The organism is Chelativorans sp. J32 (genome assembly GCF_000518985.1).
GTDB lineage: Bacteria > Pseudomonadota > Alphaproteobacteria > Rhizobiales > Rhizobiaceae > Chelativorans.
On record NZ_JAEQ01000020.1, the window covers coordinates 56,602 to 102,648 of the forward strand.

Genomic DNA, 46,047 nt, shown 5'->3' on the forward strand with positions numbered 1-46,047 from the left:
CCAGCAACAGCGAGTAGAAGCGCGGGACAGGATCCTGCGGCGACATGTAGTAACGCGCATAGATGACCACGAGAAACCCGATCCCGGCGATCAGCATCGTGAACAGCCAGGCAAAACCATCCATTCGCAGGGTCAGGTTGAGACCCAGCTCCGGAAGCCACTGCAGATCAAGACGGACTACTCTTCCGCCCTCGATGGCGGGATAAAGCAATATGGCCAGGCCCAAAGCAAACAGAGTGACCGCGCCTGATAACCAAGCCTCCGCGTTTCTCGCATTCGCCTGAAAAAGCGCCGCCAGCAGCGCGCCCAGGAAAGGCAGAAGAATCAGGGCGAGGAGTACGTTTTCCGTAATCATCCAACAATGCACTCATAAAAGCATAAAGGGCCAAGACTTGGCCTAGATCTTCAACAAGATCCTGGGTTCCACTTTGCCATGCCGGGTGGAACTATGATTGTCGAGCGATCTACTCTCTGTGGCCGGGCAGGTTCAGTCAGCGAAGCCAATCGCTTCAGCTGAGCATATGCTCTCCAGGCGGAGCCCTCGGATCTTTTTCCCTATTCGGGCTGGGTAAAATTCCCTGAACGCTTGCTCCGGCTTGAGAGGCGCTCTCTTCGGCGTTCCACTGAAAGCCGGTAAAGGGTGCTTCAAATGCAGCATCATCCCCGCCCACTGCACCCTTGCAATCGGCGCCGTCCCGGTTTCGGATTTCCTGAGATGAGGGAGAGGGCACGCGGAACTTATTCTGCAGCGGTTCCAGTGCCGTTCCCGGGCTTGCGGAATCCCAAAGCGACCGCGCAAAGGAGACGTGCGAGCAGGCGATCACGATCACGCATGCCAGCAAGGCTGGCAGCCAGCGAGAAAAATGAGATGGGCGGTGCGGCTCCGCTCCGTTCAACGGCATCTCCGGAATGTTTTAGCTTGTGCGCCAATTTAGGCAGTTATGAGCAGGTTTGTCTAACGTTTCTATGAAGTTCAGGCAATTAATCTGTGTTGCGTCGATTGCGCGCGACCCCACGGGTTTCAAGTCCTGTGTCGCACCTAATTCGCCCTGAGGACCTCATTTCGCCAGCCATCCCATTGCATGCTTGTGGGAAGGTATTGTATGCAATTATGTGGAGGATGAGCTTATGTGGTCGCAGACTAGGCTTGGCAGGCGACTGGAAATCTCTTCATTCGTCGCGGATTTCATCCAGGCGCTGACGGATCGGCGCTGGCCTTCCCTTGGAGGCACTGGCGGTCTGACGCCCAAGGAAGCGGATCTGGGGCAGATCTGCGAGCTGTTGTTGTCGCGACGGGGAGAGGTCTCGGGGGTCGCCCTCGCCAGCCTGCTCCTGGATGCATATGCCAAAGCTACGCCCGAAAGCCAAAATGCCTTCCTCAGGACACTGCTTGACGGCTTCGGTGTCGATCGGGATGCACTTGCGCAGGCGATCACAACCTATGCCGCGACCGGCGAGGCGAGCGCCGCCGGCAATCTGCATAAAGCGGCAGAGCCGCGGCGCCAGGAGCTCTTCCGTCGCCTCAACATGGCGCCAGGAGGGACGCGCGCCCTGGTCCGTATGCGTGAGCATGTACTGTCGCGTCTGGTCCAGGAACCGGAGCTCGCCGCGGTCGACGATGATTTCGTCCATCTCTTCTCCTCCTGGTTCAACAGGGGATTCCTCACGCTGGAGGCCATCGACTGGCACACGCCTGCCAACATACTGGAAAAGATCATCCGATATGAGGCGGTGCATGAGATCACCGACTGGGACGAACTGCGCCGCCGCGTGGAGCCTCGGGATCGGCGCTGCTTCGCCTTCTTCCATCCGCAGATGCCGGACGAGCCGCTGATCTTTGTCGAGGTGGCTCTTGCAGGGCAGATCATCACCTCGATGGATGCCGTCCTGGATGTGGGACGGGAGTCGATCGCTGCCGAGGACGCAAGCACCGCGGTCTTCTACTCCATCTCCAACTGCCAGAACGGGCTGAAGGGCATCTCCTTCGGCAATCTTCTCATCAAACAAGTGGTGACGGACCTGAAGCAGGAGCTTCCCAATCTCAGAACCTTTGTCACCCTTTCCCCCGTGCCGGGCTTTGCAGACTGGCTGCGCGAAGAGCTGGGCCAAAACTCGTTGCGGATGATCAGCATCGAGGACAGGGAGGTCCTGACGGGGAAAGATCTCCTCAAGCACGAGGAGCACGATGCCGAGGTCCGCCGGGCCTTGTTGCGCGCGGCCGCGGCCTATCTGCTATCGGCCAAGCGAGGGGATGGCCGCCCCCTGGACCCGGTTGCCCGATTCCATCTCGGCAATGGCGCCCGGCTCGAACGTATCAATTTGCTGGCGGACAAGTCTGCGCGGGCGATGCGGCAGTCCTTCGGCGTGATGGTCAACTATCTCTACGAGCCGAGAATGATCGAGGAAAATCACGAGCGTTTTGCGGAAAACGGAGAGGTGGTCGCCTCGCCGGAAACCCGCAAGCTCTTTCGACCGGACAGGACAGAATCAGAGAAGGCAATTATGTAATGACGAACAACCTGTTCTCGCACCTGATCGCGCATGCCGGGCTTGACCGGACCGCGCTGATTGTTCCGGCGCACGGCCAGGTGAGCTACCGTGATCTCGATCGGATGTCGGCGCGCTATGCCAATGCCCTGCGCGGGTTAGGCGTTAAGCCGGGAGATCGGGTGGCGGTACAGGCCGAGAAGTCGCTGGGTGCGGTTCTTCTTTATCTCGGTGTGCTGCGCATGGGGGCGGTCTATTTGCCCCTCAACACGGCCTATACGCCGGCGGAAACTTCCTATTTCATTGGCGATGCCGAGCCGACTGTTTTCGTATGCGATCCCGCGCGAGAGGCGTCGGCGCGTGATCTCTGCCGTGATGGTCTCACGCAAGTGCTCGCCCTGGGCGGAAGCCTCGATGCGCTGGTAGAGAACCAGGAAGATCATTTCGAGACGGTTGCGGTGTCGGACGACGATCTTGCCGCCATTCTCTATACATCCGGCACCACAGGACGCTCCAAGGGCGCCATGCTCAGCCATGGCAATCTGCTTTCCAACGTGACCGCGCTGAAGGAGTCTTGGCGTTACACGCAGGACGACGTCCTGATCCATGCGCTGCCGATCTTCCATACGCATGGCCTTTTTGTTGCGCTGAACCTCACCTTCTTTTCCCGGGCTTCGGTTATTCTTCTGCCGAAGTTCGATCCGGACGCCGTCATGGATGCGATGTCCTCCGCGACGGTCCTGATGGGCGTTCCGACCTTCTATACGCGCCTGCTTTCCCATCCTGGTCTTACAGCAGAAGCATGCCGCCATATGCGCGTCTTCATCTCCGGATCCGCTCCGCTGCGGGCGGAGACACATGAAGAATGGAAAGAGCGGACCGGCCACGCCATTCTCGAACGCTACGGGATGACCGAGACGAACATGAATACGTCGAACCCGTATGACGAGGAGCGGCGTGCAGGCACGGTAGGCTTTCCGCTCCCCGGCGTGAGTGCGCGCATCGTCCATCCGCAGACCAACACCCCTCTGCCCACCGATGAAATCGGCATGATCCAGGTGAAGGGTCCGAACGTTTTCCAGGGGTACTGGCGGATGCCGGAGAAGACAGCTTCGGAGTTTACCGCCGACGGCTACTTCATCACTGGCGACCTGGGCAAGGTCGACGGGGACGGATACATCCATATCATCGGACGGCAGAAGGATCTGGTGATCACCGGAGGCTATAATGTCTATCCGAAGGAGATCGAGGTAGAGATCGATGCCATCCCGGGCGTAGCCGAGAGCGCCGTTTTCGGCGTGGAGGACGCGGACATGGGAGAACGGGTTGTCGCGGCGATCGTCCGCGATGGCAGCTGCGACGTGCAGGCTGCAGATATCGAAAATCATCTCGGCAGCCGGCTTGCCCGATATAAACAGCCGCGGGAGATCGTTTTCCTTGCGGAATTGCCGCGGAACACGATGGGCAAAGTGCAGAAGGAAGTCCTGCGGCGGAACCATGCTGCTGCGGCGAACCAGCGGAGCACCAGGGAGGTGGAGAATGCTCGTTGAAAAAGAACGGACGATGGCTGACACCGGAATAAGTGTCCTTGATCCGCGTGGATACCCTCCGGTGGTCACCGGCAGAACACCGGCGCCCCGGCTGGGCACGCTAGACGGCAAGACCATCTATCTTGTTGACAGCCGCTTTGACGACTCGATCGAGCTGTTGAAGCAGATCGAGATCTGGTTTCGCGAATATATGCCCAGCGTAAAAACCAAGATCGTCCAGCTCGCGAGCACCTACGCGAAGGATGATCCCGCGCTTTGGGAGGAGATCCGGGCCAATGGGCATGGTGCGATCCTCGGCGTCGGGCATTGCAGCACCTGCGCGCCGGCCGTGTGCACCCACGCGATCACGCTTGAGACCAAGTATGGGGTCCCGACGGTCGCGGTCCATACAGACAAGTTCGAGAAAGTCGTGAAATCGGTTGCCCGCATGGGTGGCCTGCCGCAACTGCCTCTGGTTTTCGTGCCGCAGCCGGTAATGGGCAAGACGCCGGCCGAGCTGCGCGAATACGTGTTGGGAGCCGATCCGGTCCGTGGTGAGCCGGTGATGCGCGAGATTGTGGAGGCTTTGACCCAGGGGCTCGCGCAAACTTCGTCCGCTGATCTGGTTGTCGCGAAGGCCCCGACAGAGCGCCTTCTTCCGGCGGACACGGAAGAGAACCTGCACGAACTCTTTCTCCGCAACAACTGGACGGACAAACTGCCGATCGTTCTTCCCACGGAAGAGCGGGTGGCTCAGATGCTCAAGGGTACGAGCCGGGCCCCTGATGAAGTGGTCGGCAAGATGCAGCCGACCGCCAATCGTGGTGCATGGAGCTACACGGTCGAAAAGGTGGCGGTAAACGCCGTCATGGCTGGCGCCCGGCCGGAATATTTTCCCGTGATCCTCGCTCTTGCCGCCAGCGGCGTGAGCGCGCGAGGGAGCACCTCGAGTTCTGGTTCGGCGATGGTGGTCGTCAACGGGCCGGTCCGTCATGAGATCGGTATGAATATGGGCATCGGGGCCTTGGGGCCCTACAATCATGCCAACGCCACCATTGGCCGCGCTTACGGCCTGCTGTCGCAGAATCTGCAGGGCGGATCCGTGCCGGGCGAAACTTTCATGGGCTCGCTCGGCAACAATTATACCTATAACAGCATCACCTTCGCGGAAAATGAGGAACGGAGTCCCTGGGAACCGCTGCATGTGCAGAAGGGGTTCGATGCCGATGCAAGCACCGTCAGCATCTTCTTCGGCTGCCGCTCGACCACGTTCAGCCTGGGCTTGCGGGAGCAGCACTGGCGCGAACATGTGCGCGACATGCTGCTTGGCACCGACGCGGTAACGGCTCCCGTGTTGCTGCTCGATCCGATCACCGCGCGCCAGTTCGTGGAACGGGGTGGTTTCACCAAAAAGGCCGATCTCATTTCCTGGATCCATGAGACCGCCATGATGCCGGCAAGCCGCTACTGGGATCTACAACTGATCCAGAACTACGTCTATCCACGCGCCACATTCGGTGAGGAGCCGATGGCGAGCGAATTGAAGAAGGGGCCAGACGAGCTGGTCCATATCTTCCGTCTGCCGGAGATCAATGCTGTCGTGGTCGGCGGGGAGACGAATGGCTATTGGCAGATCATGGGTGCGCGATATCAGGCCACGATCTCCATTGACGAGTGGCGCTAGGCGGACCGGACATGGATGAGTTCGACATCGTTGTAATCGGCGCCGGGGTCGCGGGATTGAGCGCCGCGGCTACTGCGGCGCGCCGCGGCGCGCGTGTCGCCGTCGTGGAAAAGCTCGGCGCAGGCGGTCAGATCATGACCGTCGAGCGGATCGAGAACTTTCCGGGGGCGGTGGAACCCGTTGCCGGATTCGAGCTAGGGCCCGCGATGCAGGAACAGGCCGAGCAGGCAGGGGCGGAATTCCTGCTCGATGCGGTGGAGGAGGTTCTTCTCGACGGACCTGCCCGGGTGTTGAGATGCTCGCAAGGGGAAATCACCGCGCGGGCGCTGATCGTCGCGGCAGGCTCGAGCCGCCGCGCGCTGGGTGTGCCCGGCGAGGAACGATTGGAAGGCAGGGGGGTCTCTCACTGCGCCTCCTGCGACGGTCCGCTTCACCGCGGCAAAACCGTTGCGGTCATCGGAGGCGGCGATTCGGCTTTTGACGAGGCGCTTATTCTGGCCACCCATGCGGGGCAGGTCCTTCTCATTCATAGAGGCGAGAGCTTCCGCGCTGCCAAGCCGACGGTGGAGAAGGTGTCCGCGCTTGAAAATGTCAGGATCTGCCTGAACTCCACGGTCGAGGAAATCATCGGCGACAATGTGGTCCAGGGACTTTTGGTGCGAGACCGTATCACGGGCGCTTCCCGTCGGGAGAGCGTCGACGGCGTATTCGTCTATGTCGGGCTTGAGCCGAATACCGATTTTCTCAAGGGAAAGCTCGATCTGGCGGAGGATGGGAGGGTTCTAACCGACCGCTTCATGCAAACTTCGCTTCCGGGGGTGTTCGCGGCTGGTGATATCCGTCACGCATCGGTCGCGCTGTTGGCCGAAGCCGCGGGGGATGGCGCGACTGCCGCCATTGCCGCTCTCAATTATCTCAGTGAAGGCTTTGAAAAGGCACGTGCGGTGGAATAATCGGCTGGTTGGAGCAAGATCGAGCCTAAGATCATGAATGAAAAGCCCTTGAAGCAAAGCCGTGCGGCCCTTCTGCGTGATGCGATCGAGGAAGACATCGTAACAGGCATCTACAAGCCAGGGGAACGTCTCGACGAGACCACCTTGGCCGCCCGCTATCAGGTTTCGCGCACGCCGATCCGGGAAGCCTTGAAGCAGCTGAGTGCGACCGGTGTCGTGAAGATCCTGCCGCACCGCGGCGCCTTCGTGCACGAGATTTCGCTTCCCGAAATGATCGGTATGTTCGAGGTGATGGCGGAACTGGAGGGTATGTGCGCACGGCTGGCTGCTCGGCGCATCAGCACCCGGCAACTGGGGGAGATGGCTACCGCGCAGGAAGAATGCATGGCGGCGCTCAGGAATGGGAAGGCGGATGACTATTATTACGCCAATGAGCGTTTTCACCTGCTTCTCTATGCTGCCAGCGGCAACAGCTTTCTGGCGGCCACCGCTACGACGCTGCACAAGCGCCTGAAGCCCTACCGGCGGCTCCAGCTGCGCGTTCCCGGACGTCTCGAACGATCAGCCGCCGAGCATGACGACGTAATCGCCGCCCTTCGAGCGCGGGATTCGGCAAAGGCGGAGGAGCTCATCGAAAAGCATGTGCTCATACAGGGCGACATGTTCAGCGATTTCCTGTCCGCCGTCAGCTCGCTTCCGTTCGGGGATGAAAAGATGGCGGCAGAGGCCTGATGCTGAGCCGAGGTACCACAGAAAATGCAAAGTAAGGTCGTCTTGCATACAATTGCTATGTAATGTATGCAATTCAGAGCAGGTGCAGAACATTTTCTTGGGAGGAAGAAATGTTGAAGAATGTCCTGGCAGCGGCAGCTTTTGCCGCATTGCTTCCGGCCACAGCGCTGGCGCAATCGGAGGATTTTACCGCTTATGAGAAGCCGCTTTACGAAGCTGCAACGGCGGAAGGGGAGGTAATCTGGTATACATCGCAATTCACGACGGAAATGTCGGAATCCGCGTGCCAGCTCTTCATGAAGCGATATGAGGGGATCAAGTGCAGTCCCGTTCGCGCCACGGGAGGGGTCACGTTCCAACGCGTGATGCAGGAAGTCCAAGCCGGAGCTGTTCAGGGCGATGTGTTCAGCACCAATGACCAGTCCGATCTGCTCGAACTGAAGAAGCTCAACGCGCTTGAGAAATTCTTGCCGCAAAGTGTCGAGTTCATGTCTCCGGTTCTGAAGCCGATGAATGATGACGAGGGTTATTTCTTCGTCTCCAGTGTCTCTCCTTACGGCATCGCTTACAACACCAATCTGGTGAAGGAAGAGGACGCACCGAAGAGCTGGAGCGATCTCACTGATCCCAAGTGGAAAGATCAGGTCGCCATCAGCCATCCGAGCTTTTCCGGCAGCGCCGGCCTATGGACGCTGGCGATGAAAAACCTCTTCGGGTGGGAGTATTTCGAGAAGCTCAATGAGGGCAATCCGCAGATCGGCCGCTCGACTGCGGACGGTTACAACCTGGTGGTCTCCGGTGAAAGAAAGATCGCGGTGACGGCGATCGCGCTTTCGCGCCAGGGAGAAGCGGAAGGCCAGCCCGTAACGACGGTCGTGCCCTCGGAAGGTTTGATGCTGCCGCCGAGCGGCACGGGTGTTCTCGCAGGTGCTCCGCATCCCAATGCGGCAAAGCTCTTCGCGGAGTTCATGCTGAGCGAAGAATATTCGGTCTGGCTGCGTGATTTGAAGCGCTACCCCCTGCGCGCCGGGGTAGATACCGCGGAAGGCATCGAGCCGCTCGACACCAGTAAGGTCATCACGGTGCCGGTCACGGATGCGGTGCAGGGCCTGCCTGAGGTCCAGGACAAGTTCCGGGACATCTTCGGCATCTAGCCCATTTCGCATCGCCAGGGGCGCGTGGGACGCGCCCCTCTCGCCCGATGATGGAGGCGGCCCGCTGCCATGACATCCCTTTCAAGCTCGCCATCGCACACCGGAATAGAGGCCGTCGCCTCCCAGTCGCACGTATCCTGGCTGCGCCGCTTCCAGCCGAGCAGCCTGCTTTGGATCGTGCTGGCGGTTATCCTTGTGCTCCTGATCATTGCCCCTGTCGGCGCTCTGGTGACAAAGAGCTTCACCGACCCGGCAACCGGCGGCTTCACGATCCAGAACTATATCGACGCTTATGGGAAGGCGCGGCATGTCGAGGCGCTGATCAACACGCTCTATATGGGGGCGGCGGTCGTCGTTCTTTCCGTGCTGTTCGGCGTGCCCTTGGCTTGGGCGTGCACGCGGACCGATATGCCGTTCCGCAATATCATCCGCGTGGGCATCTTCGGTGCTTTCGTGATGCCTCCCTATCTGGGAGGTGTCGGCTGGATCCTGCTTGCCGGCCCCAATTCGGGTTGGATCAATGTGGTGTGGCAGGCGATCACCGGGTCTACGGAGCCGCTCGTCAACGTCTTCAGTTTTCCCGGGCTGGTGCTGGTCATGGCGATCAACACCTATTTCACGGTCTTCATCCTGGTTAGTGCTGCCTTTGAAATGATCAACTCCGAAATGGAGGATGCAGCCAATATGCTGGGGGCAGGGCCGTTCACAACGGCTATGAAAGTGACGCTGCCGCTGGTCCTGCCATCAATACTGGGCAGCGCGCTTCTTACATTCCTGATTTCCATCGCGCTTTATGGCGTGCCGGCCCTCATTTCCATTCCGGCCCGTTTCCCGGTGGTGGTGATCCAACTGACCGAGTTCTTCAGCTATCCGCTGCGTGTCGAAGTCGCTGCCGCCTACTCCATTCCATTGCTTCTGATCACGGCTGGCCTGATGGCGCTGCAAAGAAAGCTTCTCGCTCGCCGCGGTTTCGCCGCGGTCAGCGGCAAGGGCGGTGAGCGGCGTATCGTAAAGCTGGGGAAATGGCGCTGGGTGGTTTTCGTCTACAGCATGTTCGTCGTCCTCTTATCCGTCGTTCTGCCGCTTCTTGTGCTTCTCATGGCCGCTTTCAGCAGATCGTGGGTGGGAGGCATTTCGTTGGACAATCTGACGCTGCAGAACTTCCGCTACGTCCTGTTCGAGCATTCGAGCTCGCAGCAGGCGCTCATCACCAGTCTTACGACGGGGGCTGCCGCGGCCACGATCGCCATCCTGCTCGCTCTCGCCATCGCCTATATCGTCCAGCGGCGCCTTCTGCCGATGAGCGGTGCTTTGGGCTTTCTTGCAATGTCGCCCTTCGTCATTCCCGGCATCGTTCTGGCGATCGGCTTCTATGCCGTCTATGCGCTGCCGCCGGTCGGCCTCTACGGCACCTACCTGATCCTGATCCTGGCCTTCACCACGCGCTTTCTGCCGATCGCCTATACAACCGGCACGGCGGGCATGCGGGCGATCCATCCGGAAATGGAGGAGGCCGTGCGCATTCTGGGCGGCGGCAGGTTGACGGCCATCAGCAAGGTGGTGGGGCCGCTTCTCAAGCGCACGCTGGCAAGCGGATGGCTCCTCATTTTCGTGCCGGCTGCACAGGAGCTCTCGACGGCCGTATTCCTGGTCGGGCCGAACACGCGCGTCGTGTCGGTCGTCTTGCTGGATATGAGCGAGGAGGGATTGCTCGAACGACTCTCAGCCCTGGGCAGCGTGTTGCTGCTGATCATTGTCGGCGTCATGGCCATAGGCGTCCGTTTCCTGGGCCGAGACTTCATGTTGAGGAGAACGTGATGGAAGGGCTTGTGCTGAGCGGCCTCGGCCGCAGATTTGGCAATGTCGATGCCGTCCTCGACGTCGATCTCGCGCTAAATCCCGGAGAGTTCGTCTCGCTTCTGGGGCCTTCGGGTTGCGGCAAGACGACGACGCTCAGGATGATAGCGGGCTTTATCGATCCCACCAGCGGGACCATCTCGCTCAATGGCAGGATATTGTCCTCACCTACCGGATCGATACCGCCGGAAAAGCGCGGCATGTCCATGATTTTCCAGAGCTACGCCATATGGCCCCACATGACGGTAGCGGAGAATGTCGCGTTCGGCCTGAAGCTTCGAAAGCTGCATACGGACGAGATCAGGAAGCGCGTCGGTGAAATTCTCGAAGTTGTGCAGCTGAACGCGCTTGCCGAGCGTTATCCGGCGGAACTGTCCGGCGGCCAACAGCAACGCGTCGCGCTCGCACGCGCCGTGGTCGTCAGGCCTTCTGTCCTGCTCCTCGATGAGCCGCTCTCCAATCTGGACGCCAATCTCCGAGAGGAGATGCGGTTCGAGATCCGCCGCATCCATGACGAGTTCAAGATCACCTCGGTCTATGTCACCCACGATCAGAGCGAGGCGATGGTAACGTCCGATCGGATCGCGGTGATGAACCAGGGCCGCATAGAGCAGGTCGACGAACCTTATAAGCTGTACACGAAGCCGAGGACGCGCTTCGTCGCGAATTTTATAGGACGCACAAATTTTCTGTCCGGACGAAAGGAAAACAACTCCATTGCCTTTGATGGCTTCTCGCTTCCTTCCGAAGTCCTCGGCATCGCAGGGACGGCCGGGAGAGACGTAGCCGTTTCGGTGAGGCCGCAATCACTGAGGCTTTGCGCCAAAGAGCCCATTGCTCCCGGCCAGATCACATTGAGGGGGAAGGTGGTGGAGCGCGCCTTCCTCGGCGAGACCTGGGACTATATGTTTGCGAGCGAGGAAAGCATGCGGCTGCGCGTTGTCGCTCCTCCATCGGATGTCTTCGAAATCGGTGCAGAAGCCTGGGTTCAGCTGGATCCGAGCCAGATGGTTCCTATATCTTAGGCTCTCAAGGAGTTTGACCTACCGGTGCTTTCCGCGGCAGATCGGGTGGGGACGGCATGAGACCATAACGCTTGCGGGTGATAAATTTAATTTGTTAAATAGATTTGGATGAATTGGGCCGGCCGATTTCGTGCCGCCGAACATTGCGAGAAGATCAGTTGGCAAGCGATAGGGTCGTCATCGTCGGAGCGGGGCAGGGTGGTGTGGAGGCCGCCATCAGCCTGCGGCAAAAGCATTTCGACGGCGAAATCGTGGTTGTCGGTGACGAGCCGGATCTACCCTATCAAAGGCCGCCCCTATCGAAAGATTTCATCAAGGGTGGCGGCCAACTTCGCGGCGTGCAACTGCGTGACGGAAGCTTCTTCGCAGAAAGGAAAATCGAACTTCTGCTCGGCCGTAGCGTGACCGCGATCGACCGCGCGAGCAAATCCGTCCGCTTCGAGAATGGCGAAGTGATGAGTTACGGTCACCTCGTTCTCGCTACGGGATCGCGCAATCGAAAGCTTCGCGCGCCTGGTCTCGACAATCCCGCCGTTTTGGAACTGCGGACGCTGCAACACGCAATACGTCTCATGGAGCGGCTTCCCTCGCTCGGCAAAGTTGTCGTGATTGGAGGCGGTTTCATAGGCCTCGAGGTCGCAAGTCTCCTACGCGCTCAGAATGTCGAGGTCGACGTCATAGAGGCGGCGGGGCGGCTGATGGGGCGCGTCGTATCCCATGCCACTTCCGACTATTTCCGCGCTTTTCACCTCCAGCACGGCGTTCGGCTTCATTTTGGCGTTACCGTCGAGAGCGTGGAATACGATTCTGAGGGATGCACGGTTCTGCTTTCAGACGGCAGGCCGCTTCGTGCCGATGCCGTTCTCCTTGCCGCTGGTGTTGTGCCGAATGTCGAGCTTGCAGCTGAGGCAGGCTTGCACGTCGAGAATGGTATCGTAGTGGACGAGCGATTGCTTACCGAGGATGCAGCGATCTCAGCGCTTGGGGACTGCGCTTCTTACCCGAGCGTACAGGCGGGCTGTATGGTGCGGCTGGAATCGGTCCAGAACGCAGTCGACCATGCGCGCACCATCGCGGAACGCCTAACCGGGGACGCCAAGCGCTATGACAGCTTGCCATGGTTCTGGTCCTACCAAGGTGATGCGCGGTTGCAGATCGCTGGACTGGCCGCACCCGGAGATCAGGAAATCCTCCGCGGCGATCCGGAAAGCCGGAAATTCTCTGTATTTCTCTTCCGTGACGGAAGAGCCGTGGCCACCGAATCCATAAACGACCCAGGAATTCACATGCTGACGCGGCGGCTGCTAAGTGCTGGTGTCGAGATCACGCCTGAGATGGCCTGCGCTCCCGATGGCGAGCTGAAAGCGTTGCTCAAGTCTTCGTGAGCGTCTTCGAGGTGATGCCCGGATCGAGAAGGCGGATGGGCTAGTCTATAGTCGCAGCCAGATAGGTGAAATCCTTTCAAAAATCGGCCGGAACGGCGGAAAAAGGCGGTTTATTATTGCCCTTCGGCGCTCACCTGCCTATCTTCTAATCCCCTCTGTTTCAGAAGAGAATTCCAGATGAGCGAAATAGTTGGCGGGCGGGTGAAGCTTCGGCTTCGAGGCTTCTCCAGATCTCTTCCCTATTCACTGTTGCGCGCGCGCGAAGCAGTGATGAACCGCTTCCGACCCGCTTTGCGGCTCTTCAACATTACAGAACAGCAGTGGCGCGTGCTCAGGGTGTTGAGTTCGGTTGAAGCAATGGAGGTGACTGCGCTGGCTGAGGCCACTTGCTTGCTTGCTCCTTCCCTTTCCCGAATTTTGAACGACATGGAAGAGAGGGGGCTGGTGCAAAGAAGCGCGGTTCCCGAGGATCTACGTCGCACGCTGGTTTCCATAACACCCAAAGGCTGGACGCTGATCGATGCTGTGATGCCCTATTCGGATGGCATCTACGCTGAAATCAGAAGCGTCGTCGGTGACGATCGTATCGAAGAGATTCAGACGCAGCTCAGATATCTGGTTGAACAGCTCGAGAAGCTGCCTCCCATCGTCTATGACGAAGATGAACTCAGTCCTGAGATAAGCCAGCTGAGCAGCGGTCAGCAAAGAGGACGCCCGAAAAATCCCTCCGGAGATTGAGGCGGCGGCTCGATCCCAGCTGATGGGTTGAGGTGCCGGGCGCCGGCCTTATTGCCCTGTCTTTGAATTTGCTAGCCTTTCGGCGGCGTGTATACTCGGGATGAGGGACGGAAAGGCTTATCGTTATGGAGCAGAATACCGGCAAGACCCATGCAATCCGGGCATTGATCGAGCTGCGAAAGAGAATTCTGAGCGGAGAACTGTCCGGCGGGATGCGGCTCTTCGAGGTTCCCCTGGCGGAGCAATTGAAGATTTCGCGCACGCCGGTCCGCGAAGCCCTGTTGCGATTGGCCGAGGAGGGGCTGCTCGAGCGGGTGCGCAGTGGGGGCTTCGTCGTTCGCACCTTCCGGTTCAATGACGTGATCGACGCGATCGAGCTGCGCGGGGTGATGGAGGGTACGGCGGCCAGGCTTGCCGCAGAGCGCGGCGTTGCTCCTGCCATGCTTGCCCGCATGCAATCCATCGTCGCCAGTCTGGACGAGTGCTTCGGCCCGGCGCCCGGTGACGTGGATTTCGACGGTTACAGGGAGCTAAACGGGCTCTTCCACAAAGAATTGGCGGCTCTGTCGGGCAGCGACATAGTGCAGCGCGAGGTGGAAAGGGCAACGCGCCTTCCATTTGCATCGCCTTCCGCCTTCCTGCAGGAGAGGGCGGATGTGCTGGTTTTCCGCCGCTCGCTCAACACTGCACAGGAGCAACATAGGGCAATCGTGTCCGCGATATCGAACCGGGAGGGTTTTCGTGCCGAGGCGCTGGCTCGGGAACATGCGCGTGCCGCCCGGCGCAACCTCGAATATGTCATCAACGAGGACCGCAGCCTTATCGAGCATCTGCCTGGCTTGGCGCTGGTCCTGTGACTGCGGGACTTCCCGGCGAGTGGCTATGATTGCCTTACGTCCTCTGCCCAATTATGGCCGGCCGTGCGTCGGATGAATTGAATGAGGATGGCGACCGAGGGCGGCATCATTCCCTTCTTCCGGCGATAGACCCTGAAGGTGCGCCTCCACTCGAGCGCAGGGACCTGTACTCGACCCAACTCGCCTCGTTTCACCTCGGAGGCTACCAGAGGCATTGGCATCCAGCACAGTACGTCATCCGTCATGGCGGCCGATTTGATCACCTGGACGGAGCGCGACACGATCGTAGGTGGATTGGGCTCGATGGCTTGGCTATGGAAACGGCGCAGCCATTCCCTTACGATCGGCGTGTCGGTGGGCGGAAGAGCCCAGTTCTGCCGCGCAACCTCATTCAGCGAGAGCTCGGTTTTTTCCAGCAGTGGATTGTCCGCGCGCGTGTAGACGAAAACGACGTCGTGCAGTGCATCGGGAATGGCCAACGCAATCTCATCATCCGCGTACGGTTCCGGGGAAATCGCCAGATCGATTTCTCCGCTCTTTAGGCCTTCCAGCAACCGGTCTTCCAATTCCTCAACAATCCGAAACTGAACTTCCGGATATTGTTGGCGCATTTCCCGGATCGCGCTGACGAGTAGGCCTCCCACCACGCTCGAAACGCCGCCGACGCGGACGACGCCACGACTGGCACCGCGCATCTGCTTTATCAGATCGCTTGCATTGCCGGCCTCGGAGACCAGCAGCTTCGCATAAGGCAGCAAGGCCTCGCCATAGATGGTGGGAACGACGCCCCGCGTGTTTCGCTCGAACAGGGGCACCCCGTAGCTCGCCTCCAGGAGCCTGATCACGCGTGTGACCGCGGGTTGCGTCAGATTGAGCGCTGATGCCGCCCGGCCAAGGCTTCCCCGGCGTACACATTCGATCAGGATGGAGGCCGATTTGATATCCAGGGTCATAACCAATCATAATGACTTTGGCAGAATTCATCAATTCCAAGGGGGTACTCGTTCTGGCAGACTGCTCATGTCGCAGCATGCATGGGAGGAGAGATGAACAGGATCGCGTCGGATCCCCTGTTCTCGAATACGGCAGGGAAGACGGTCGGTGACGTCGTCTTCGATTTCATGCGAGCTTGCGGCATGGACCGGATTTTCGGAAATCCCGGTTCAACCGAATTGCCGATGTTTGCGGATCTGCCTGCCGACATCTCCTATGTGCTCGGGCTCCAGGAATCGATCGTCGTGGCGATGGCGGATGCCTACGCACAGGTGACGCGCAAGGCCGCTTTCGTCAATCTCCACTCGGCTGCCGGCTTGGGCCACGCGCTTGGCAATGTCTATACCGCTTTCCGCAACCGCTCCCCGATCGTGATCACTACGGGACAGCAAACGCGCGAGTTGCTCCCGCACGATCCGTTCCTCTTTGCGGAAAGCCCGACGGAGTTTCCCAAGCCCTATGTGAAATGGGCCTATGAACCCGCGCGGGCGCAAGACGTTCCGGCGGCACTTGCGCGCGCCTACCATATGGCGATGCAGCCGCCGCGCGGTCCGGTGATGGTTTCCGTGCCGTTGGGCGATTGGAGCCAGCCTGCCGCGCCGCTGGAGTTCCGGCAGGTTTCCACTACGTTTGCCTGCGACCCGCACGAATTGGAGGAGTTGGCCCGACGTCTGGATGCCGCGCGCAAACCGGTGCTTGTCGTTGGCCCGGGAGTGGACATAGACGGGGCGTGGGATGCTACCGTTCGGCTCGCCGAAGCACTTCAGTCGAGGGTCTGGGTGAGCCCGCTCTCCTCCCGCTGCAGCTTCCCGGAACGTCATCCGCTTTTTGCCGGGTTTCTCCCCGCGCATCAGCCGGCTTTGTCGGAATCTCTCGCCCGGGCGGACTTCATTCTCGTGCTCGGTGCGCCGGTGTTTACCTATCACTTTGCCGGTCATGGCGACCACGTTCCACCAGGCGCGGACCTCTGCCTCATTTCGGATGATCCCAAGCAGATCGCCGGCGCAGTCGCCGGTCGGGGACTTCTTGGCAATATACGATTGGCGGCCGAGGATCTCCTAATGCGAATCTCCCCGCGTGAGGCATTGGGGGAGAACCACTCGCGCATTATCCCACGCCTGCCTGAAAGGGATGGCGTCACACCCGAGTTCTTCTACCAGACCCTTTCGGACCTCCGGTCCAAGGACAGCATCATCGTTGAGGAAGCCCCGACAGCGCGGGATGCGCTGCACGATTTTTTCCCGATCGAGCGGCCGGGCGGCTTTTTTGCGACGGCCAGCGGAGGACTGGGTTATGGCCTTCCGGCGGCCGTGGGCGCTGCGCTCACAAGGCCCGACGCGCCGGTGATCGCCATCATCGGCGATGGCTCCAGCCTCTATTCGATCCAGGCGCTGTGGTCCGCTGCTGAATATGGTGTCGATCTTCTGGTCGTCATCCTGAACAATGGCGGTTATGGCGCCCTGAAAGGTATCGCAAGGAAGAGTCAGGCCCGGCGCGTATCCGGTGTGGATATCGGCCACTTGGATTTTGTCTCCATCGCTGAGGCACAGGGATGCCGTGCCGCGCGATGTGCGAGCGGCCGCGAGCTGCGGTCTTGCCTGCGGAACCTTCTCGACATGAAGGGGCCGCGGGTTCTTGAGGTCATTCTGACGGAGGAGAACTGACATGAATGTAATGGCACGAAAAGTGGAAGCACCGAAGGCGCCGGAGAAATTCTTCATAGGCGGGGAGTGGGTGCAGCCGATCTCGAATAAGATGCTCGAGGTGGTCTCGCCGGTTACCGAAGAGGTTGTCCTCAGCTATCCGGAGGCGAGCCAGGCGGATATGGACAGGGCGATCGCAGCCGCCCGCCAAGCCTTCGACAATGGCCCGTGGCCACGCATGAGCCCCGCCGAACGCGCGGGCTATCTGCGCAAGGTCGCGGAGCTCTTGGCCGAACGCCTGGACGATATCGCTAATGCTTGGACCCTGCAGGTAGGCGCGCCGATCATGCTCACCAAGAAGCTGGTGGGCCAAAATCCGACGCTCTTCAACTATTATGCCGATCTGGCGGAAAGCTATCCCTTTGTCGATGAGCGCAAACGCGACGATGGCGGTAAGGTCAAGGTCGTGAAGGAGCCGGTCGGCGTCTGTGCTGCGATCACCCCCTGGAATGCGCCGCTCGTTCTTCTTTCCTACAAGGTTGCCGCGGGATTGGCCGCAGGCTGCACCATCGTCGCCAAGCCATCGCCGGAAACGCCTCTGGAAGCTTATATGCTGGCCGAATGCATCGAGAAGGCCGGCCTCCCGAAGGGAGTCTTCAACCTCGTGCCTGCCGGGCGGGAAAGCGGCGATTACCTGGTGCGTCATCCGGAGATCGACAAGGTCGCCTTCACTGGTAGCACCGCTGCCGGCAAGCACATCGCGGCGGTTTGCGCCGAGCGGCTCGCCCGCGTCAGCCTCGAGCTTGGCGGCAAGTCGGCGGCGATCCTGCTGGATGATGCGGATTTCTCCAAAGCCCTCCCCAGCCTCATGATCTATTCGATGCCGATTACAGGGCAGGTCTGCTTCTCGCTCACGCGCATCCTGGTGCCGGAGGCGCGCAAGCAGGAATTCGTCGACATGTTTGTGGGTGCCGTTTCCCATATCAAGGTGGGCGATCCCTTCGATCCCGAAACCCATATGGGGCCGCTGACGATGGCTCGTCAGCTTAGCCGCGTGCAGGGCTATATCGAAGCCGGACGCGGCGAGGGCGCCAAGATCGCCTGCGGTGGCGGCCGCCCTGCCGGATTTGACAAAGGCTATTTCATCGAGCCGACAGTATTCACTGATGTCGAGCCGGATATGAAAATCGCTCAGGAAGAGATTTTCGGCCCCGTGGTTTCCGTCATCACATACAAGGACGAGGAAGACGCGATCCGCAAGGCCAACAACTCGACCTACGGCCTGAGCGGGGCGGTGTTCACCTCGAATCCCGAGCGCGGTTACGAGATCGCTCGCAGGATGCGGACCGGCAGCGTGACCGTGAATGGCATGATCGTCGATCCGAAGCATCCTTTCGGCGGTTTCAAGCAATCCGGCATGGGGCGCGAAGGCGGGCCGGAAGGGCTCGACAACTATGTCGAGACCAAAACAATCCATTTCGCCTAGACTAGACGAGGTCACGAGCCTTTGGAGAGCCGCCGGTAACCGGCGGCTCAATTCGCCGGTGCGGCTACGGCTACAGGACTTCGAAGATGCCGATCCTCACCGCGTTTGGCAGGCGCTCGCCGGTCCCGACGCAAATGGTCCTATTCAACCAGCTATAGCGCGGATCCCCTGTATGAAAGCGGGGCTGCGTGCGCATGTAATAGAGCGTCGGATCGACATGCTCGCCGGCTGCCAGACGCTCCATCACGTCTGCCGGCCCGTGCCGGAATCCGAAATTCCGCACGTCGATCATCGCCCCGTCATGGGTCTCGATCGCATACCGCGTATCGAGCTCGGCATAACCATCCTGATAGATGGTCTGCCAGTCTGCTCCGAGATTGAGGATACGGCCTGAAAGGCGCTCTCCCTCCACCACTCCGCCCGTGATGGGGATGATCCTCCAGCGAGCGCCGGTCCCATTCCCCTTTTCGATGGGGGCGGAAAGCAGGGCCTTGATCTCGCATAATGGCCGAAGAGTGGGCGGCTGCATCAGGAGGCCTACTTCATCGTCATCGGAAGCCATAGCGCAATCGCGGGAAACAGAACCAGAAGCACAAGCCTGACGATGTCGGCGAGAATGAAGGGGCCGACGCCCCTGAATATGGTCGTCAATTTCACGTCTTTGGCTATGGAATTGATGACGAACATGTTGATGCCCACCGGCGGGGTTATCATGCCGAGTTGGCACGAGGTCACCAGGATTACGCCGAACCAGACCGGGTCGAACCCCAAATGCATGATCACGGGGAACACGATCGGCACCATGAGTACAATCATCGCCATCTCGTCCATGAGTGCGCCGGCGATGAAGAAGAAGGCCAGGATGAGCGCGAGCGTGCCATAGGCGCCGAGGTCTAGCCCGACAAGCAGAGCTGTAAGCTTCTGCGGCGACTGGGTGATGGCGAGGAAATATCCGAATAGCATTGCGCCAATCAGGACCGTGTAGAGCACGACGGATGTGCGCAAGGCTTCGACAAGACTATCGAGGATACGCCGCGTGTTGAGGCGGCCGCGCGCCACTCCGATGAGCATGGTCGCGAATGCGCCGACCGCCGCCGCTTCCGTAGGCGTGGCAATGCCGAGATAAATGACGCCGATCACGGCGATGAACAGGAGCGCCACCGCCCAAACCTCGCGCAACGAAGCGAAAGCTTCACGCATATCGAAGGATTTGCCCGGAGGAAGACGCTTGGCGTGAGCGATCAGCACCGTGCCCATATACATCACGGTGGCCAGGATGCCCGGCAGAATACCTGCCATGAAGAGCTGGCCGACATCCGTCTCGGTAAGATAGCCGTAGACGACCATCACGACCGACGGCGGAATAAGGATTCCGAGCGTGCCTCCGGCGGCGATGACGCCCGTCGACGTCGAATCGTGATAGCCGGCTCCCCGCATTTCCGGCAGGGCGACCCGGGTCATCGTCGCAGCCGTGGCGACGGAGCTGCCGCAAATGGCTGCGAAGCCGGCACAGGCCGAGATCGTGGCAAGGGCAAGGCCGCCGCGGAATGAACCGAGCCAGGCATTGCCGGTACGGAACAGCTCCTTCGACATGCCCGAATTGGTGGCGAAGGCGCCCATGAGGATGAAAAACGGCACCAGCGTCAGGTTGAAATCCGTCACCACACGAAAGGGGGAGGTCGTGAGCAGGTTCAGTGCCGGCATTATGCCGCGGATGGCAGCGAAGCCGAAAACGCCCACCAGGCCCATCGCGATGCCGATGGGTACACGTAGCGCCATCAGCACGAACATGGCTATGAACCCGAGCAGTGCAGTGAGATCGCCGAGGCTCATTCGATCGGGCCCTCCATGTCATGGGTTTGGCTGCCGGACCGGACGCGGAAGAAGGCAAAGACCAGTGTGATGACGCTTGCGGCGCAGCCGAGCCAGATCAGCCCGAGCATCGGCCAAACGGGGATGCGCAGGTCGAATGTGCCCTCATTGCTGGCATAGGCGCTCGCCACGCGATGATAGGTCATCACCGTCAGAAGAACCGTGAAAAGCAGCATTGTGGCCCATGCGAAGACGTCTAGAACCACCTTCCACCGGCGGGACAGGGCTTCCCACAAGAGATCGACTGCGATGTGACCGCCGCGATAGGCGACCGAAGCAAAGCCCCACATTACGCAAGCGCCGATCAGGAGACGGGAAAGGTCGAAAGCATCAGGCACGGCCCAGGAAAAGAGATAGCGGCCCGTTGTCGAGATGACGATCAGGATGGTGCAGAGGCCCAGCAATATGCCTGCGACGAGATCGACGGCCTCGCAGAAGCGTTCAATCAGGCGCTTCATATTCCTCCCCATAGAACACAGAGGCAGGCGCCGAAGCGCCTGCTTCGAACGGATCACCGTGCTACTCGATATAGGAGTCGTATTTCTTCAAGGTCTCGACCAAACCGTTCCATGCAGCTTCGGCATCGATCCCCTTGGCTGCGGCGGTCTGCCGCCACTCGTCATTGAGCGGCATTGTGGCTTCCTTCCAAAGCGCCACCTCTTCTGCGCTCGGCTTGTAAAGGGTGTGTCCGCCGAGATCGATGATCTTCTGGCGACCTGCTGCCTCGGCATCGGACCATTCGCTGGCCATCTTCTCCGCCCAGTCGGACGTACAGTGATCATCGACCACCTTTTGGTCGTCCGGTGACAATCCGTCGATCTTGGCCTTGTTCATTACGAAGGCGAAGGTGGTCGCGTAAAAGGGCATGTCGAGGTGGTGGGTGACCACGTCCTGGACGCCGAAGGTGAACAGCGAGTTCCAAGGCGAAGCCGTCATATCGGCGGCGCCCTTGCTGATCAGATCGCGCATTTCGCCGGCGGGAACCTGCACCGAGGTGGCGCCGAGCGCATTCACCATGCGCGCCATGGTGGCATGGGCCGGGCGGATGTTCTTTCCGCGGAGGTCGGAGGGCACCTGGATCGGACCCTTGGTGCCATGCAGCGTTCCCGGATCGTGCAGATGGACCATGCAGACATAGACATCCGACATCTCCTTCTCGGAATACTGCCTGTACCACTCGTCGAGCGCGCGCGATCCTGCTTTCCCGTTCGAGATCGTGAACGGGATCTCGCCCGCCGCGATGATCGGGAAACGCCCGGGCTGATAACCGGGATTGATGAACGCGATATCGACGATGCCATCCCGAGCCATATCGTAGTGGTCGGGTGCGGCGCCGAGCTGCGAAGCGGGATAGATCGTGATCTCGATCCTGCCGTTTGAAGCCTGCTTGATGGAATCGGCCCAAGGCTGCATCCCGCCCGGCTGAAGCGGGTGTGTGGCGGGAACCCAATGAGAAAGCGTCAGTTCGACCTCAGCCGCCTGTGTCGCGGACGCTAAGGTGACGATCGCCGCCGAAGCGATGAGAGTCTTCAATTTCACGTTTTTTCCTCCCAGACGGATATGGTCAGTCGTATGCGAGAAGTTCAATCATTCTCCTGCGTAGGAGTCGTACTTCTTCAACGCGTCAACGAGACCGCCGAGTATCTGCTCAGGATCTCCCCCAGATTTCGAAACCGTTTCCTTCCACTCGTCGGTGAGCGGTGCAGCGGCCGCCTTCCACATCTGCACCTGCTCTGCATTCGGCTTGTGGAGCGTGTGTTTCGGATCGGCCGCGATCTTGTCGCGACCCGCCGCTTCCACATCCGCCCATCCGCTGGACATTTTCTCCGCCCATTCCGGCGTGCAGTGATCCTCGATGACCTTCCGGTCGGATTCCGAGAGGCTGTCCATCTTGGCCTTGTTGATGACGAAGGCGTTGATCGAAGCATAAAGGGGCATGTCGAGGTGATGCGTGACGATGCTGTCCACGCCGAAGATGTAGAGAGATTCCCAGGGCGATTGCGTCATTTCAGCGGCGCCCTTGGCCAGGACCTCGCGGCTTTCCGCGGCTGAAACCTGAACAGACGCGCCGCCCAACAGGTTCACAAAGCGGGCTTCCGTCGCGTTTGCCGGGCGCACGTTCTTCCCGCGTACGTCCTCAGGCACAAGGATCTGCTTTGTGCTGTGGAAGGTCCCCGGATCATGGGTCAACGCCATGCAGAAATAAGTGTCTGACATTTCCTGGTCGGCATATTGCTTGTACCATTCGGTCAGACCCCGCACGCCACCCTTCGCGTTGGCAAAGAGAAACGGCAGCTCGGCCGCCGCCATGATGGGAAAGCGGCCCGGCTGATAGCCGGGATTGATGAATCCGATATCCACGATGCCGTCGCGCGCCATGTCATAATGGTCCGCCGCCGCACCCAGTTGCTGCGCGGGAAAGATCTGGATCTCGATCCTTCCGTTCGAGGCCTCGTTGATCGATTTCGCCCAAGACTCCATGCCGTTGACCTGAAGCGGGTGTGTCCCTGGGACCCAGTGGGAAAGGGTGAATTCGACCTCGGCGGCAAAACCGGATTGGACAATGCCGCCGGCGAGCGCAATTGCTGCGATGGTTCGTGTATACATTTTTCCTCCCTGTTTGATCGCGAATGAGCCTCCCTCTCCGCGATCAACTCTGCATCCCAAATGCAACTATCATCACAGGATTTGGCGAAGCACAAGGGTTTGCAGCAGACGTCCGCCCAATTTCCGGCCCAGGGAAGGGCTGGAAGGCGCCTCAGAAATCTGCTCCGCTCGCTCCCATTGTGAATACACGTATGGACATCTCATTCAGCTTGAGGACATATTGGTTCCGGAGAGAGGCTCTGGGAGGAGCGTCATGACGGGCGAAATCCGTCAACCGGGAAAGCGGGATTTCTGCGGAGCAGTCGCTTCGGTCGCACAGGCTGGCGCTCCTGCCGATCGCCTTCGGCGCGCGGGGGACCGCTTTCCACGCCAGATCGCGCCCTCCACCAGGACGGGCCGGCCATGGTCGCCCGAGCCAATACACATCAGGGGTAAGCAACAGGGGATTGGCCGATGAAGGTGGGTGACGCGATCGTCGAGATTTTGAAGCGCGAGGGTGTGGACGTGGTCATCGGCTATCCGGTGAACCATATCCTGGAGCACGCCGCGAAGGCTGGCGTCCGGCCCATCGTCGTGCGGCAGGAGCGTACGGGCATCCATATGGCGGACGCCATATCCCGCTTGAGTTCCGGCCGGAAGATCGGCGTCTTCGTGATGCAGCTTGGCCCTGGCGCAGAGAATTCCTATGGAGCGATAGCGCAAGCCTATTCCGAGTCGGTGCCGATCCTCGTGATGCCCGGTGGCTATCCGCGCCGGTTGGCCCATGTGGAGCCGAACTTCAACCCGGTCATTGCCATGCAGCATGTGACCAAGTCAGCCGAGCCGATCAATGTGCCGGCTGACATCCCAAACATCTTCCGCCGCGCCTTCTCCCGATTGCGCAATGGATCGAAGGCGCCGGTTCTCGTCGAGATCCCGAACGATATCTGGAACGAAGAGGTGCCCGAGCCGCTCGCTTACCGGCCTGTCGTTTCGACGCGTAGCGGTCCCGATCCCGAGGCCGTCATTACAGCGGTCGACCTTCTGGTCAAGGCGAAACGGCCGGTGATCTATGCAGGGCAGGGCGTGCACTACGCGCGCGCTTGGCACCAGCTTCGTGCACTTGCCGAGAGGCTCGCCATTCCGGTCTGCACGAGCCTTGAGGGCAAGAGCGCCTTTCCGGAGAACCACCCGCTCGCATTGGGCTCCGGAGGTGCTGCCATTCCCAAAACGGTGCGTCACTTCCTGGATGAATCGGATCTGATCTTCGGCATCGGCTGCTCCTTCACCGAAACGTCCTTCGGCGTGCAGATGCCTCGCGGGAAGACCGTCATCCACGGCACGCTTTCCGCTGATCACATCAACAAGGACTATGAGGCTGCCGTGGCGTTGATCGGTGACGCCGGCCTCGTCCTCGATGCTGTCTTGGCCGAGCTTGAGCGCCGTGGCGTGGCTGTTCGCCCGCATGATGAGGTGGCGAGGGAGATCGCGGCCGTCCGCGAGAGCTGGCTGGCGGAATGGATGCCCAAGCTCACCTTCGACGAGGCGCCGCTCACGCCCTATCGTGTGCTTTGGGACCTGCAGCACACCGTCGACGTCGCGAATACCATCATCACGCATGACGCGGGCAGCCCGCGCAACCAGCTGTCGCCCTTTTGGGTGTCGACCGAGCCGCTCTCCTATATCGGCTGGGGGAAGACCACTCAGCTCGGCTACGGCCTCGGCCTTGCTATGGGCGCCAAGCTTGCCTGCCCGGACAAGCTTTGCATCAACGTTTGGGGCGATGCGGCCATCGGCTTCACCGGCATGGATTTCGAGACGGCCGTAAGAGAGCGAATACCGATCCTCTCCATCCTCCTCAACAACTTCTCCATGGCGATGGAACTCCCGATCATGGAAGTCTCAACGGAAAGATATCGGGCGACGGATATTTCCGGCAATTATGCGGAGTTCGCGAAGGCGCTCGGCGGATACGGCGAGCGCATAACCGAGCCTGACCAGATCATTCCAGCAATCCAGCGCGGCATAGAGCAGACCCGCAAGGGCGTACCGGCGCTGCTCGAATTCATCACATGCAAGGAACTCGCCGCCTCGAAATATCCCCCGAAAGAGCAAGGTTCCAGCCCCGGCGGAAAGGCTGCGCACTATGTTTGAAGCCTTCCGTGCCATAGAAGACCTGAAACCGGTCCTCGGCGATCGGCTCGTTACATCCGGGGCGGTTCGCGAGCACCATAGCCACGACACGTCGCGCCTGCCTCCTTCCATGCCGGATGCGGTTGCCTTTCCCGAAAGCGAGGGGGACGTTCAGGCGATCGTGCGGACTTGCGCGGCTTATGGGGTGCCGGTCGTGCCCTTCGGAGTAGGTTCCTCCATGGAGGGGCACACCATTCCCATCCAGGGCGGAATCTCGGTCAGCACCCGGCACATGAATCGGATCCTTGAAGTCAAGCCCGAGGATTTTCTGGCGGTCGTCGAGCCCGGCGTCACGCGCAAGCAGCTCAATGTGGCCCTTCGCGATACGGGATTGATGTTCTCGGTGGATCCAGGGCCGGACGCTTCGCTCGGCGGCATGGCTTCGACGCGCGGCAGCGGGACGACCGCCGTGCGCTACGGCACCATGCGGGAGAATGTCATTGGCCTCCGCGTCGTCACGCCCGACGGCACCGCTATCCGCACCGGATCGCGGGCTAGGAAATCGTCCACGGGTTACGACCTGACGCATCTTTTCGTCGGTGCGGAAGGTACCCTTGGCATCATCACCGAGCTGACGGTGCGTCTCCATCCCATTCCGGAAGAGGTTTCGTCGGCGATTTGCGCGTTCCCGAACATACGGAACGCCGTCGAGGCGGTGATCGCGACGATCCAATACGGGATCCCGGTGGCCCGTGTCGAATTCTTGGACGAGGTCGCTATCGGCGGGGTAAACAATTACTCCAGGCTCGACCTGAAAGTAGCGCCCACCCTTTTCTTCGAGTTTCATGGGACCAAGGCCTGGGTTGGGGAGCAAGCCCAGGTCGCCGAGGAGATCTGCCTTGAGAATGGCGGAACCGGCTTCCGCTGGTCGACCGACGCGGCCGAGCGGGCGCGGCTATGGCAGGCACGCCACGACATTTTATGGGCAACCAAGGCGATCAGGCCTGGCTGCGATCTCTATACCGGCGATATCTGTGTCCCTATCTCACGTTTGGCCGAAAGCATCGTGGCGGCCCGTGAGGATATCGACGCTTCGCCGCTAACCGGCCAGATTATCGGCCATGTCGGTGACGGCAATTATCACACCGCTTATCTCATCGATCCGAACAACCCTGACGAACTGGCAGAAGCTGAACGCCTTGCGGATCGGTTGGTCGAACGGGCGCTGGCTGTTGGCGGGACGGCCAGCGGAGAGCACGGCATCGGCATCGGAAAGCTTAAATTCATGCGCCGCGAGCATGGCGAGGCGGTGGACGTGATGAAGCGCATAAAGGCAGCGCTCGACCCAGCCGGCATCATGAATCCCGGGAAAATGGGCCAGGCAGGATAGAAAGTTGCGCTCAGCCGCGGCCGAGGAAGGGGACCTTGACGGGCAGGATCGTCGTATCGAGCATCGTAATCTCGGGCGGAAGGCTCGCCATCAGGACAACGACACGACCGAGGTCGGCCGGGTCGATGCAATCGCTTTGCAGCCTGTCGGTGACGCCTGGTACCAGCGCGCTGACGGTAGCCCCCGGATGCAGGGCGGAGGCCGTGATGTTGTGGTCCCTGCCGTCGAGGGCGATGGAGCGGGTAAGCCCTTCGATCGCAAACTTCGTCACCGTATAAGCCATCGAGTTGGGCCGCGGTATCTTGGCCGAAAGCGAGCCGATATTGATGATGCGTCCTCCTCCGTTGCGCTTCATGGTCCTGATGGCTTCGCGGCTGCAGAGAAAGGCAGAGGTGAGATTCGTATCGACAACCTCGCGCCAGCGTTCAAGGGCCAGTTCCTCGGTGGGCGTCGCGTCCGCTATTCCGGCATTGTTGACGAGAACGTCGAGCCGCCCTGCCAGACGCTCCACCTCGCGGAAAAGATGCTGTACCTCCTCTTCTTGCGTCACATCCGCCGGCACGGCGAAGGCCCTCCCGCCCCGTTCTTCGATCTCCTCGACAATCCTCCTCAACTTGTCGCCGCTGCGTGCTGCGAGGATGGTTACGGCACCTTCGCGCGCCATTTCTCTCGCGATGCCCAGTCCAATACCGCTGCTGGCACCTGTGACGATGGCTACCTTTCCCTGGATAGACTCCATATCGCTCCTCCTCCTCCACGACCCGCAAGGTCCCAGAACCTTATTGCTGACGCTCCGGAATGTGCAGATGAATGCCGCTCAATGCTGAATCTAGGACGATTTGGCAGCCGAGCCGGCTGCAAGGGCGGCGTTCCGCGGCGACGAAATCCAACATATCCTCTTCCTCCGGCGATGGGGGAGGGACCTTATCCAGAAACGTTTCGTCCACATAGATGTGGCAAGTGGCACAAGTCGCGCTGCCGCCGCACTCGGCCACGATACCTTCGACACCATTCCAAAAGGCGGCCTGCATAATGGTCGTACCCTCCTCGACATCGACCTCAATCTGCTTCCCTTTCATGTCGGTGAATGTGACCTGAACCACTCTTCCCTCCCAAATTTCAGCTAGTTGCCGAAGTCACCCGCTAGAGACGAGGGCGCGCTTTCCAGTTTGAGAAATTTGCATAACATGTTAACTAGAGGCCTGGAAAGGGGTCGCGGAGCCATGTGCACCGGAGGAGAGGGGCATCGGGTTCTTCACTGACGTCGAGGAGGAGATCGCTGTGCTGGGTGTTGAGCAGGGTAGCGGGCAGACCGTGATCGCAGGGCTGCGAGCGATAGATTGCGACGTGCATCCAAGGCTTCCCATGGAAGCCGATCTTTCCCCTTATCTGGATAGCTATTGGCGGGAGATGTTCGACTATCGCGGCATCAACCGCCTGGAATTGATGAGTTATCCGGTCAGTACCCTGCCATATCGGCGGCCGGGCTATGAGAAAGCGGCTGAGGATGCGGCTTCCCTGGGAAAGGCTTTGCTTGATCCGCTCGATCTTTCGGCAGCGATCCTGAACGTAATTTCGGGAGCGCACGCGGCGTACGATCCATATCTCGCCACCGTGCTCTGCGAGGCGACCAATCGCTGGATCGCAGCGGAGTGGCTGGATGTCGACCCAAGGCTGCGCGGTTCGCTCCTGGTGCCCTTTCAGAACCCGGAGGCGGCCGTCCGGGAAATCGAGAAATATGCCGACGATCGGAGGTTTGTGCAGGTCCTCACCATCGTCATGGGCGATCATCCGCTTGGCCAGCGTATCTACTGGCCGATCTACGAGGCAATGGCGCGGAACGGATTTGTCCTCGGCATTCATCCCGGCAGCAGTTATCGCCATGCTCCGACGCAATGCGGTTTCCCGTCATTCCGAGTGGAAGAAATGGTCGGGCAATCCCAGGTCTTCGCGAGCCAGGTTGCAAGTCTGGTCGCAGAAGGGGGCTTCGGGAAATTTCCCGATCTGAAGGTGGTCCTGATCGAATCCGGCGTGAGCTGGCTTCCAGGCCTGATGTGGCGAATGTCGAAGGATTGGAAAGGTGCCCGCATAGAAGTCCCCTGGGTCCAGGAGCCTCCGGCGCAGGTGATCGCCCGGCACGTCCGGCTGACCGTGCAACCCTTCGACAGCCCGCTCCAAGCCCGTGAGGTCGAGTGGATCATCGAGCATCTTGGATCGGAGGATATGCTCCTCTTCTCCACCGACTTCCCGCATCCTCATAGGGGCGAACTGAATGATTGGCCCGTCATGCTGCCTGCAAGGCTTGCTCCGAAGATCGCCTGCGACAATGTGCTTGCAACCTACCCCAGATTAGAGGTGAGGCGATTATGGACGCGGTTCTGGAAACGGATCACCCCGCCGCCAGCAAAGCGGGGGTGGTCGATTGCGATATCCACCCGGCCTTTTCCAAGCCGGGGGAACTCGCCGCCTTTCTTCCGGAGCGCTGGAAGGCGCATGTGCGCGACTTTGGCATGCCTACGCCGAATGTTTATGTGGGGGCGCTCGCCTATCCCCGGCTCGCGCATGGCATGCGGCGCGATTCCTATCCGCCCGCAGGCGGGCCGCCCGCCTCTGATCTTTCCTTCATGCAGGAGCAGTTGCTGGATCCCCTGAATATCGAGTTCGGCATTCTGCAGCCATTGAGCACGGGGCACGGCACGCTCAATCTGGAGCTAGGGGCAGCGCTTTGCCAGGCGACCAACGATTGGCAGATCGACAAATGGCTGTCCAAGGACGCACGGCTGCGCGGTTCCATCGTAGTGCCGCAGGAGGATGCCGCGGCGTCGGTGCGCGAGATCGAGCGGCGCGCGCCGGATCGGCGCTTTGTGCAGATCTCCGTCACGCCGCGTTCGCTGGAGCCTCTCGGGCGTAAGCGGTACTGGCTGATCTATGAGGCCGCCCAGCACCATGATCTTCCGATAAGCATGCATTCCGCGGCTTATGGCGCGCGCGCCAACACGGGCGCCGGCTGGACCTCATTCTATATCGAGGAGCATTTCGCCTTTTCTCATGCCGCCCAGACCAACCTAGCCAGCATGATCTTCGAAGGAGTCTTCGAGGCCTTCCCCAATTTGAAGGTCATCCTCGTGGAAGGCGGTTTTGCCTGGTTCGCTCCGCTCATCTGGCGGATGGAGCGTGAATGGGAGCGGATGCAAGCTGAAGTCCCTCATCTGAAGCGGCGGCCGACGGATTATGTGCGCGACTGCGTTTACCTCACCACCCAGCCCGTGGAGGAGCCCCCGGTGAACCGGCATCTGAGCGACATCCTGCGTTGGGTCGGGACCGAGCGGCTGCTCTTTTCGACCGATTATCCGCATTGGGATTTCGATCATCCGGACCATGCCTTCAAGGTTCCGCTGACGCCCCAAGAGCGGCGCGCGATTTTGAGAGACAACGCGGTCAAGCTGTTCAGGCTGGCTTGAGCGGGACGGTAAAAGAAGGAGGAAAAGCCGGATGGCGCAGCATGTTGTCTGCAGGAGTGACGAAATCCCGGTTGGCGGGTCGCGGCGCGTGAACGTAGCCGGAAGAGACATCGCCATTTTCAATGTGGACGGCACCTTCGCGGCAATCGCGAACAGATGCCCTCACGAGGGGGCAAGTCTCTGCAAGGGCAGGATCTATGGCCTCATCCGCTCCGATGAGCCCGGTCAATATTGGGTCGAACGGCCTGGAGAACTGGTGCGCTGCCCCTGGCACGGCTGGGAATTCGATATTCGGACCGGCAAGTCGTACTGCGACCCCGCCCGCACGCGCGTAAAGAGCTACGACGTTTCCGTGACGAAGGGTTCGGCTCTGCAGGAGGGGCCCTACCAGATCGAGGTCTACGAGGTTTCCTTGCAGGACAATTATATCGTGCTGACGCTATGATCCTCCTCCGATCATAGGGAGGGCTGCATGGCCACAGCAGAACCTGCTTGCGCCGGCGCGCGAAAGTCCTCCGGCTTCCAGCACCCGCGATGCCGTACCGCCAGCGACGCTGCGCCTGCGATCGTGCGGGCGCCGGTCTGGCCGAGAGCGATCCGCAATTCGTCCATGAGCGCTGTTGCGACATGCCGCGGCCCATCGGGGCCCAGCGCGGCCAGGCCGAGCATGAAGCCGCGTCCGGCGAGCACTGCATCTGCCCCGACCGCAAGGGTCTTGAGGATATCCGTTCCTGACATGATGCCGCTGTCCATAAGGACCGTCATATCGCGACCGACCGCAGCGCGTATCGCCGGCACGAGATCGATCGTCGCGGGGGAGGGGTCGAACTGGCGGCCGCCGTGGTTGGAGATGATCACCCCATCGAGACCCAGCGAGCGGGCCTTCTCTGCATCTGCCGGATGCAATATCCCCTTCAGCACCATGGCGCGGGGCCAGCGATCCCGGATGCGGGCGATCAGATCCCAGGTGATGCCGCTGCCCGCCCTGCAATTGCGCAGAAAGCCTTCGATCTCCCGTCTAGTCGCGCCTTCACGGCAGTAGGCTGCGAGATTGGCGTAGCGCGGCACGCCCTCCCGTGCCAAGGCCGCGAGCCAGCGCGGCCGCATCAGCATGCCCAGGAGGACTTTTGGCGTGATACGGAAAGGCACGGCCGCCCCGTTGCGCATATCGCGTACACGGCGGGCGGGGAGCGGGATGTCAAGCGTAACCGCCAGCACTCGCGCGCCTGCCGCATCAGCTCTTCTCATCAGATCGAAAGTGACGCGGTGATCATCCGCGGGAGCGCTATATAGCTGGAACCAGAATGCATCCGGTGCCTGGCGCGCTACTTCCTCGATTGGTGCAGCAGCCATGGTGCTCATTATATGAGCCAGCCCCAGTTCTTGCGCCGTCCGGGCCAAATGGCGCGTCGCGCCGGGCCAAATGCCGCCGTCCATGCCCACGGGCGCGATCACCAAGGGAGCAGCATAGCGGCGCCCGAAAAGCTCCGTTGAAAGGTCGATCGAGGAGATGTCTGTACAGTAACGCGGGACGATCTCGACCGCCCGAAGAGCAGCATAGTTACGGTGCCGTGACATTTCATTGCCGGTGCCACCCTCAAGATAATCGAACGTAAAATAGGGGATCCGCCGTCGCGCTCTATTCTCGAGGCTTTCCAGCGTAGGAAACTGGTTTCGCCATGTTGCAAGGCGGCGCTCGCGAGCATTCATCCGTTTCTCCTCCCGCACAATATTCCTCCCAACCTCTTTTAGCGAATTTGCTTAGCATGTTAAATGTATGATATTGTCTTCGAGGCGTTCGAGAGAGGTGAACGGCGACGCCGCTTCAAGGCGCCCGTCGTTGAACACGCGGAGGAGAGAACTCGATGGAAAAACAAGGGAATTGCATAGCGGCCGCACCGTCGTTGCCGCACCCGCCGGCGCCATCCAGATAAACGGCTATTCCCATGACAGTGATGCAGAAGATTTCCGCCCCGGTGGTTACCAGCGGCGCGATTGATTGCGACGTGCACCCGCCTCTGCCCCGGCGGAACGATCTCATGCCCTATCTCGACGACTACTGGCGCGAGATTGCGATGTCACGGGATGTCGACATTTTGGAGTTGATGTCGTTCCCCGAGCGGACGGCCCCTTATATGCGGCCCGACTGGAAAGCTGCGGGCGACCCTCTGGAAGCCTTGCAGCGCAACCTCCTCGACCCGCTCGACCTGCGCTACGCTATCCTCAACGTCGTCTCGGGCGCCCATGCCCTTTATGACCCCTATCTGGCTGCTGCCATTTGCCGTGCCACCAATGATTGGCTTGCGGAGAAATGGCTGGATAGGGATTCCCGCCTGCGCGCATCCATGCTCGTATCCTTCCAGAATGTGGAGGCAGCAGTCGAGGAAATCGAGCATCGCGCGGGGGACAAGCGGTTCGTTCAGATCCTCACCATCGCAATGGGTGAATTGCCCGCCGGACGTCGTACCTTTTGGCCGATCTATGAAGCGGCGGAACGGCATGGGCTGCCGCTCGGCATGCATGCGGGCAGCGCGTTTCGGCATGCCCCGAGCCACAGCGGTTTTCACTCATTCCTGATCGAGGATCACATTGCCCAAACCCAGGGCTTCGCCACTCAGGTGGCAAGCCTCATCGCGGAGGGCGTGTTCGTCAAATATCCGAAGCTCAAGACGGTGATGATCGAATCCGGCGTCACCTGGGTGCCGCCGCTCATGTGGCGCATGAGCAAGGATTGGCGTGGTTCCCGCATCGAGGTCCCATGGGTCAAGGAGGCGCCGGCGGACATTATTCGCTCTCACGTGCGGGTCACATCCCAGCCCTTCGACGGACCGGAAGATCCGGCCGAACTGGAGAAGGCGTTGAGCCATCTCGTCAGCGACGAGATGCTGCTTTTCTCAACCGACTACCCCCACTGGCACTTCGAAGGCCTCAATGTCCTGCCGGACGGGTTCCCGGAAGCCCTTCTGGAAAAGGTGCTGCGCCTCAATCCCCTTTCCACATATCCAAGGCTCGGAGGCTGATAATGGACACCACCTTTATCGATCGTCCGCAACAGGCTTCGCAGCAGACCGGCGTCGTGGATTGCGATATTCATCCCGCCTTCAGTACCCCCACGGAGCTTCTCAACTATCTGCCCGAGCGGTGGAAAAATCACGTCAGGGATTACGCGACCCGCACCGGCAACCCCTTTCTCGGCGCTATGACCTATCCGAGGATTTCTCCGGGGAACGGCATGCGCCGAGACGCCTGGCCTCCCGGCGGCGGGCCGCCTGCGTCCGATCTCGACTTCCTGCGACAACAGCTCCTGGAGGAGTGCAATATCGAGATCGGCATCCTGCAGCCGCTTGCTGCGGGTAGCGTGGCCCTGAACCAGGAGCTTGGAGCAGCACTTTGCACTGCAATTAATGACTGGCAGATCGATAAGTGGGCCGGACCGGAGCCGCGCCTGCGCGCCTCCATCTGCGTTCCTCAGGAGGATGTGAAGGAAGCGCTTGCTGAAATCGATCGGCGCGTGTCCGACCGGCGCTTTGTCCAGATCGCCATGCCGCCACGCACTCTGGAGCCGGCGGGGCGCCGGCGTTATTGGCCGATCTATGAGGCAGCGCAGCACCACGATCTCCCGATCGGTTTGCATACCAGCGCTTTTGGCTGGCGCCCAAATACGCCGTCAGGCTGGAGCTCCTTCTACATAGAGGAGCACTTCGCGGCCTCGAACAGCCTGCAGACGGTCATGTCGAGCATGATCATGGAGGGCGTGTTCGAGGAGTTCCCCAGGCTCAAGATCGTCCTTGTGGAAGGCGGATTCTCATGGGTACCCTCGCTCGGATGGCGAATGGACCGCGAGTGGAAGCGGATGCGCGGCGAAGTTCCCCATGTAAAGCGCCTGCCGAGCGAATATATGCGCGTGAATTTCTGGTACACCACCCAGCCGATCGAAGAGCCGGAAAACAACCGTCATCTCTACGACATCCTGCGCTGGATCGGCATCGACCGGCTGATGTTCTCGACGGACTATCCGCATTGGGATTTCGACGACCCGCGCTATGTCTTCAAGGTTCCGCTATCGCCTGTGGAAAAGGCGGCCGTCTTTCGCGAGAATGCGGTGTCCTTGTTCAAGCTCGAATGAGCTTTGGGGCTCCATGACCATCGTCGGGGTCATATCAGGCGGGCCACGGCAGTAGCTCTCGGTCCGTAATCTCGAGGCCGAAGCCGGGCGCGTCTGATGGCTTGATCCTGCCATTCTTCGGCACCGGAAAGCCGGGCACCGGAGGCACGTCCTTCAGCGCCACGCCGGGGGCGCTTGGCAGCCAGTATTCCGCCATAGGGGCTTCAGGCATGGCATAGGTGAAGTGCAGCCCGGCAGGCGTGCTGCCGCCCGCGTGCGGTATGGTAGGAATTCCTGCCGCTTCGCCGATTGCGTATATCTTCAATCCCTCCGTCAGCCCGCCGCACCAGCGCAGGTCCGGCTGTAAAATATCGACGCAACGACGCTCGACGAGTTGGCGGAAGGCATGCCTTCCGTGATGATCTTCGCCCGTCGCGATCGGCATCGTCGGGAAGGCGCGCTTGAGTTCGGGTATCCCTCCAGATCGTATGGGGGCAGGGGTTCTTCCAGCCATCGCAACCGGTAGGGTGCCAGACGCTCCATAACCTGGATCGCAAACTGGATATTGTAGGACATATTCGGATTGAGCATCAGCTCGGCGTCCGGGCCAACGATCTCCCGCGCATTGGCGACCTTCTCTTCGAGCCTGTTCAGGCCCTCCAGACCATCGGAATAATGGGCCGGGTTGGATATCTTGAAGGCCCGGAAGCCCAATTCCATCGCCCAGTCCAGGTCATCGGTCGTGGCATAGAGCTCCACCTCCTGTCGGCAGGGGCCTCCAAGCAATGTATACACTGGTTTGGAGAGCAGTTTGCCTTTGAGATCCCATAGGGCTTGGTCGATGGCGCTTCTGGCGACGCTTGCAAAACCGCTCTCGCCGAATCGTTGCGAGTAGCGCCACATCAGATCATTGAGAAATTCGTGCGCCAGGCAGTCGCGCCCTTCGAGAAGCGGCGCGTAATGGTTGCGTATGATAACCGCCGCGACGTCGCCCCAGTGGCCATTTCGACAGCCTTCCAGCGTATCTCCTCCTACGCATACCATGTATACATTTTTTTAGGGGAAGCTTGCACAACACGGTACTTAATGTGCTAACAATTCGCAGATCGCAGCGGCACAATCGGGAGGAGCCGATGCAGCATGTCACCTTCGGGTCTGAAACGGCCCAGGAAAGTCTTCTGGATATTCAGGGCCTGACACTATCCCTGCGCGACGAAGAAGGCTGGGTGCAGGTTCTCAACAATGTCTCCCTTTCGGTGAAGCCCCGCGAGATTGTCGGTGTGGTCGGGGAAAGCGGCTGCGGCAAGTCCATGACAGCGCTTTCGGTGCTGAGGCTGGTGCCGCCGCGCACCTCCAAGCTCGGCGGGAAGATCATGTTCGGCAGCACCGATCTGGTTGCTGCGAGCGAGGCCGAAATGATGCGTATCCGCGGCCGCCATATCAGCATGATCTTTCAGGAGCCTATGAGCGCCCTCGATCCGGTCTTTACTGTCGGCCACCAGATCGCCGAAACGGTGCGGCGACATTTCAAGATCTCCAGAAGGGAAAGCCGACGAACGCGCGGTAGAGGCGCTCGATGCCGTGGGCATCGCATCTCCCCGGCATGTGGCGACTTTATATCCCATGAGCCTTTCCGGCGGCATGCGCCAACGTGTGATGATCGCCATGGCACTGGTCTGCGAGCCCAGGCTGCTCATTGCCGATGAGCCTACCACGGCTTTGGATGTAACCATCCAGGCTCAGATCATGGACCTGCTTCTTGAGCTTTCCCAGAAAACGGGAACCGCCATTCTCTTCATAACGCACAATCTGGGGCTCGTGGCGCAAAGCTGCCATCGCATGGTTACGATGTATGCGGGGGAGGTGGTCGAAAGCGGTCCGGTGTGGGACGTGATCGCAAGCCCGCGCCATCCCTATTCGTCGGGCCTGCTTCATTCGATCCCCGACAGCAGCCGCCCGCGCGGTACCTTGCCATCCATTCCCGGCCGGGTGCCCTCCCTGCGCGCCATGCCCGCAGGTTGCCGCTTCGAGCCGCGCTGTTCCTACGCGGTGCCGGAATGCAGCGCGACCCAGCCGATCCAGCACATTGCAGACCGCGAGGTGCGCTGCCATCGTTTTGCGGAACTTTCGCTTGCGGGAGCCGGAACATGAACTCCACCATGCAACCGGTCGGCCCCGCCATTTCGGTCGAAAATCTGCATGTAAGTTTCGGCCGAAAAAATCAGGCGGTCATCAAGGCGGTGGACGGCGTTACCTTCGCAATGCAGAAGGGAGAGATCTTCGGCATCATCGGAGAGTCAGGCTCAGGCAAATCCACGCTCGGCCGCGCAATGGTGGGCCTGCTGAGGCCCAGCGGGGGAGAGCTCATGCATGGCGATGTTTCGCCGCTTGCGCTTCCAAGTTCCGAATTCAACCGCCATCGGCGCAAATATCAGATCATTGCACAAGACCCGAACGCGGCATTCGATCCGCGGATGACGATGCTGCAGAGCCTCTGCGAGCCGCTCCACATCGCGCGTGAGGGTAGGCGCGCGGACCGCATCGCGAAGGCGTTTGCGATGCTGGAGCGGGTTGCGCTCCCGCCGGAGATGGCGAACCGGTACCCGCATGAGCTGTCCGGCGGCCAGAAGCAGCGCGCAAACATCGCCCGCGCGCTCATGCTGGAGCCGAGGGTCCTCGTCTGCGACGAGGTGGTGGCGGCGCTCGATGTTTCCATTCAGGCAGACATGCTGAACCTGTTCGCAAGACTTCGGGAGGAGTTCAACCTCACCTATGTTTTCATCAGCCACGATCTGCGTGTGGTAAGCCATATAAGCGATCGTGTCGCGGTGATGTATTTCGGCAAGATCGTCGAGTTCGGTCCGGCGCGGGACGTGATTGACCGCCCGCTCCATCCCTATACAGAGGCTCTACGCTCGGCCGAACCGGAGGTCATTCAGGATCGGGCGAAGGCGCGCAAGCGCATCGTGCTGCAAGGCGAGATTCCGAGCGCGGTCAATCCGCCGAGCGGATGCCGCTTCCATACGCGCTGCCCACGCGCGCGGGATGTTTGCCGAGCCGACGAGCCAAAGCAGCGCGAGTTGCTGCCGGGACGGCACGTGGCCTGCCATTTTGCAGAGGAGCTGATGGCCCAAGCAGAGCCGCTGGCGGTCCAGCCCAGCCGGATCAGCGAAGCCTCGGCGGGTTTGTGAAAATGTTTGAAGGAGGAGCGAAATGACGATGGGTTCCAGCAAGAGGCTGCCCAATATCACCCGCCGTGCGATGCTTGCGGGCACGGCTGCTTTCGGCGGCTCCCTGGTTTTGCCGGCTCAAGCGCGGGCTCAGGCGCCCCAGCCGACCACCGGTGGCACGTTGCGAGTCGCGATGCCCTATAATCCTGCCGCGCTCGATCCTCTGACAGGCCGGAACAATCCGGACTTCAACACGCTCTTTGCGATCTATGACGCCTTGATCGACTTCGACCCCAACACGCTCGAACTGAAGCCGATGCTGGCGAAATCGTGGACGTTCACCGATCCGACCACGCTGGTGCTCGAACTCGTCGAGGGGGTCGAGTTTCATGATGGCGAGCCGTTCAACGCGGAAGCCGTGGTCTTTCATCTCGAGCGCTGCATGAACTATGCGCGCTCCAACGTCAAATCGGACGTCGCTTCGATCGACAAGGTCGAGGCGACAGGGCCGTATCAGGTCACCATCAGGACCAAGCATCCGGACGCCTCATTGCCGGCAGCTCTGTCGGACCGCCCCCGCTGCATCGTCTCCCCCAAGTCGGTCAAGGAAGCCGCCGATGGCAATGTGGATCGGAACCCTGTCGGCACCGGTCCGTTCAAATTTGTCGAATGGCGCGACAATGATCTCATCAAGGTCGAGAAGAACACCAATTATTGGCAGGACGGCCAGCCTTATCTGAATGCGATCGAGTTCCGTATCATCAACGAGCTCAACACGGCTGCGCGGACAGTGATGGCTGGCCAGTCCGATGTGGCGCTGAACCTTGCTGCACAGCAGATCGCGATAGCCCGGCGCGATGAAAATGTCGTGGCCGAGGCGACGCCTTCGCTGATCTACTACACGTCCTTCCTGAATTACGCGGAAGGCCCGCTCTCGGACGTGCGCATCCGCCAGGCCATGAATTGGGCCCTCAACCGCGAGGACCTGAACCGCGTGCTCGTGCTTGGCCTCGGCCAGGGTCATTGCAGCATGTTCCCCACCGGTTTCTGGGCCAATGATCCGGAGACGGAAAACTACTACACGCATGATCTGGACCGCGCCAAGAAACTGCTTGCCGAGGCTGGCGTTCCGAACGGCGTCGAGATCCAAACCTGGAGCTGGCCCGATCAGGCTGCGGTCCAGCGGCAGGAGGTGATCAGCAGCCAGCTTGCCCAGGCGGGCATCCGCCTTAAGGTTACGCCCGTGCCTCCTGCCCAGGCCATGCAGAACTTCCTGGACGAAAAGAAGGGACACCAGCTCCTGTCGCCGACCGGCGGTCTGCCCGACCCCAGCATCACTTATGATCGCCAATTTTCCGGCAACGCGTACCGCAATGCGGGCAAGATCGAACTCCCGGGTTTCCGCGAACTGATGGACGCTTCGCTGTCCACATTCGAGCCGGAGCCGCGGCAGAAGGTTATGTATCGCATGCAGCGCTTCGTTCTCGAAAACGCGCTCCATCTGCCGCAATATATGTCCGCCAGCATGACCGTGCGAACGCCGAGACTGCACGAGTTCGTCTTCGGACTTTTGAACAGGCCGAAATTCCACAAAGTGTGGCTCGAACAGGCCTAAGGCCCAATCATGGACGGCTTGCCGGGAGCGGGAAGATGAATGCAATCACCTTGATGGTCGTGCGGCGGCTGGGGCAATTGATACCCGTGGCGCTCGTGGCCACGTTCGTGGTCTTCTCGCTCGTCTTCCTGATGCCTGGCGACCCGGCAATCATCATGGCCGGCGAATATGCAACGCCGGAGCGCATAGCCGAGATTCGCAAAATTCATGGCTTCGACCAGCCGATGCTGGTCCAGTATCTTACCTGGCTTTGGAAGGCAGTTCATTTCGATCTCGGCACCTCTCTCTATTCGAGCGAGGAGGTGGCGCAGCTGATCGTGGATCGGCTGCCGCATACGATTCTCCTGGTGGTCTACGCCTTGGTCCTTGGCTCGATCGTCGGCATTCCGCTCGGCATCGCCGCGGCGACCCGTCAGGGCTCCACCCTCGACAAGCTGATCACCACCGTCGCCTCGCTCGGTGTGGCGATCCCGAATTTCTGGCTGGGCATCATTCTCGTCACCATGTTCGCGCTGTCCTGGCATGTTTTCCCGGCAACAGGCGCCGTTTCCTTCGGTGAAAATCCGTTCGAGGCGATTTATTACGCGACGCTTCCGGCCATCGCGCTCTCCGTCGGCGTGGTCGCGGTGCTTGCCCGACAGGTGCGCAGCGCACTGCTCGAGGTGCTGGGCTCCCAATATATCCGCACGCTGCGGGCGAAGGGGTTGGGCTCGGGCGCGATTCTGTGGAAGCACGGGCTGCGGAATGTGGCGGTCACCATGCTCACCATTGCCGGCCTGCAGGTGAACCGCCTCTTCTCCAGCGCGGTCATCCTGGAGGCGGTCTTCGCGGTTCCCGGCGTCGGGAACCTGATCAGCTATTCGGCGCTCAACAAGGACATCCCCGTGGTGCAGGGCATTGCGCTCATGCTGGTGGTTGTCGTCATTCTGACGAACCTGCTCGTCGATGTCCTGAATGCGATCCTCGATCCGAGAGTGGCGGCATCGACATGACTGACACCCATATGACCATTCCGGCCGCGACTACCGCGCCGGCGCGCTCGCTCCCAGCTCCGAACCGCTTCCGATTCTGGGCTTGGCTCCGGTCCGACAAGCGGGCGGCGATCAGCCTTGCCTATCTGACACTTCTGGTTCTTGCTGCCCTTCTGGCGCCCTATATCGCGCCGTATCCGCCCAATGAGCAGAACTTGCTGGATCTCCTGATGCCGCCCAGCCAGGCACATTGGCTGGGGACGGACGATCTTGGCCGTGACACGCTGAGCAGGCTGCTTTACGGCGCTCATAATGCCCTCTACGCGGCGTTTCTGGCGGTAGGTATTGGCGTGACGATCGGCGTTCCGGTGGGGGTTCTCATCGGGTTCGTGGGCGGTTGGGTCGATGAGCTCATGAGCCGGGTGATCGATGGCATTCTTGCCTTCCCGCCGCTTGTGCTTGCCGTCGCCGTGACCGGAGCCCTGGGCATCGGGCTTACGAATGCGATGATCGCGGTCGGTTTCGCCTTCGCGCCAGTGCTCGCACGGACGATGCGCGCGCAAACCCTGGTGGTGAAGAACGCGCTTTATGTCGAAGCCGCACAAGGTTTCGGCGCTTCGCGTATGCACCTTATCCTCCGGCACATCCTACCGAACGCGATTCAGCCGGTTATCGTCGAGGTTACGCTGATGCTCGCCGTGGCGCTCCTTGCGGAAGCCGGCTTGAGCTTCCTTTCCCTCGGCGTGCAACCGCCGGAGTCGAGCTGGGGCGGCATGCTCGCACGCGCCTATCACTATGTGGAGGTGGCTCCCGCGCAAATGTATGCTCCGGGCCTGGCGATCCTGTTCACCGCCCTTGCCTTCAACGCGCTCGGCGAATCCATCCGCGTGCTTCTGGATCCCACCGTCAAGCGCGGCTGAGATCGGCGGCGCTGTTCCCTCAGCAGGATATCGCGGCATGAAGATCACCGATGTCACCCTCAAGATGTTCTTGTGGGATGGGTTCGACCCCGTCGTCTACGGCCCCACCGTACGTTCTACGGCGACCAGCAGCGAAATGGGGCTGGTCGAAATATCCACGGATGAGGGTATCAGCGGTTATTCCTTCCTCGGGGCATCCTATTCCAGCGCGAAGGCGGATGCGCAGCGCTTCGTGGACGTGATCCGGCCGCTTCTCATTGGCGAGAACCCGCTTGAACGCGAGCGGCTGCACAAGCGCATGTGGGCCAGGCATCGCGCAGCGACGGTACGCGCCCTAAGCGCTGCCGATGTGGCGCTGTGGGACCTGGCCGGCCGTGCGGCCAACATGCCGATTCATGCACTTCTCGGCACCTACCGCCACAGCATCCCCGCCTATATCAGCTCGCCGGCGCATTCCGCGCCGGAGCATTATGGCGAGGAAGCGCTTTCCTGGAAGGAGCGGGGCGTCACCGCATACAAACTCCATGTACCCTCGCCATGGCAGTGCGACATCGAAGCTTGCCGCGCCGTTCGCCGAGCCGTGGGTGAAGGCTATGCGCTGATGCTCGATGCAAGCTGGAGCTATGACTATCCGACCGCCCTGAAGGTGGGCCGCGCTCTCGAGGAACTCGGTTTTCTCTGGTATGAAGACCCGCTCGGCGAGTGGGAAATCCCGAATTACGTCAAGCTCAAGCAGAAGCTCGACATTCCTCTTATGGCCACCGAACTGCCCTTTGCCGGGCTCGAGACCTATTCGGTGTGGCTTACCGCGCAGGCGACGGATTATCTGCGCGGCGGCGTGGCCTTCAAGGGTGGCATCACCAATGCTATCAAGACCGCGCATCTAGCCGAGGCATTCGGCATGAACTACGAAATCCACCACGGCACGAATTCCATCAACAATGTCGCCAATCTGCACGTGGCGATGGCGATCCGGAACTGCGATTATTTCGAAGTCGTCGTGCCGGAGAAGAACAACAAATACGGTCTTGTCCAAGACCTGGAGATCGACCGCAACGGGCTCGTGCATGCGCCGATGGGGCCGGGGCTCGGGGTCGAGATCGACTTTGCGCATATTGAGAGAAAGAAGCTCGCCGTGCTGCGATAATCAGGCGTAAAGGGCGTCTCTCCTTTCGCTGTTGGACGCATTCATCGCTGCTATGCCGTCCCCGACTCCTCCACAGAACCGGGAAGCGGGATCTGTCGTCGACACTTCTCTCGGACTGGTGAATCGGGCGGGCTTGCCGAAGTCTGTCCGACTCCGGCCGGTCAAAGAGGCTCTATTCCTTTGCCGCTACTTTATTCGATCCACGCCTTGCCTTTGGCCTCTACGATGGAGTGAAATGGTTGCCGCGTTAAAGAGCAAGGAGGCTGTGATGGTCGATTGGAAACTCCCGCGGGAAGGCGGCTGCCGCTGCGGGCAAGTGCGGATCCGCGTGACGGCGCCGCCGCTGGTGACCATGGCCTGCCATTGCACCGGCTGCCAGCGCATGAGCTCATCGGCCTTCTCGCTCTCGGCCGCCATTCCTGCCGACGGGTTCGCAGTGATCCAGGGCGAGCCTGTGTTGGGTGGCCTTCGCGGGCCACAGGCGCATCACTATTTTTGCCCGCACTGCATGACATGGATGTTCACGCGGACGGAAGGCATGGACTGGTTCGTCAACCTGCGTCCGACCATGCTGGACGATGCCTCGGGCTTCGCGCCGTTCATCGAAACCTGGACGGCAGAGAAACTGCCCTTCGCGGAAACCGGCGCGGTGCATAGCTACGAGACGCTGCCGCCTCTGGATGCCTATGAGGGCTTGATGGAGGAATATGTGACGTGGACGGGGCGGTAAAAAGGGAGCCGTCACGACAGCACCGGTGCGTCCCTTGGGAACGCACAAGGACTAAGTATCGAACCCCCGGATCGTCCTTTCCCGAGACAGGGTCCCGGTTTGGGGGCCGCCGCTCTAGCCCGGCACCATCACCAACCGGTTTGCGTGACGCTGCGCGATGATGGCGCAAACGAACAACTGGATCTGGTGGAACAGCATGAGCGGGAGGATGATCAAGCTTACAGGCTGACCGGCAAAAAGGATATTGGCGATCGGCAGGCCGCTCGCGAGGCTCTTGGTCACTCCGCAGAACAACAGCACCATTCGGTCTTCGTGAGGAAGAACCGTGAGTTGGCCGACCATCCTGCCAAGGAGCATCACTGCGGCAAGGAGCAGGATGTCAGCCGCGATGGTGATAGCGAGCATCGACCCATCGATCTGGCTCCAGATCCCGGCCACCATGCCGGCGCTGAATGCCGAATAGACGATGAGAAGTATCGATCCGCGGTCGACGACGAGGGTCACCATTCTATGCCTCGCAATCCATTCGCCGATCAGGGGACGGGCGATCTGTCCCAGCACGAAGGGCAGCAGAATCTGGATGGCTATCCCCTGAACAGCGTCCGTGTTCACGCCTTCCCCGCTCGTGTGCAGCAGCAAGGCGGCGAGCGCGGGCGTGAGAAAAACCCCGACCAGATTGGAGAGCGAAGCCGCACATACCGCTGCGGGTACGTTTCCCTGCGCGAGCGACGTAAAGGCAATCGAGGACTGGACCGTAGACGGCAGCACCGCCAGGAAAAGCAATCCCAGGGCAAGATATTCATCCAGCCAGGGGCCGAGCCCATAAAAGAAAGCGAGTCCGAACAGAGGGAAGGCTATGTAGGTGAAAGCGAGCACCAGGAATTGGAGTCGCCAGTTCGTCAGGCCCGCCACCACGGCCGAAGTGTTGAGTTTGGCACCATAGACGAAGAACAGGAGGGCCACTGCATAATAAGCCACCTGCGACACGACGACCGCTCCGCCTCCTGAGGCTGGCAGCACCGCGGCAAGGACCACGGTGCCGATGAGAAGCAGCATATATGTGTCGATCCCGATCCGCTTCAGCCGTCCGAAAAGGGACATGAATGTTCTCCGTCTGCGCAGCTATGCGCCGCGACATTTCTTCCTTGTTGATCCATTCGCCAACTGGTCTTCGTGATCAGAAGCCGATGACCGCTCCGTCCTTGCGGTGGTCTGAGCCGCCGACATAGGTTCCATCGAGACGCCAGATAAGCTGAGCACCGCCAAAAGCAAAGCTGCTATCAGGGCTCTCCCGGGTGATCTCATGCCCGAGTTCTGCCAGTCCTGCCACGATCTGGTCCGGCATCGCCCATTCCACGGCAACTTTCCTGCCGGACACGAAGCGCCAGCGCGGGGCATCACTCGCGGCCTGTGGGTTCTGGCCGTAAAGATGCGTGCGCAGCACCATTTGCATATGCCCCTGCGCCTGCATGGGGCCGCCCATCACGCCGAAGCTCATCAGGGGTTCGCCACCCTTCATCAGGAAGCCGGGGATGATGGTGTGGAACGGCCGCTTGCGCGGCCCGACCTGGTTCGGATGCCCGGGCTCAACCGTAAAGCCGAAACCGCGGTTCTGCAGATGGATGCCCGTACCGGGCACCACCACGCCCGAACCGAACCCAGCATAATTCGACTGGATATAGGAGACCATCATTCCCGACTGGTCAGCCGTGGTTATGTAGACCGTCCCGCCTTCGGTAGGCGCGCCCGCCTGCGGATCGCCGGCCAGAGCTGGGTTGATGAGCCTTGCGCGTCCGGCAAGATAGGCTGGGTCGAGCAGCGCCTTCGGCCCCACCGTCATCGCTGCCGGATCGGCCACGAAGCGAGCGACATCCGCCAGTGCCAGCTTCATCGCTTCGATCTGCAGGTGCAGGGAAGCGATGCTGTCGGTCTCGTGGTCCTGGATATTCGTGTGCTCGAGAATGCCGAGCGCCATGAGTGCGGCAATACCCTGCCCATTCGGCGGGATTTCATGCAGGTCGACGCCGCGAAAGTGCGTGGAGATCGTGCCGCACCAATCGACAGTGTGGGAAGCAAGATCTTCCTCCGAAAGGGCAGCCCCATGCTGGCGCGCGAAGGCCGCGACCTTGGCGGCCAGATCGCCGCGGTAGAACGCTTCGCCCTTGCTGGCTGCAACGGTTTCGAGGCTTTCGGCCAGCGGTTCGTTGCGGAAGATTTCGCCCGCGGCCGGCGCTCGCCCTTCCGACAGGAAAGCCTCCGCAAAGCCTGGTTGATCGCGGAGTGGCTCACCGCCGATGCGCCACAGTTTGGCGATGGTGGGAGAGACGGCAAAGCCGTTGCGGGCATAGTCCACAGCGGGTTCGAACAGCGTCTCGAAGGGTAGCTTTCCGAAGCGCTCCGACAGGGCGGCCCAAGCGGAGACGGCGCCCGGCACGGTGACGCTTTCCCAGCCGCGCATCGGCATCTCGTCGCGACCCGCGAAGCGCTCGGGCGTCCAGCCGTCCGGCGAGCGGCCGGAGGCGTTGAGGCCGTGCAATTCGCGGCCGTCCCAGACGATTGCGAAAGCATCACTGCCGAGGCCGTTGCCTGTGGGTTCGACCACGGTCAGCGCGATGGCTGTGGCCAGGGCGGCGTCGACTGCGTTTCCTCCCTTGAGGAGCATTCGAACGCCGGCTTGGGCGGCCAGAGGCTGTGAGGTCGCCACCATATTGCGCGCGAAGACCGGCACGCGATGCGTGGAATAAAGAGGATCGTAGTTGAAGGTCTTGCTCATTGTTCACCACCCTGCCACTGCTGCGGGACGGCGCGGACCCGAACCCCCTCCAGCACGTTTCCTATCATCGTGCAGACGCCGCCTGCGGATGGCGATCGCACTCCATGAAGCCTTTCCGACCGTGTCGCACTCCTCCCATCGGCGGAAGGCCTAACCTTGAAGAGAGCCAAACCATTCGAATTGGTTCGGCTGCTCGATTCTGGCGCAGTCGATGCGCCAGCACTTCGCGCAGACCTTATATTGGTTTGGGCCGGCGGTCGCAATCTCGCTATGTATGGCTTTCTCGTGAGAAATGGTTCAGATTGGTTCGATATCGGAGGGGGAACCGTGATGCAGGAAGAGAGAGGGGGGCCGCTTGCGGAGCGCCTGCGCTCGGCGCTGGAGGATGGCGGGTTCGCCAAAGACGGCCGGCTTCTGCCCGAGCGCGAGCTTGCGGACCATATGGGGGTCGGCCGGCGCGCGCTGCGCGAGGCCCTCGCGCTGCTGGAGGCGGAGGGGATCATCTGGCGGCGGCAGGGCCAGGGCACTTTCGTCTCAGCCCAGCGCCCGCGCNAGCCCGTCCAGCTTCTGCGCACGGGCATCCATACGACGCCGGCGGAACTGCTCGAGGTGCGCATGGAGCTGGAGCCGATCCTGGGCCGCCTTTGCGCG

General features: G+C 60.7%; 40 protein-coding genes and 2 pseudogenes (1 of these 42 only partly in view). 29 read left to right on the top strand and 13 right to left on the bottom strand.

The genetic code is table 11. From position 1 onward, the window contains the following. Positions 1 to 355 carry the start of a monovalent cation/H+ antiporter subunit A gene (locus CHEJ32_RS0120220; protein WP_028035415.1) on the bottom strand. Its footprint begins 2,561 nt before the window's first position, so 355 of the gene's 2,916 nt are visible here — the first part of the coding sequence; it begins with the start codon at positions 353 to 355; its stop codon lies beyond the left edge, outside the window. 773 nt (positions 356 to 1,128) lie between these two features. Between CHEJ32_RS0120220 and CHEJ32_RS25485 the strand changes: the two genes are divergently transcribed. From CHEJ32_RS25485 to CHEJ32_RS0120280, 11 genes are all read left to right on the top strand, one after another. Continuing rightward, positions 1,129 to 2,508 carry a malonyl-CoA decarboxylase gene (locus CHEJ32_RS25485; protein WP_051469802.1) on the top strand — a complete coding sequence of 460 codons (1,380 nt, stop codon included), beginning with the start codon at positions 1,129 to 1,131 and terminating at the stop codon, positions 2,506 to 2,508. After that, the gene (locus tag CHEJ32_RS25490; protein ID WP_051469803.1) at positions 2,508 to 4,037 is read left to right on the top strand and encodes a malonyl-CoA synthase; all 1,530 of its coding nucleotides are present in this window, start codon (positions 2,508 to 2,510) and stop codon (positions 4,035 to 4,037) included. The genes CHEJ32_RS25485 and CHEJ32_RS25490 overlap by 1 nt, the downstream gene beginning before the upstream one ends. A gap of 13 nt (positions 4,038 to 4,050) precedes the next feature. Beyond that, a complete protein-coding gene (locus CHEJ32_RS26400) occupies positions 4,051 to 5,700 on the top strand; it encodes a hypothetical protein (RefSeq protein ID WP_156936753.1) in 1,650 nt (549 codons plus the stop codon). Positions 5,701 to 5,711: 11 nt separating this feature from the next. Then, entirely contained in the window at positions 5,712 to 6,653 is a 942-nt protein-coding gene (locus CHEJ32_RS0120245) for an NAD(P)/FAD-dependent oxidoreductase (RefSeq protein ID WP_028035417.1), read from the top strand. A 33-nt stretch (positions 6,654 to 6,686) separates the two neighbouring features. Further along, complete coding sequence (locus CHEJ32_RS25500; protein WP_051469805.1) at positions 6,687 to 7,385, top strand: GntR family transcriptional regulator; 699 nt, start codon at positions 6,687 to 6,689, stop codon at positions 7,383 to 7,385. A gap of 110 nt (positions 7,386 to 7,495) precedes the next feature. Beyond that, positions 7,496 to 8,539: an ABC transporter substrate-binding protein gene (locus CHEJ32_RS0120255; protein WP_028035418.1), complete on the top strand. Its 1,044-nt coding sequence runs from the start codon at positions 7,496 to 7,498 to the stop codon at positions 8,537 to 8,539. Positions 8,540 to 8,608: 69 nt separating this feature from the next. Continuing rightward, a complete protein-coding gene (locus CHEJ32_RS0120260; protein ID WP_028035419.1) occupies positions 8,609 to 10,357 on the top strand; it encodes an iron ABC transporter permease in 1,749 nt (582 codons plus the stop codon). After that, positions 10,357 to 11,421, top strand: a complete 1,065-nt coding sequence (locus CHEJ32_RS0120265; RefSeq protein ID WP_028035420.1) for an ABC transporter ATP-binding protein — start codon at positions 10,357 to 10,359, stop codon at positions 11,419 to 11,421. The genes CHEJ32_RS0120260 and CHEJ32_RS0120265 overlap by 1 nt, the downstream gene beginning before the upstream one ends. A 158-nt stretch (positions 11,422 to 11,579) precedes the next feature. After that, positions 11,580 to 12,806, top strand: coding sequence for an NAD(P)/FAD-dependent oxidoreductase (locus tag CHEJ32_RS0120270; protein ID WP_028035421.1), 1,227 nt, complete (start codon positions 11,580 to 11,582; stop codon positions 12,804 to 12,806). Positions 12,807 to 12,983: 177 nt separating this feature from the next. Continuing rightward, positions 12,984 to 13,544: a homoprotocatechuate degradation operon regulator HpaR gene (gene hpaR / locus CHEJ32_RS25505; RefSeq protein WP_084032886.1), complete on the top strand. Its 561-nt coding sequence runs from the start codon at positions 12,984 to 12,986 to the stop codon at positions 13,542 to 13,544. Between the two features lie 125 nt (positions 13,545 to 13,669). Beyond that, positions 13,670 to 14,401: a GntR family transcriptional regulator gene (locus CHEJ32_RS0120280; protein WP_028035423.1), complete on the top strand. Its 732-nt coding sequence runs from the start codon at positions 13,670 to 13,672 to the stop codon at positions 14,399 to 14,401. 23 nt (positions 14,402 to 14,424) lie between these two features. On the opposite strand, the gene CHEJ32_RS0120285 is transcribed toward CHEJ32_RS0120280, so the two are convergent. After that, complete coding sequence (locus CHEJ32_RS0120285) at positions 14,425 to 15,354, bottom strand: LysR family transcriptional regulator (RefSeq protein ID WP_028035424.1); 930 nt, start codon at positions 15,352 to 15,354, stop codon at positions 14,425 to 14,427. 93 nt (positions 15,355 to 15,447) lie between these two features. Between CHEJ32_RS0120285 and mdlC the strand changes: the two genes are divergently transcribed. Beyond that, positions 15,448 to 17,058: a benzoylformate decarboxylase gene (mdlC, locus tag CHEJ32_RS0120290; protein ID WP_034658858.1), complete on the top strand. Its 1,611-nt coding sequence runs from the start codon at positions 15,448 to 15,450 to the stop codon at positions 17,056 to 17,058. A gap of 1 nt (position 17,059) precedes the next feature. Then, complete coding sequence (locus tag CHEJ32_RS0120295) at positions 17,060 to 18,523, top strand: aldehyde dehydrogenase (protein WP_028035426.1); 1,464 nt, start codon at positions 17,060 to 17,062, stop codon at positions 18,521 to 18,523. A gap of 70 nt (positions 18,524 to 18,593) precedes the next feature. Here the strand turns inward: CHEJ32_RS0120295 and CHEJ32_RS0120300 are convergent, their stop codons facing one another. The 5 genes from CHEJ32_RS0120300 to CHEJ32_RS0120320 form a co-directional block, all read right to left on the bottom strand. Next, entirely contained in the window at positions 18,594 to 19,085 is a 492-nt protein-coding gene (locus CHEJ32_RS0120300) for a DUF3237 domain-containing protein (RefSeq protein ID WP_245261216.1), read from the bottom strand. Next, positions 19,061 to 20,356 (bottom strand): TRAP transporter large permease, encoded by a 1,296-nt coding sequence (locus CHEJ32_RS0120305; protein WP_028035428.1) that lies wholly within the window; start codon positions 20,354 to 20,356, stop codon positions 19,061 to 19,063. Before CHEJ32_RS0120305 ends, CHEJ32_RS0120300 begins: the two co-directional genes overlap by 25 nt. After that, complete coding sequence (locus CHEJ32_RS0120310) at positions 20,353 to 20,853, bottom strand: TRAP transporter small permease (RefSeq protein ID WP_028035429.1); 501 nt, start codon at positions 20,851 to 20,853, stop codon at positions 20,353 to 20,355. The genes CHEJ32_RS0120305 and CHEJ32_RS0120310 overlap by 4 nt, the downstream gene beginning before the upstream one ends. Positions 20,854 to 20,914: 61 nt before the next feature. Next, positions 20,915 to 21,934, bottom strand: coding sequence for a TRAP transporter substrate-binding protein (locus CHEJ32_RS0120315; protein ID WP_028035430.1), 1,020 nt, complete (start codon positions 21,932 to 21,934; stop codon positions 20,915 to 20,917). Positions 21,935 to 21,982: 48 nt separating this feature from the next. Beyond that, a complete protein-coding gene (locus CHEJ32_RS0120320) occupies positions 21,983 to 23,002 on the bottom strand; it encodes a TRAP transporter substrate-binding protein (RefSeq protein WP_028035431.1) in 1,020 nt (339 codons plus the stop codon). A gap of 453 nt (positions 23,003 to 23,455) precedes the next feature. On the opposite strand from CHEJ32_RS0120320, the gene CHEJ32_RS25510 reads away from it, so the two are divergent. Next, on the top strand, positions 23,456 to 25,135 hold the full coding sequence (locus tag CHEJ32_RS25510; protein ID WP_051469806.1) for a thiamine pyrophosphate-requiring protein: 1,680 nt from the start codon (positions 23,456 to 23,458) through the stop codon (positions 25,133 to 25,135). Then, positions 25,128 to 26,504 (top strand): FAD-binding oxidoreductase, encoded by a 1,377-nt coding sequence (locus CHEJ32_RS0120330; RefSeq protein WP_034658859.1) that lies wholly within the window; start codon positions 25,128 to 25,130, stop codon positions 26,502 to 26,504. The genes CHEJ32_RS25510 and CHEJ32_RS0120330 overlap by 8 nt, the downstream gene beginning before the upstream one ends. 10 nt (positions 26,505 to 26,514) lie before the next feature. Here the strand turns inward: CHEJ32_RS0120330 and CHEJ32_RS0120335 are convergent, their stop codons facing one another. After that, the gene (locus tag CHEJ32_RS0120335; RefSeq protein WP_028035433.1) at positions 26,515 to 27,243 is read right to left on the bottom strand and encodes an SDR family NAD(P)-dependent oxidoreductase; all 729 of its coding nucleotides are present in this window, start codon (positions 27,241 to 27,243) and stop codon (positions 26,515 to 26,517) included. Positions 27,244 to 27,283: 40 nt separating this feature from the next. Next, positions 27,284 to 27,607, bottom strand: a complete 324-nt coding sequence (locus CHEJ32_RS0120340; protein ID WP_028035434.1) for a 2Fe-2S iron-sulfur cluster-binding protein — start codon at positions 27,605 to 27,607, stop codon at positions 27,284 to 27,286. Positions 27,608 to 27,851: 244 nt separating this feature from the next. On the opposite strand from CHEJ32_RS0120340, the pseudogene CHEJ32_RS26885 reads away from it, so the two are divergent. The 3 genes and pseudogenes from CHEJ32_RS26885 to CHEJ32_RS0120355 all read left to right on the top strand — a co-directional run. After that, a pseudogene (locus CHEJ32_RS26885) lies at positions 27,852 to 28,820 on the top strand (amidohydrolase family protein); the annotation flags it as partial. 50 nt (positions 28,821 to 28,870) lie between these two features. Beyond that, positions 28,871 to 29,965, top strand: a complete 1,095-nt coding sequence (locus CHEJ32_RS0120350; RefSeq protein ID WP_028035435.1) for an amidohydrolase family protein — start codon at positions 28,871 to 28,873, stop codon at positions 29,963 to 29,965. A gap of 31 nt (positions 29,966 to 29,996) precedes the next feature. After that, the gene (locus CHEJ32_RS0120355; RefSeq protein WP_028035436.1) at positions 29,997 to 30,410 is read left to right on the top strand and encodes a Rieske 2Fe-2S domain-containing protein; all 414 of its coding nucleotides are present in this window, start codon (positions 29,997 to 29,999) and stop codon (positions 30,408 to 30,410) included. Between the two features lie 11 nt (positions 30,411 to 30,421). Here the strand turns inward: CHEJ32_RS0120355 and CHEJ32_RS25525 are convergent, their stop codons facing one another. Next, positions 30,422 to 31,675, bottom strand: a complete 1,254-nt coding sequence (locus CHEJ32_RS25525) for an alpha-hydroxy acid oxidase (protein WP_051469807.1) — start codon at positions 31,673 to 31,675, stop codon at positions 30,422 to 30,424. 236 nt (positions 31,676 to 31,911) lie between these two features. Here CHEJ32_RS25525 and CHEJ32_RS0120365 point away from each other — a divergent pair, with 236 nt between their 5' ends. Together CHEJ32_RS0120365 and CHEJ32_RS0120370 are read left to right on the top strand one after the other, a co-directional pair. Beyond that, positions 31,912 to 32,985 carry an amidohydrolase family protein gene (locus tag CHEJ32_RS0120365; RefSeq protein ID WP_084032887.1) on the top strand — a complete coding sequence of 358 codons (1,074 nt, stop codon included), beginning with the start codon at positions 31,912 to 31,914 and terminating at the stop codon, positions 32,983 to 32,985. 2 nt (positions 32,986 to 32,987) lie between these two features. After that, positions 32,988 to 34,091: an amidohydrolase family protein gene (locus tag CHEJ32_RS0120370; protein ID WP_028035438.1), complete on the top strand. Its 1,104-nt coding sequence runs from the start codon at positions 32,988 to 32,990 to the stop codon at positions 34,089 to 34,091. Between the two features lie 34 nt (positions 34,092 to 34,125). Here the strand turns inward: CHEJ32_RS0120370 and CHEJ32_RS25530 are convergent. Then, positions 34,126 to 35,114, bottom strand: a pseudogene (locus tag CHEJ32_RS25530) (enolase C-terminal domain-like protein). Between the two features lie 89 nt (positions 35,115 to 35,203). On the opposite strand from CHEJ32_RS25530, the gene CHEJ32_RS28095 reads away from it, so the two are divergent. The 8 genes from CHEJ32_RS28095 to CHEJ32_RS0120410 all read left to right on the top strand — a co-directional run bounded on the left by CHEJ32_RS28095 (position 35,204) and on the right by CHEJ32_RS0120410 (position 42,623). Continuing rightward, positions 35,204 to 35,776 carry an ATP-binding cassette domain-containing protein gene (locus CHEJ32_RS28095; protein ID WP_371179816.1) on the top strand — a complete coding sequence of 191 codons (573 nt, stop codon included), beginning with the start codon at positions 35,204 to 35,206 and terminating at the stop codon, positions 35,774 to 35,776. After that, a complete protein-coding gene (locus tag CHEJ32_RS28100) occupies positions 35,676 to 36,221 on the top strand; it encodes an ABC transporter ATP-binding protein (RefSeq protein ID WP_371179817.1) in 546 nt (181 codons plus the stop codon). Before CHEJ32_RS28095 ends, CHEJ32_RS28100 begins: the two co-directional genes overlap by 101 nt. After that, positions 36,218 to 37,261: an ABC transporter ATP-binding protein gene (locus CHEJ32_RS0120385; protein ID WP_028035439.1), complete on the top strand. Its 1,044-nt coding sequence runs from the start codon at positions 36,218 to 36,220 to the stop codon at positions 37,259 to 37,261. Before CHEJ32_RS28100 ends, CHEJ32_RS0120385 begins: the two co-directional genes overlap by 4 nt. 22 nt (positions 37,262 to 37,283) lie before the next feature. Further along, the gene (locus CHEJ32_RS0120390) at positions 37,284 to 38,855 is read left to right on the top strand and encodes an ABC transporter substrate-binding protein (protein ID WP_051469810.1); all 1,572 of its coding nucleotides are present in this window, start codon (positions 37,284 to 37,286) and stop codon (positions 38,853 to 38,855) included. A gap of 35 nt (positions 38,856 to 38,890) precedes the next feature. Then, on the top strand, positions 38,891 to 39,847 hold the full coding sequence (locus tag CHEJ32_RS0120395) for an ABC transporter permease (protein ID WP_028035441.1): 957 nt from the start codon (positions 38,891 to 38,893) through the stop codon (positions 39,845 to 39,847). Further along, the gene (locus CHEJ32_RS0120400) at positions 39,844 to 40,746 is read left to right on the top strand and encodes an ABC transporter permease (protein ID WP_028035442.1); all 903 of its coding nucleotides are present in this window, start codon (positions 39,844 to 39,846) and stop codon (positions 40,744 to 40,746) included. Before CHEJ32_RS0120395 ends, CHEJ32_RS0120400 begins: the two co-directional genes overlap by 4 nt. A 37-nt stretch (positions 40,747 to 40,783) precedes the next feature. Next, positions 40,784 to 41,893 carry an enolase C-terminal domain-like protein gene (locus CHEJ32_RS0120405; RefSeq protein ID WP_028035443.1) on the top strand — a complete coding sequence of 370 codons (1,110 nt, stop codon included), beginning with the start codon at positions 40,784 to 40,786 and terminating at the stop codon, positions 41,891 to 41,893. Between the two features lie 268 nt (positions 41,894 to 42,161). Further along, complete coding sequence (locus CHEJ32_RS0120410; protein ID WP_028035444.1) at positions 42,162 to 42,623, top strand: GFA family protein; 462 nt, start codon at positions 42,162 to 42,164, stop codon at positions 42,621 to 42,623. 114 nt (positions 42,624 to 42,737) lie between these two features. Here CHEJ32_RS0120410 and CHEJ32_RS0120415 read toward each other — a convergent pair whose 3' ends face one another. Together CHEJ32_RS0120415 and CHEJ32_RS0120420 are read right to left on the bottom strand one after the other, a co-directional pair. Further along, a complete protein-coding gene (locus CHEJ32_RS0120415; RefSeq protein ID WP_028035445.1) occupies positions 42,738 to 43,724 on the bottom strand; it encodes a bile acid:sodium symporter family protein in 987 nt (328 codons plus the stop codon). A gap of 76 nt (positions 43,725 to 43,800) precedes the next feature. After that, a complete protein-coding gene (locus CHEJ32_RS0120420) occupies positions 43,801 to 45,396 on the bottom strand; it encodes a gamma-glutamyltransferase family protein (protein WP_028035446.1) in 1,596 nt (531 codons plus the stop codon). Between the two features lie 156 nt (positions 45,397 to 45,552). On the opposite strand from CHEJ32_RS0120420, the gene CHEJ32_RS26410 reads away from it, so the two are divergent. Further along, a partial coding sequence (locus CHEJ32_RS26410) for a FadR/GntR family transcriptional regulator (RefSeq protein ID WP_156936755.1) occupies positions 45,553 to 46,047 on the top strand: 495 nt, incomplete at its 3' end.

What these genes read in the sequence shown, in the direction of transcription:
- CHEJ32_RS25485 (WP_051469802.1), top strand. Translation starts at nt 1,129, where the DNA reads ATGTGGTCGCAGACTAGGCTTGGCAGGCGACTGGAAATCTCTTCATTC.
- CHEJ32_RS25490 (WP_051469803.1), top strand. Translation starts at nt 2,508, where the DNA reads ATGACGAACAACCTGTTCTCGCACCTGATCGCGCATGCCGGGCTTGAC.
- CHEJ32_RS26400 (WP_156936753.1), top strand. Translation starts at nt 4,051, where the DNA reads ATGGCTGACACCGGAATAAGTGTCCTTGATCCGCGTGGATACCCTCCG.
- CHEJ32_RS0120245 (WP_028035417.1), top strand. Translation starts at nt 5,712, where the DNA reads ATGGATGAGTTCGACATCGTTGTAATCGGCGCCGGGGTCGCGGGATTG.
- CHEJ32_RS25500 (WP_051469805.1), top strand. Translation starts at nt 6,687, where the DNA reads ATGAATGAAAAGCCCTTGAAGCAAAGCCGTGCGGCCCTTCTGCGTGAT.
- CHEJ32_RS0120255 (WP_028035418.1), top strand. Translation starts at nt 7,496, where the DNA reads ATGTTGAAGAATGTCCTGGCAGCGGCAGCTTTTGCCGCATTGCTTCCG.
- CHEJ32_RS0120260 (WP_028035419.1), top strand. Translation starts at nt 8,609, where the DNA reads ATGACATCCCTTTCAAGCTCGCCATCGCACACCGGAATAGAGGCCGTC.
- CHEJ32_RS0120265 (WP_028035420.1), top strand. Translation starts at nt 10,357, where the DNA reads ATGGAAGGGCTTGTGCTGAGCGGCCTCGGCCGCAGATTTGGCAATGTC.
- hpaR (WP_084032886.1), top strand. Translation starts at nt 12,984, where the DNA reads ATGAGCGAAATAGTTGGCGGGCGGGTGAAGCTTCGGCTTCGAGGCTTC.
- CHEJ32_RS0120280 (WP_028035423.1), top strand. Translation starts at nt 13,670, where the DNA reads ATGGAGCAGAATACCGGCAAGACCCATGCAATCCGGGCATTGATCGAG.
- CHEJ32_RS0120285 (WP_028035424.1), bottom strand. Translation starts at nt 15,354, where the DNA reads ATGACCCTGGATATCAAATCGGCCTCCATCCTGATCGAATGTGTACGC.
- mdlC (WP_034658858.1), top strand. Translation starts at nt 15,448, where the DNA reads ATGAACAGGATCGCGTCGGATCCCCTGTTCTCGAATACGGCAGGGAAG.
- CHEJ32_RS0120295 (WP_028035426.1), top strand. Translation starts at nt 17,060, where the DNA reads ATGAATGTAATGGCACGAAAAGTGGAAGCACCGAAGGCGCCGGAGAAA.
- CHEJ32_RS0120300 (WP_245261216.1), bottom strand. Translation starts at nt 19,085, where the DNA reads ATGGCTTCCGATGACGATGAAGTAGGCCTCCTGATGCAGCCGCCCACT.
- CHEJ32_RS0120305 (WP_028035428.1), bottom strand. Translation starts at nt 20,356, where the DNA reads ATGAGCCTCGGCGATCTCACTGCACTGCTCGGGTTCATAGCCATGTTC.
- CHEJ32_RS0120310 (WP_028035429.1), bottom strand. Translation starts at nt 20,853, where the DNA reads ATGAAGCGCCTGATTGAACGCTTCTGCGAGGCCGTCGATCTCGTCGCA.
- CHEJ32_RS0120320 (WP_028035431.1), bottom strand. Translation starts at nt 23,002, where the DNA reads ATGTATACACGAACCATCGCAGCAATTGCGCTCGCCGGCGGCATTGTC.
- CHEJ32_RS25510 (WP_051469806.1), top strand. Translation starts at nt 23,456, where the DNA reads ATGAAGGTGGGTGACGCGATCGTCGAGATTTTGAAGCGCGAGGGTGTG.
- CHEJ32_RS0120330 (WP_034658859.1), top strand. Translation starts at nt 25,128, where the DNA reads ATGTTTGAAGCCTTCCGTGCCATAGAAGACCTGAAACCGGTCCTCGGC.
- CHEJ32_RS0120335 (WP_028035433.1), bottom strand. Translation starts at nt 27,243, where the DNA reads ATGGAGTCTATCCAGGGAAAGGTAGCCATCGTCACAGGTGCCAGCAGC.
- CHEJ32_RS0120350 (WP_028035435.1), top strand. Translation starts at nt 28,871, where the DNA reads ATGGACGCGGTTCTGGAAACGGATCACCCCGCCGCCAGCAAAGCGGGG.
- CHEJ32_RS0120355 (WP_028035436.1), top strand. Translation starts at nt 29,997, where the DNA reads ATGGCGCAGCATGTTGTCTGCAGGAGTGACGAAATCCCGGTTGGCGGG.
- CHEJ32_RS25525 (WP_051469807.1), bottom strand. Translation starts at nt 31,675, where the DNA reads ATGAATGCTCGCGAGCGCCGCCTTGCAACATGGCGAAACCAGTTTCCT.
- CHEJ32_RS0120365 (WP_084032887.1), top strand. Translation starts at nt 31,912, where the DNA reads ATGACAGTGATGCAGAAGATTTCCGCCCCGGTGGTTACCAGCGGCGCG.
- CHEJ32_RS0120370 (WP_028035438.1), top strand. Translation starts at nt 32,988, where the DNA reads ATGGACACCACCTTTATCGATCGTCCGCAACAGGCTTCGCAGCAGACC.
- CHEJ32_RS28095 (WP_371179816.1), top strand. Translation starts at nt 35,204, where the DNA reads ATGCAGCATGTCACCTTCGGGTCTGAAACGGCCCAGGAAAGTCTTCTG.
- CHEJ32_RS0120385 (WP_028035439.1), top strand. Translation starts at nt 36,218, where the DNA reads ATGAACTCCACCATGCAACCGGTCGGCCCCGCCATTTCGGTCGAAAAT.
- CHEJ32_RS0120390 (WP_051469810.1), top strand. Translation starts at nt 37,284, where the DNA reads ATGACGATGGGTTCCAGCAAGAGGCTGCCCAATATCACCCGCCGTGCG.
- CHEJ32_RS0120395 (WP_028035441.1), top strand. Translation starts at nt 38,891, where the DNA reads ATGAATGCAATCACCTTGATGGTCGTGCGGCGGCTGGGGCAATTGATA.
- CHEJ32_RS0120400 (WP_028035442.1), top strand. Translation starts at nt 39,844, where the DNA reads ATGACTGACACCCATATGACCATTCCGGCCGCGACTACCGCGCCGGCG.
- CHEJ32_RS0120405 (WP_028035443.1), top strand. Translation starts at nt 40,784, where the DNA reads ATGAAGATCACCGATGTCACCCTCAAGATGTTCTTGTGGGATGGGTTC.
- CHEJ32_RS0120410 (WP_028035444.1), top strand. Translation starts at nt 42,162, where the DNA reads ATGGTCGATTGGAAACTCCCGCGGGAAGGCGGCTGCCGCTGCGGGCAA.
- CHEJ32_RS0120415 (WP_028035445.1), bottom strand. Translation starts at nt 43,724, where the DNA reads ATGTCCCTTTTCGGACGGCTGAAGCGGATCGGGATCGACACATATATG.
- CHEJ32_RS0120420 (WP_028035446.1), bottom strand. Translation starts at nt 45,396, where the DNA reads ATGAGCAAGACCTTCAACTACGATCCTCTTTATTCCACGCATCGCGTG.